Origin of the sequence: Leptolyngbya sp. FACHB-60, assembly GCF_014695775.1 — a bacterium.
In the GTDB taxonomy this organism is placed as follows: domain Bacteria; phylum Cyanobacteriota; class Cyanobacteriia; order Phormidesmidales; family Phormidesmidaceae; genus Nodosilinea.
Genome location: NZ_JACJOX010000028.1, coordinates 173,014 through 230,684 on the forward strand (window position 1 = coordinate 173,014; position 57,671 = coordinate 230,684).

At 51.3% G+C, this 57,671-nt stretch carries 46 protein-coding genes (2 of these 46 only partly in view); 23 read left to right on the forward strand and 23 right to left on the reverse strand.

Features of this window, described 5'->3' with window-relative positions:
• The 5 genes in view from H6F57_RS11940 to H6F57_RS11960 are tightly spaced (at most 16 nt apart) and all read right to left on the reverse strand, a layout consistent with a single transcriptional unit that may run on beyond the window.
• A protein-coding gene (locus H6F57_RS11940; RefSeq protein WP_190629681.1) for an ATP-binding protein crosses the window boundary here: on the reverse strand, positions 1-1,195 show its 5' portion. It extends 935 nt beyond the left edge of the window; only the first 1,195 of its 2,130 coding nucleotides appear in the window; the start codon lies at positions 1,193-1,195; the stop codon falls past the left edge of the window.
• A complete protein-coding gene (locus H6F57_RS11945) occupies positions 1,192-2,199 on the reverse strand; it encodes an ATP-binding SpoIIE family protein phosphatase (RefSeq protein ID WP_190629680.1) in 1,008 nt (335 codons plus the stop codon). The genes H6F57_RS11940 and H6F57_RS11945 overlap by 4 nt, the downstream gene beginning before the upstream one ends.
• 14 nt (positions 2,200-2,213) lie before the next feature.
• Complete coding sequence (locus tag H6F57_RS11950; protein WP_190629678.1) at positions 2,214-2,612, reverse strand: anti-sigma regulatory factor; 399 nt, start codon at positions 2,610-2,612, stop codon at positions 2,214-2,216.
• A complete protein-coding gene (locus H6F57_RS11955) occupies positions 2,599-3,015 on the reverse strand; it encodes an STAS domain-containing protein (RefSeq protein ID WP_190629676.1) in 417 nt (138 codons plus the stop codon). Before H6F57_RS11955 ends, H6F57_RS11950 begins: the two co-directional genes overlap by 14 nt.
• 16 nt (positions 3,016-3,031) lie before the next feature.
• Positions 3,032-3,883: an STAS domain-containing protein gene (locus H6F57_RS11960; RefSeq protein ID WP_190629674.1), complete on the reverse strand. Its 852-nt coding sequence runs from the start codon at positions 3,881-3,883 to the stop codon at positions 3,032-3,034.
• A 650-nt stretch (positions 3,884-4,533) separates the two neighbouring features.
• On the opposite strand from H6F57_RS11960, the gene H6F57_RS11965 reads away from it, so the two are divergent.
• From H6F57_RS11965 to H6F57_RS11975, 3 genes are all read left to right on the forward strand, one after another.
• Complete coding sequence (locus tag H6F57_RS11965; protein WP_190629672.1) at positions 4,534-7,854, forward strand: non-ribosomal peptide synthetase; 3,321 nt, start codon at positions 4,534-4,536, stop codon at positions 7,852-7,854.
• Positions 7,851-13,676, forward strand: a complete 5,826-nt coding sequence (locus H6F57_RS11970; RefSeq protein ID WP_190629670.1) for a non-ribosomal peptide synthetase — start codon at positions 7,851-7,853, stop codon at positions 13,674-13,676. The genes H6F57_RS11965 and H6F57_RS11970 overlap by 4 nt, the downstream gene beginning before the upstream one ends.
• Before the next feature lie 281 nt (positions 13,677-13,957).
• On the forward strand, positions 13,958-14,749 hold the full coding sequence (locus H6F57_RS11975; RefSeq protein WP_190629669.1) for an MOSC domain-containing protein: 792 nt from the start codon (positions 13,958-13,960) through the stop codon (positions 14,747-14,749).
• A 164-nt stretch (positions 14,750-14,913) separates the two neighbouring features.
• On the opposite strand, the gene H6F57_RS11980 is transcribed toward H6F57_RS11975, so the two are convergent.
• Together H6F57_RS11980 and H6F57_RS11985 are read right to left on the reverse strand one after the other, a co-directional pair.
• Positions 14,914-16,560: an ATP-binding protein gene (locus H6F57_RS11980; RefSeq protein WP_199294733.1), complete on the reverse strand. Its 1,647-nt coding sequence runs from the start codon at positions 16,558-16,560 to the stop codon at positions 14,914-14,916.
• The gene (locus H6F57_RS11985; protein ID WP_190629666.1) at positions 16,557-17,105 is read right to left on the reverse strand and encodes a methanogen output domain 1-containing protein; all 549 of its coding nucleotides are present in this window, start codon (positions 17,103-17,105) and stop codon (positions 16,557-16,559) included. Before H6F57_RS11985 ends, H6F57_RS11980 begins: the two co-directional genes overlap by 4 nt.
• A 1,149-nt stretch (positions 17,106-18,254) precedes the next feature.
• On the opposite strand from H6F57_RS11985, the gene H6F57_RS11990 reads away from it, so the two are divergent.
• The gene (locus H6F57_RS11990) at positions 18,255-20,657 is read left to right on the forward strand and encodes a hypothetical protein (protein WP_190795006.1); all 2,403 of its coding nucleotides are present in this window, start codon (positions 18,255-18,257) and stop codon (positions 20,655-20,657) included.
• A 44-nt stretch (positions 20,658-20,701) separates the two neighbouring features.
• Here H6F57_RS11990 and H6F57_RS11995 read toward each other — a convergent pair whose 3' ends face one another.
• Positions 20,702-21,019 carry a hypothetical protein gene (locus H6F57_RS11995; protein WP_190629662.1) on the reverse strand — a complete coding sequence of 106 codons (318 nt, stop codon included), beginning with the start codon at positions 21,017-21,019 and terminating at the stop codon, positions 20,702-20,704.
• A gap of 253 nt (positions 21,020-21,272) precedes the next feature.
• Between H6F57_RS11995 and H6F57_RS12000 the strand changes: the two genes are divergently transcribed.
• Together H6F57_RS12000 and H6F57_RS12005 are read left to right on the forward strand one after the other, a co-directional pair.
• A complete protein-coding gene (locus tag H6F57_RS12000) occupies positions 21,273-21,431 on the forward strand; it encodes a hypothetical protein (protein WP_190629660.1) in 159 nt (52 codons plus the stop codon).
• Positions 21,431-21,622, forward strand: coding sequence for a hypothetical protein (locus tag H6F57_RS12005; RefSeq protein ID WP_190629657.1), 192 nt, complete (start codon positions 21,431-21,433; stop codon positions 21,620-21,622). Before H6F57_RS12000 ends, H6F57_RS12005 begins: the two co-directional genes overlap by 1 nt.
• 138 nt (positions 21,623-21,760) lie before the next feature.
• Here the strand turns inward: H6F57_RS12005 and H6F57_RS12010 are convergent, their stop codons facing one another.
• Positions 21,761-22,186, reverse strand: coding sequence for a hypothetical protein (locus H6F57_RS12010; RefSeq protein ID WP_190629656.1), 426 nt, complete (start codon positions 22,184-22,186; stop codon positions 21,761-21,763).
• A gap of 374 nt (positions 22,187-22,560) precedes the next feature.
• Between H6F57_RS12010 and H6F57_RS12015 the strand changes: the two genes are divergently transcribed.
• Both H6F57_RS12015 and H6F57_RS12020 read left to right on the forward strand, forming a co-directional pair.
• Positions 22,561-23,238, forward strand: a complete 678-nt coding sequence (locus tag H6F57_RS12015) for a hypothetical protein (RefSeq protein ID WP_190629654.1) — start codon at positions 22,561-22,563, stop codon at positions 23,236-23,238.
• 351 nt (positions 23,239-23,589) lie between these two features.
• Positions 23,590-23,805, forward strand: a complete 216-nt coding sequence (locus H6F57_RS12020) for a Nif11-like leader peptide family natural product precursor (protein WP_190629652.1) — start codon at positions 23,590-23,592, stop codon at positions 23,803-23,805.
• Positions 23,806-24,032: 227 nt separating this feature from the next.
• Here H6F57_RS12020 and H6F57_RS12025 read toward each other — a convergent pair whose 3' ends face one another.
• Positions 24,033-24,539: a GNAT family N-acetyltransferase gene (locus H6F57_RS12025; RefSeq protein WP_199294734.1), complete on the reverse strand. Its 507-nt coding sequence runs from the start codon at positions 24,537-24,539 to the stop codon at positions 24,033-24,035.
• A gap of 83 nt (positions 24,540-24,622) precedes the next feature.
• Here H6F57_RS12025 and H6F57_RS27995 point away from each other — a divergent pair, with 83 nt between their 5' ends.
• Entirely contained in the window at positions 24,623-24,751 is a 129-nt protein-coding gene (locus H6F57_RS27995) for a hypothetical protein (RefSeq protein ID WP_277873695.1), read from the forward strand.
• Positions 24,752-24,854: 103 nt separating this feature from the next.
• Here the strand turns inward: H6F57_RS27995 and H6F57_RS12030 are convergent, their stop codons facing one another.
• The 4 genes from H6F57_RS12030 to H6F57_RS12045 form a co-directional block, all read right to left on the reverse strand.
• On the reverse strand, positions 24,855-25,079 hold the full coding sequence (locus H6F57_RS12030) for a 4-oxalocrotonate tautomerase family protein (protein WP_190629933.1): 225 nt from the start codon (positions 25,077-25,079) through the stop codon (positions 24,855-24,857).
• 167 nt (positions 25,080-25,246) lie between these two features.
• Positions 25,247-25,603, reverse strand: coding sequence for a DUF2500 domain-containing protein (locus tag H6F57_RS12035; protein ID WP_190629650.1), 357 nt, complete (start codon positions 25,601-25,603; stop codon positions 25,247-25,249).
• A 224-nt stretch (positions 25,604-25,827) separates the two neighbouring features.
• Positions 25,828-27,399: a hypothetical protein gene (locus H6F57_RS12040; RefSeq protein WP_190629648.1), complete on the reverse strand. Its 1,572-nt coding sequence runs from the start codon at positions 27,397-27,399 to the stop codon at positions 25,828-25,830.
• A gap of 173 nt (positions 27,400-27,572) precedes the next feature.
• Positions 27,573-28,391: a hypothetical protein gene (locus tag H6F57_RS12045; RefSeq protein ID WP_190629646.1), complete on the reverse strand. Its 819-nt coding sequence runs from the start codon at positions 28,389-28,391 to the stop codon at positions 27,573-27,575.
• A gap of 496 nt (positions 28,392-28,887) precedes the next feature.
• On the opposite strand from H6F57_RS12045, the gene H6F57_RS12050 reads away from it, so the two are divergent.
• The 3 genes from H6F57_RS12050 (at position 28,888) to H6F57_RS12060 (ending at position 33,723) form a co-directional block, all read left to right on the forward strand.
• The gene (locus H6F57_RS12050) at positions 28,888-29,166 is read left to right on the forward strand and encodes a hypothetical protein (protein ID WP_190629644.1); all 279 of its coding nucleotides are present in this window, start codon (positions 28,888-28,890) and stop codon (positions 29,164-29,166) included.
• Between the two features lie 123 nt (positions 29,167-29,289).
• A complete protein-coding gene (locus H6F57_RS12055) occupies positions 29,290-29,865 on the forward strand; it encodes a Uma2 family endonuclease (RefSeq protein WP_190629642.1) in 576 nt (191 codons plus the stop codon).
• Positions 29,866-30,057: 192 nt separating this feature from the next.
• Positions 30,058-33,723, forward strand: a complete 3,666-nt coding sequence (locus tag H6F57_RS12060; protein WP_190629640.1) for a CAAX protease — start codon at positions 30,058-30,060, stop codon at positions 33,721-33,723.
• A gap of 210 nt (positions 33,724-33,933) precedes the next feature.
• On the opposite strand, the gene H6F57_RS12065 is transcribed toward H6F57_RS12060, so the two are convergent.
• Positions 33,934-34,695 (reverse strand): hypothetical protein, encoded by a 762-nt coding sequence (locus H6F57_RS12065; protein WP_190629638.1) that lies wholly within the window; start codon positions 34,693-34,695, stop codon positions 33,934-33,936.
• 267 nt (positions 34,696-34,962) lie between these two features.
• Between H6F57_RS12065 and H6F57_RS12070 the strand changes: the two genes are divergently transcribed.
• Positions 34,963-35,778, forward strand: a complete 816-nt coding sequence (locus H6F57_RS12070) for an FkbM family methyltransferase (RefSeq protein ID WP_190629637.1) — start codon at positions 34,963-34,965, stop codon at positions 35,776-35,778.
• 35 nt (positions 35,779-35,813) lie between these two features.
• On the opposite strand, the gene H6F57_RS12075 is transcribed toward H6F57_RS12070, so the two are convergent.
• On the reverse strand, positions 35,814-36,467 hold the full coding sequence (locus H6F57_RS12075; RefSeq protein ID WP_190629635.1) for a hypothetical protein: 654 nt from the start codon (positions 36,465-36,467) through the stop codon (positions 35,814-35,816).
• Positions 36,468-36,723: 256 nt separating this feature from the next.
• Here H6F57_RS12075 and H6F57_RS12080 point away from each other — a divergent pair, with 256 nt between their 5' ends.
• Together H6F57_RS12080 and H6F57_RS12085 are read left to right on the forward strand one after the other, a co-directional pair.
• Positions 36,724-37,134 (forward strand): hypothetical protein, encoded by a 411-nt coding sequence (locus H6F57_RS12080; protein WP_190629633.1) that lies wholly within the window; start codon positions 36,724-36,726, stop codon positions 37,132-37,134.
• 4 nt (positions 37,135-37,138) lie between these two features.
• Positions 37,139-38,395 carry an aldehyde dehydrogenase family protein gene (locus H6F57_RS12085; RefSeq protein WP_190629632.1) on the forward strand — a complete coding sequence of 419 codons (1,257 nt, stop codon included), beginning with the start codon at positions 37,139-37,141 and terminating at the stop codon, positions 38,393-38,395.
• Between the two features lie 106 nt (positions 38,396-38,501).
• Here H6F57_RS12085 and H6F57_RS12090 read toward each other — a convergent pair whose 3' ends face one another.
• The 7 genes from H6F57_RS12090 to H6F57_RS12120 form a co-directional block, all read right to left on the reverse strand.
• A complete protein-coding gene (locus H6F57_RS12090) occupies positions 38,502-38,993 on the reverse strand; it encodes a YbjN domain-containing protein (protein ID WP_190629630.1) in 492 nt (163 codons plus the stop codon).
• A gap of 90 nt (positions 38,994-39,083) precedes the next feature.
• Entirely contained in the window at positions 39,084-39,866 is a 783-nt protein-coding gene (locus tag H6F57_RS12095) for an ATP-binding cassette domain-containing protein (protein ID WP_190629627.1), read from the reverse strand.
• Complete coding sequence (gene devC, locus H6F57_RS12100; RefSeq protein ID WP_190629626.1) at positions 39,863-41,035, reverse strand: ABC transporter permease DevC; 1,173 nt, start codon at positions 41,033-41,035, stop codon at positions 39,863-39,865. Before devC (H6F57_RS12100) ends, H6F57_RS12095 begins: the two co-directional genes overlap by 4 nt.
• A gap of 60 nt (positions 41,036-41,095) precedes the next feature.
• The gene (locus H6F57_RS12105; RefSeq protein ID WP_190629624.1) at positions 41,096-41,284 is read right to left on the reverse strand and encodes a hypothetical protein; all 189 of its coding nucleotides are present in this window, start codon (positions 41,282-41,284) and stop codon (positions 41,096-41,098) included.
• Between the two features lie 140 nt (positions 41,285-41,424).
• Positions 41,425-42,588 (reverse strand): ABC transporter permease DevC, encoded by a 1,164-nt coding sequence (devC, locus tag H6F57_RS12110; RefSeq protein ID WP_190629622.1) that lies wholly within the window; start codon positions 42,586-42,588, stop codon positions 41,425-41,427.
• Between the two features lie 9 nt (positions 42,589-42,597).
• The gene (locus H6F57_RS12115) at positions 42,598-43,770 is read right to left on the reverse strand and encodes an efflux RND transporter periplasmic adaptor subunit (RefSeq protein WP_199289876.1); all 1,173 of its coding nucleotides are present in this window, start codon (positions 43,768-43,770) and stop codon (positions 42,598-42,600) included.
• A gap of 158 nt (positions 43,771-43,928) precedes the next feature.
• Complete coding sequence (locus tag H6F57_RS12120) at positions 43,929-44,999, reverse strand: FecR family protein (protein WP_190629621.1); 1,071 nt, start codon at positions 44,997-44,999, stop codon at positions 43,929-43,931.
• Between the two features lie 385 nt (positions 45,000-45,384).
• Between H6F57_RS12120 and H6F57_RS12125 the strand changes: the two genes are divergently transcribed.
• The 8 genes from H6F57_RS12125 to H6F57_RS12160 form a co-directional block, all read left to right on the forward strand.
• Entirely contained in the window at positions 45,385-46,668 is a 1,284-nt protein-coding gene (locus tag H6F57_RS12125) for a hypothetical protein (protein WP_190629619.1), read from the forward strand.
• Between the two features lie 1,229 nt (positions 46,669-47,897).
• Entirely contained in the window at positions 47,898-50,498 is a 2,601-nt protein-coding gene (locus H6F57_RS12130) for a glycosyltransferase (protein WP_242024977.1), read from the forward strand.
• The gene (locus tag H6F57_RS12135) at positions 50,495-52,303 is read left to right on the forward strand and encodes an ABC transporter ATP-binding protein (RefSeq protein WP_190629617.1); all 1,809 of its coding nucleotides are present in this window, start codon (positions 50,495-50,497) and stop codon (positions 52,301-52,303) included. Before H6F57_RS12130 ends, H6F57_RS12135 begins: the two co-directional genes overlap by 4 nt.
• 65 nt (positions 52,304-52,368) lie before the next feature.
• Positions 52,369-54,129 carry an ABC transporter ATP-binding protein gene (locus tag H6F57_RS12140; protein WP_199289875.1) on the forward strand — a complete coding sequence of 587 codons (1,761 nt, stop codon included), beginning with the start codon at positions 52,369-52,371 and terminating at the stop codon, positions 54,127-54,129.
• Positions 54,130-54,281: 152 nt separating this feature from the next.
• The gene (locus H6F57_RS28000; protein ID WP_190629612.1) at positions 54,282-54,866 is read left to right on the forward strand and encodes an acyltransferase; all 585 of its coding nucleotides are present in this window, start codon (positions 54,282-54,284) and stop codon (positions 54,864-54,866) included.
• Positions 54,863-55,441 (forward strand): acyltransferase, encoded by a 579-nt coding sequence (locus H6F57_RS12150; protein ID WP_199289874.1) that lies wholly within the window; start codon positions 54,863-54,865, stop codon positions 55,439-55,441. The genes H6F57_RS28000 and H6F57_RS12150 overlap by 4 nt, the downstream gene beginning before the upstream one ends.
• Positions 55,434-56,615, forward strand: coding sequence for a hypothetical protein (locus tag H6F57_RS12155; RefSeq protein WP_190629610.1), 1,182 nt, complete (start codon positions 55,434-55,436; stop codon positions 56,613-56,615). The genes H6F57_RS12150 and H6F57_RS12155 overlap by 8 nt, the downstream gene beginning before the upstream one ends.
• A gap of 1 nt (position 56,616) precedes the next feature.
• Positions 56,617-57,671, forward strand: the 5' portion of a protein-coding gene (locus tag H6F57_RS12160; protein WP_190629608.1) for a hypothetical protein. It continues 109 nt past the right edge of the window; only the first 1,055 of its 1,164 coding nucleotides appear in the window; it begins with the start codon at positions 56,617-56,619; the stop codon falls past the right edge of the window.

Consider the following 57,671-nt stretch of genomic DNA (forward strand, 5'->3'; position numbering starts at 1 on the left):
GCTTTTGCAGCTCAGACTCAATTTGCACAAAATCCTCAAAGATACGCTCCTGGTTGGCGGGTGTAATGCCGATGCCTGTGTCAGATACCGAGAGCTGAATCATCTGGCCGACTTGCTCAGCGGTGACGCGCACCTCTCCCTGTTCCGTAAATTTGAGCGCGTTCGAAATAAAGTTTCTGAGGATTTGAGCAATTTTTCCCTCGTCGCTATAGAGCGAGGGCAGGTCATCGGATTCGTCAAACACGAGCGACACCGAGGAACCTTGAACCAGCAGCGGGCGCAGCATTCCTCGCAGGGTGGCAAACAGGTCACTCACTTCAAAGGAACTGGGATTTACCTCAGTTTTGCCCGCTTCTACCTTGGCCAAGTCCAGTAGATCATTGACTAGCTCTGACAACCCATCGGCCGCTTTTTGAATGAACGTCACCTGCTTTTCTTGCTCTAGGGACAGATCCCCATCCATCCGAGTCAGCAGCATGCGAGATAGGGACAAAATCGAGTTGAGCGGCGTGCGAAACTCGTGGCTCATGTTGGACAGAAAGCGAGTTTTTAGCTCGTTTGCCTGTTGCAGAGAGCTAGCCTTCTCGTCTAATTCGGCATAGAGGGCAATCACGCCGCGGTTGGTGTCTTCTAACTCGCGATTGAGGTAAGTTAGCTCTTCTTCTCGCTTGCGGAGGTCGGCCATTGCCCGCAGCAGTTCCTGGTTTTGCCGCTGGATTTCGTCGTAGGGGTTTTGGGGCGATCGCCCCCCGACGGTCTCCCGAATCTGCTGCAGCTGTAGGTCTGTGAAGATGGGCGATCGCTTGGGTAGGGCTTTGCTAAGCCGCACGGTGGTTCCCTGCTCGGTCGATTCGATCTCGAAGGCATCCATCAGCCGGCGCGTGCCAGTGATTCCTAGCCCCATGCCGGTAGAAGACTGGTAGCGTCCGTCTAAAACTTCGCTCAGATGCGGAATCCCCCCGCCCTGATCCTGCACCTGAATCAGAAAGGTTTGGGGGCTTTCCTCCAGATCAAACTGCACCGTCCCACCCTGTGCATACTGAAACGCATTGCGGGCAATTTCTGAAACAGCCGTTGCCAGCCGTGCCTGATCTTGCCCGTCAAACCCCAGTTGTTCTGCCAGTTCGCGGGTGCGCTGCCGTGCCTGCACCACATCCTGTTCATAATGAATTTCTAGGGTGAAGAGGGTGGTCATGCTCCCGTTCCTTTCGCCACCAACATAGTTACATCATCGCGCTCTCGATGAAAATCGCGGTGCAACACACCTGCAATCAAGCTGGGATGTTTTTGACTTAAGCCGGGGTAGCGATCGAGATTCCACTGCGTACTAATGCCATCGGAGTGCATCGTCAGCAGCCCATTGAGGTACCAGGGGTAGGTAAACTCCTTAATCTTACGAACTTCATGCCCGACGGTGCCGTTGTAAGACATCATGTTGTGATGTTCGGTCGCCGAAGAAACGCTGGCCGCAATATTGCCGATGCCCGCAAAGCAAACGGTCTGCTGCTCAAAGTTGATTTCAGCGATCGCTAGGGCTGCCCCTCGGGTACTTCGCAACGCCGCATGGGCCGCTTCGATAATGCGCTGAGGCGACTGGTGATGGTGATCGTGAAACACTCGGATTGCCGCTGAAGCCGCACTGGCCGCCGCAGGCCCATGCCCTAACCCATCTACGACCATAAATAGGCCACGGTGATCATCCCCGTCCCAGGCCCAAGCATCCCCTGAGACCTCCTCGCTCAACTTGGGTAAGGCCACCACACCAATTTCAATGATTTTAGGTGGCGAATGAGCAGAAGTTTTTGCCCAGATATGCGCAAGCAGTGCAGTTCCTTTGTTGGGCTGCGAGTAGATGTCAAAGAGGTCAGAGAGGCGACGAATTGCGCCCAGCCCATTACCTGAGGTTCCGGCGGTAGAGAAGCCATCTTGCAGGCATTCCTCCACATCCACCATGCCAGAACCTTGGTCTAGCCCCAAAACCTCGATGCCAATGACGTCATCTTGGGCGATCGCTCGCAGCACAATCGTTCCGCGACCTGCGTGCCGAATGAGGTTGTTTGCCACCTCTGTTACCAAGAGGCCAACCTTCCCCCGTTCGGTTTCCTCAAAACCAAGCCGAGTGGCCAAGGCTAGAGAGGCTCGTCGGGCCTCTCCAGTTTGGCTCTGCTCGGTGATGGCGATCGCCATAGATTCATTCAATTGACGTCCTCATATTACTTCCAGCGTACGATGATTATTCGCGTTCCCTCTCCTACCACAGACTCAATTTCAAACTCGTTGGCCAGCCGTTTTGCACCTCCCAACCCCATCCCCAGCCCGCCCCCTGAGGTGAAGCCATCCCTAAGCGCCATTTCAATGTCGGGAATGCCCGGCCCCTGGTCTTCAAAGGTGAGCCTGAGACCCCGCCGCCCGCCGTCCTGAAGTGTTTCTAACGTGACGGTTCCCCCGCCTCCATAATCCAGGGTGTTGCGGGCCAGTTCGCTGGCAGCGGTGACAATTTTGGTTTGGTCTACTAAACCAAAGCCAATTTCAATGGCAAACTGGCGGACGGCTTGCCGAATCAAAACCACATCCGCAGAAGATTGAATTTTCATCTCCTCAATCTTCTGCATCGTCCTCTGCGTCCCATTTCGTCGCAATGAACTGAGCATTTGCGGATTTACCGACTGTGGCTTGCAACAGTGCCATTCCCTTTTCCACATTCAGTGCGGTGCGAATGCCGGTGAGGGACAGCCCTAGCTCCACCAGGGTAATGGCGACGGCAGGCTGCATGCCAACGACCACCGTCTCAGCATCCATGACCTGCGACATTTTGGCAATGTTGCCTAAAATTCTACCGATGAAAGAATCGACAATATCTAGCGCAGAAATGTCAATCAAAACTCCGTTTGCATTGGTTTGACTAATGCGATTAGTTAGGTCATCTTGTAACGTCATCGCCAGGCGATCGTGCATATCGACCTGAATGGTGACGAGCAAAAATTCGCCCATTTGAAGGATGGGAATCCGTTCCATCAGTCTTTCCTCTAACCTACTTGCGGGTGATGGTGGTTCCCTTTCGCTTTAATGCCATGAGAAAGGCATCAGCTAAGGTTGCTTTTGTCGTCACATCAGTTAAATCGATGCCCAAATATACGATTGTTTGGGCAATTTGAGGTCGAATGCCGCTGATGATGCAGTCGGCGCCCATGAGGCGAGCGGCTGTAACTGTCTTCAGCAAATGTTGAGCGGTCAGCGTATCGACGGTCGGCACTCCAGTAATGTCAATAATGGCAACTTCTGACCCGGTTTCAACAATCTTCTGCAACAGCGACTCCATCACGACCTGAGTACGGGCACTGTCGAGGGTGCCAATGATCGGCAAGGCCAAAATGCCTTCCCAAAGTTTGACCACTGGCGTAGACAGCTCCATCATTTCTTCCTGCTGCCGCAAAATCACCTCTTCCCGCGATTTCTGATAGGCTTCTACCACCAGCAGCCCCAGGCGATCGAGCAGGTTGGTGGCTTGCCAAATCTCTTCACCTAGCTCAGCGGAGCTGTGCAGCTGCTGCCGTAGACAATCAAAGAGTGGTCGCTTGAATGAAAAGATAAATGTAGCTGTTTCAGTAGGTGTGAAGCCTTTGTGGGAGCGCGATCGCGAAATGCTAGTCAGCATCTCGCGCACCTCTCGCCATTCGGTTGCCTGAATATTGCTCAAGTTGCCGGACTGAGCCGCGATGCGAAGCAACTTGAGAAATTCCCGGCACTCTACCTGGAGTTCTGCTTCCTTGATTAACCCCTTGCGGGTATTTGTAGCGAGCAGTTCCTGATTCCACTCCGACAGCAGTTCTGCCTCATGAGTTTTCAGTATCTCCGGTATCTTACTGGTGTGAGTCATTTCCATGAGGCAGTTTCCTTCATCCAGACCAGTGTAGGTTTCGTTCTAGACCTGCAATTGAGGGCGACTAGGGTGCCTCCCCAATGACAGATGTGAAACATCATCACCAGTGTATGGCTATTCCAGCCTGTTGGTTTTTCCTAAGGAAATAATTGTGCAACGCGACGGCCGAGGTTCACTCAGGCTATGGCTCACGATAGTGAGCACCCCAAACACAACTACCTTTTATACGGGTGGCGGGGAGCGATCGCCCCAGGCTACTCATCCATCAAGCCGTTTGAGTAGCACGGTAACCATGCAGAGCACGCTCGCTAGACACAACGGCTTTTTTAGCTCAACGACAATTACTTTTGTTCTAGCGCCGTGGAATTGTTAGCCGTAAGCATTTTGTCCTCGGCCAAACCATAGACTTTAACGAATGCACCTTACAGATTGAGCTTAATAGTATTCATTAGCCTTACCTAAAATCGCTGCAATTTTGATAAACAGGTTGAAACTGTTTCGTATAAATGGGCGCATTCAGTATGATGAACCCTTTTATTAGTGGGCACGCAACAAAAAGACACAAAGATTTTAGTCGAAATCTACCTTAAAGCATAATTCTTAATCCTTCTTTTTCCTTACAACAGAGTGGGGCTTAACTGATGCAGGTGTGAATGATTGTAGACGAACCGACTCCGGCGCACATCGAGGAAGATGTTTTTGTCTTTCCTGCCTCCTTTGCCCAGCAGCGTTTGTGGTTTATTGACCAGCTACTTCCAGGAGATGCTCTCTACACGAGTCCTCTGGTGTTTCGGCTTAGCGGTCATTTACAGCGATCGCACCTCCAGCGCAGTATGCAGGCGATCACGCAGCGGCACGAAATTTTGCGCACCTCGTTTGATGTGGTTGACGGTCAATTAATGCAGATTGTCGTGAATCAGGTAGATGTGCCACTGCCATTAACCGATTTGCGATCGCACCCTGCCCCCAAGCGCGAAGCCATAGCCTTACAAGACATCTGGCAAACCCTTCAACACCCGTTTCACCTCAATCAACGCCCCCTCTTTCGGGTGCAACTGTGGCAATTGCAGGATGATGAACATTTAATGCTAATTGCGCTGCATCACATTATTTTTGATGAATGGTCAAGCGGCGTTTTGATTCGAGAATTAGGTGAAGAATACGCTGCTCTAGTTGAAAATAAATCTACTGCACTACCCGAATTGCCGATTCAATATGCAGACTTTGCTCATTGGCAACGGCAATGGTTGCAGGGTGAAGTGCTGAACACTCAGTTGAGCTATTGGAAACAGCAGTTAAAGGACATCCCAGTGCTGCAATTGCCGGGTGTATCGTCGCCTACATCAGGACAACCATTATCCCAAGGGTCTCAGGGCGCAAGTCAATTGCTGGAGCTGCCTCAGCGATTATTGGAGGCGTTAGAAAACCTGAGCCAACAGGCAGAGGTGACGCTGTTTATGACCCTACTGGCGGCCTTTCAAGCTCTGCTGCACCGCTACACCGGACAAACCGATTTGGCGATCGGCACTCCCATTGCCAATCGGCATCAGAGTGAATTGGAGGGGCTGATTGGCTTTTTTGTGAATAGTCTGGTGCTAAGGACTAACGTAGAGGGCGATCCGACATTTCTGGAATTGCTAAAGCGAGTACGAGAGGTTACCCTAGCTGCCTACGACCATCAGGATTTGCCGTTTGAAAGGCTGGTCGAGGAACTACAACCCGTTCGTAACCTCGGTCAAAATCCCCTATTTCAGGTAGTATTTGCTCTGCAAAACACACCCATGACGCAACTAGAATTGCCGGGATTAATTCTCAGTCCGGTAGATCTAGAAACCAAGACATCTCGCTTTGACCTGGAATTTTACGTCTGGACCTGCGGAGATAACTTTAGAAATTTGTGGGGTAAGGGTTGGCAGCAGTCAGACGGGTTGCGCGGAATGGTGATTTACAACACCGAATTGTTTGAGGCAAGCGCGATCGCATCGCTGCTCAAGCACTTTCAAACGTTGCTAGAGGGAATTGTTGCCAACCCAAACACGCCTCTTTCTGCCCTGCCATTACTCACAACTGAAGACCAACGAGAATTACTTCACCGTTGGAGCAGCAGCCCATCCAGTTATCCCACCGACGAGTGTATTCATCATCTGTTTGAAGCGCAGGTGAGAGAACGACCCGATGCGATCGCGATCCAATTTGGCAACCAACAATTTACGTATCAGCAGTTGAATCAGGGCAGCAACCAACTGGCACGATATTTGCAACGGTTGGGCATTGGTGCAGAAATGCCTGTCGGCATTTGTCTGGAACGGGGGATAGAAGCGATCGCCGCCATGTTGGCGATCCTCAAAGCGGGAGGGGCATACGTGCCTCTCGATCCCAGCTATCCGGTAGAACGGTTGCGCTTTATGGTGGAGGATGCGGGTATTAGTGTCATTCTCTCCGAAGCAAACTGGGCAGACGAGTTGCAGACAGCGACCACCAACGTAATTTGCTTAGAGCAAGCATGGGACGCGATCGCCCAGGAATCAGATCAGAACTTGTCCATTCCCTCTACCGCCGATCAGCTTGCCTACGTGATTTACACCTCTGGCTCTACGGGAACCCCGAAAGGCGTTATGGTGCCCCATCGAGCGGTTAATCGGTTGGTGTGCAATACCGATTACGTGCAGATCACCGCTGGCGATCGCATGGCGCAGGTGGCGAACCTTGCCTTTGATGCCGCCACCTTTGAAGTGTGGGGTGCGTTGTTAAACGGCGCACACCTGATCGGCATTGAGCGAGAAACCACGCTGTCTCCCTCTGATTTTGCGACCATGTTGCAGGAGCAGAATATTAGTATTCTGTTTCTCACTACTGCTCTATTGAATCAAACCGTTAGTCAAATTCCCGAAGCCTTTCGATCGCTCAAATACCTGCTGTTTGGCGGTGAAATGGTGAATGTTGATCGGGTGCGATCGCTGGTGCAGCAGGGCAAACCCCAACACTTGCTACACGTGTATGGCCCCACAGAAAATACGACATTTTCCACCTGGTATGAAATTCAGGAAATTTCTCAAAACGCTACCACAATCCCAATTGGCATGGCGATCGCTAATACTCAGGTGTATGTGCTGGATGCCCATTTGAATCCGGTCCCTACAGGGGTCATTGGTGAAATCTATTTAGGTGGGAATGGATTGGCAAAAGGATATTTTAATCGCCAAGAGTTAACGGCTGAAAAATTCATAGATTGCTCATCTGCCATTTTGGCGGGGGAAACTATAAATGGGTTTTTATACAAAACAGGCGATCGCGCTCTTTATTATCCCGACGGCAATTTAGAATTTTTAGGACGCGTAGATAATCAGATCAAAATTCGGGGATTTCGAGTCGAGTTGAGCGAAATTGAGCAAGCGATCGCACAACACCCATCAGTGCAAACAGCGGTTGTCATCGTGCGGGAGCTCGACCAAGATCGACAGTTGGTTGCCTATATTGTCCCCAGTGCAGCGGAAGCCCCAACCGAACGAGAACTGCGATCGCTGCTAAAAAAACGGCTCCCTGCTTACATGATTCCTGCGGCGTTTGTTGTGCTAAATGCGCTTCCTTTAACGGCCAACGGCAAAGTAGACCAAAAAGCATTGCCACCCCCAGCGCTGCATAGAGCAGAACCCAGTTTAGCGGTGGCTCCTACAACGTCTGTAGAAGCAGCTTTAGTGGAGATTTGGGCAAAACTACTGGGACAACAAGTGGGCATTGACGACAACTTTTTTGAACTGGGAGGGCACTCCCTCTTAGCAACTCAGCTCGTTTCACGGGTTCGCGATCGCCTTCAGATAGAGTTACCCCTGCGCACCATCTTTGAAACCCCGACCATTGCTGAACTGGCGAAGCAGATTGACACTCTCCAGGCAACGTTTCAACCCAAATTCACCGCATTAATAAGCGATCAAAGCGGAGCCAATTCTCAACGACGTGAGGAAATAGATCTATGACCAACTGGGCGATCGCTGACTTTATTTCTCACCTCAACCACCTGGATGTCAAGCTCTCCCTCGACCCCGATTCTACCGTTGCAAGTAACCAGACCCGGCTCCGCTGCAACGCTCCCGAAGGCACCCTCACCCCCGCTCTCCGCCAAGAATTAACCGACCGCAAAGCCGAACTCATTACCTACCTACAGAAGAACTCAGATGGCAGAGAACCGCAGTTAGAAGGTAGTCTCTCATCCACCCCCCCACCCTCCCACCCATCCACTCCCTCTCCCCTCTCCTTCGCCCAACAGCGGCTCTGGTTTCTTTACCAGCTCGCCCCTCACAACCCCTTCTACAACGTACCTGCCGCCATTCGCCTCACGGGAACACTTGATCGATCGGCATTGGAGCGATCGCTTCAAGAAATTGTGCGTCGTCATGCTGCCCTGCGTACCCGATTTACAACCGTGGACGGGCAACCCGTTCAAGTTGTTGAACCCAACGCCAATGTCGAACTTGCTGTCGTGAATTTACAGTCGGTTGCGATCGGTGAACGCGATCGCATTCGGCAACAGTTAGCGACGGCCGAAGCCCAACGCCCATTTGACCTGACGACCGACTCTCTGTTGCGCGTGACACTGCTGCACTTTGATGCAGCGGAATCCGTGTTGTTGTTGACGATGCACCACATTGTTGCTGATGGATGGTCTTTAGGAATATTGATTAAAGAATTGGGGTATTTCTATACGGCATTTGTGGAGGAGCGATCGCCGGCCCTACCTCCCTTGCCAATCCAATACGCTGACTTTGCTCGTTGGCAGCACAACTGGTTGCAGGGAGAGGTTTTAGAAAAACAACTGAGTTATTGGCGGCAACAATTGCAAGACTTGCCTGTGCTGGAGTTGCCGAGCGATCGCCCCCGTCCTGCTGTTCAAACCTATCAAGGCGCGACCTATCCCGTACACATTTCCCCTACCCTTTCCCAGGCATTAGAGACGTTCAGCCAGCAGTCTGGAGCGTCTCTGTTTATGACGCTGCTGGCAGCATTTCAAACCCTACTTTATCGATACACAGGGCAGGAGGATATCGCGATCGGCTCTCCCATTGCCAACCGCCATCGCAGCGAGGTGGAGGGGCTAATTGGCTTTTTTGTGAACAGTCTAGTGATGCGGTCAAATTTGTCGGGCAATCCCACCTTTCGCGAATTGCTCGAGCAGGTTCGCCAGGTTGCTTTGGGGGCCTATGAGCACCAAGACTTACCCTTTGAGAAACTGGTTGAAGAACTAGACCCCGATCGCGACCTGAGCCGCAATCCCTTGTTTCAGGTTGCCTTTGCCCTGCAAAATGCCCCGATGCAACCCCTAGAGCTACCTGCACTGACGCTAGAACCTGCCCCTCTAGAGTCTGCCAGCACCCGCTTTGATCTGGAGGTGCACCTGTGGGAACCTGCCCACGGACTGAAGAGTTTTTGGCGATCGCAAGACGGTTTGGGCGGCTTTATCTCTTACAGCACTGATTTATTCGATCGCGACAGAATTGCGCGTCTGGTTGGTCATTTTCAAACGCTCTTAGAGGGAATTGTTGCGAATCCAGATGCCCGGTTGTCAGACCTACCGTTGCTCACATCTGAAGAATGTCAGCAGATTTTGCATGACTGGAGCGGATGTTCCTTCGATAGATCCCCCCTAGCCCTCGCTGACAATGGGGAGATCGAAAGTGCGGCTGAAGTCCCTCTTCAAGGGCAAACCGGCATAGAAACCTCCTTAACTAAAGAGCCAATCCACTTCCATCACATTGTTGAAGTCCACGCAAAACAGGCTCCAAAGGCGATCGCCCTTGTCACTGAATCCCAAACCCTCACCTACCAGGAACTCGATCAACAGGCCGAGCATCTAGCAGGCATCTTGAAACACATGGGGGTTCAGCCCAATTCATTGGTGGGGTTATGTGTCGATCGCTCTGCCGACATGGTGATTGGCATTCTCGGCATTCTCAAAGCAGGAGGAGCTTATGTGCCGCTTGACTCGACCTATCCGAGCGATCGCCTCCAATTCATTCTCGATGACACTCAAGTTTCTATTCTGCTAACGCAATCTTGGTTAGCAGCATCTTTGCCTACATCTCATGCGCAGATCGTTTGTTTAGAGTGCCCTCATCCCCCAACCCCTTTCCCCAAGCAGGGAGAAGGGGAGCAAGAGAAAGGGGAAAGTCTGAAGCTAGAAGAAACTTTCTTAGTTCGGTCCCCCCTCTCCCAGTGGCGGGAAAGGGAGCTAGGGGGTGAAGGGTCCCCCGATCTCGCCTACGTCATCTACACCTCTGGCTCCACAGGCACCCCCAAGGGAGTTTTACTCTCTCATCGGGGCTTGTGTAATGTTGTACAGGCTCAACAGCAGGTCTTTCAGCCTACCCGCACCAGCCGAGTTTTGCAATTTAGCTCTCTTAGCTTTGATGCATCCATCTTTGAGATTGCCCTTGCCCTTGGCTCGGGCGGCACATTGTATATTCCTCCGAAGTCTGCCCAACTGCCGGGTATGGCACTGATGCAATTTTTGCAAGAGAATGCCATCACTCACGCCCTACTCACGCCAGCCGTACTCGCCGTTCTGCCCTTAGGGGAACTGCCTAACCTTCAGGTGTTGATCACCGGGGGAGAAGCCTGCTCCAACCAGGTGATCGATCGCTGGGCTGCCAATTGCCGCTTCTTCAACGCTTACGGACCTACCGAAACTACCATCTGGGCAACCGTCGCCGAGCTTCAGCCCGGAGACAATCCCCTCACGATTGGTCGCCCTATTTTCAATACTCAGGTCTACGTTTTGGATGCCAACTTAAATCCCGTTCCGGCAGGCATTCCAGGGGAGTTGTATATCGGGGGGGCAGGAGTGGCCCAGGGGTATCTCAATCGCCCGGAGTTGACAGTAGAAAGGTTTATCAATACTGACTTAAAAAGCACCTTCTCCACACCCAACAAACAGCAAACAACCCTCTACAAGACAGGCGATCGCGTCCTCTATAACCGTGACGGCACCATTCAATTTCTGGGCCGAGTAGATCACCAGATCAAGATCCGGGGCTTTCGGGTTGAGTTAGGTGAAATTGAAACGATTCTACAGCGCCATCCTGCCATCCAAGATGCCGTTGTCATACCCTCCGCTGCATCGTCTCTAATTGCTTACTTCAGCCTTGATACTGAATACCTGCAAGAAACCAGTGTACGATCGCTCCAAGCTCAACACTTGGAACAATGGCAAACTCTCTACAACCAGACCTACCAATCCACAGAACCCACTCAGCCCCTAACCTCCAGCCCCCAGCACTTTGACATTACCGGATGGAACAGCAGTTACACCGGAGATCCCATTCCCCTTGAGCAGATGCAGGAATGGGTGAGCGATCGCGTTCAGCAAATTCTCGCGTTGAAACCTAAACGCGTTTTGGAAATTGGGTGCGGTACAGGATTGTTACTCTTTCAAATTGCACCGCACTGTCAACAATATGTAGGCACAGACTTTTCGGCTGTGTCCCTAGCGTCCGTTCAAACTCAGCTAGACACACTCAATCTCTCCCAGGTTGAGCTTTTGCATCGCACGGCAACCGACTTTGAGGAAATTGATCTGGCATCGTTTGATGTCGTAATTTTGAACTCGGTTGTGCAATATTTTCCGAGTGAAGCCTACTTAATGCAGGTCTTGGAAAAAACGATTGAAGCTGTAGCAGAGGGTGGCGTTTTATTCGTTGGGGATGTGCGAAATCTGTCTTTATTACCTGCATTTCATAGCTGGATGAAATTTGTTCAGGCAGACGCTAGCGTGGAGCGATCGCAACTCTGGCATCAAGTTGAGCGATCGCAATTTGAAGAACCAGAACTGGCAATCGATCCGGCATTCTTTTATGCGCTGCGATCGCAATTTACCCAAATTCAACAGGTTCACATTCGACTGACACGGGGTTGCAGTCAGAATGAAATGACTCAGTTTCGCTACAACGTTTTGCTGCGAATGGGACAATCTTGTGATGTTGATTTTAGGCACGAAACCCAGCCTACACCAGCTATTAAAGGAAACCAAAGGGAGCAACTTAACTGGAAACATCATCCAATGACTGTTCAAGAGATACAACAACAACTTCTTGCCACTAAGCCAGAGATTTTAAGTATCACAAACGTTTCTAATAGCCGAGTGAATGCCGCTGTTGCAACAGCAAACTGGCTCCAGAATAAGAAAGCACCCAAAACCGTTGGTCGAATGCGAGAGCTATTGCAAAACACTGAGAACTTAGCAATCGATCCGCAAGACTGGTGGAATTTAGAAACAACCCTGCCCTACACCGTAGAGATTACCTGGTCAGCATCTAGTGAGACTGGAGATTATGATGTGGTGTTGATTCGTCATGGGGTTAATGCAGCGGAGGATGTATTACCGCGCAACGAGCGATCGCCTCAGCAGTTCACCAACTATCCACTTCAGGCGAATGTCGCTCGGCACCTCATTTCTGAGCTTCGGCAACATCTTAGCCAGGCGTTACCTGACTACATGGTTCCTGCTGCGTTTGTGCCGTTAGCCACCCTACCGTTAAATTCGAGTGGTAAGGTCGATCGGCGTGCCCTCCCCCCGCTTGACCATGCTCAACACAACGATTCACCTTTAGCAGATAGGCCCCAAACCTCGACCGAGACAGCTCTGATTGAGATCTGGCAAGAACTATTACAACTCAAGCATATCAACCGTCACGATAACTTTTTTGAGTTGGGCGGGCATTCCCTATTAGCCACCCAAATGACCTCTCGCATCCGCGACACCTTTAAGCTAGAACTCCCGCTCAAAAACGTCTTTGCAGCGCCCACCATTGCCCAGTTAGCGCCCATTCTGGACGCACTACGCGATACCACCCCAAGCACGCCTCCCCTCGTTCGGCTCGATCGCACCGCTTATCGACGCAAACAATCGACGTTACTCAGTCAGCCGTCTCAGGTTATTCCCGCCCCTCCCCAACAGGAAACTCTAGAACACAACGAACCTGTCACCCCACCCCCTACTTCACCGCTAGTTCCCCTAACCTTGGGCGGTAGCGAGCCTCCCTTTTTCTGTGTACATCCTATGTTTGGGGTCGTATTTCCCTATTTAGAACTGGCGCATTACCTGAAGAGCGATCGCAGTTTCTATGGGTTGCAACCCTTAGGATTAGATGGCAAATCTCCTCCCCTAAATCGAATGGAGGCGATCGCGGCCTATTACATTCAGGCAATTCAAACCCTTCAACCCCACGGACCCTATTACCTGGGGGGTTGGTCTTTTGGGGGGTTAGTAGCCTTTGAGATGGCGCAACAACTAACTCAAGCAGGCGAAAAAGTTGAACTGCTAGCAATTCTCGATACTACGGCTCCCTGCACCAAACCCTCTTTCTGTCAGAGTCTTAAGTTTTTGGTGAAAACTGCCCTCTGGTCTACCCTGCCATTTTTGCTGGATATCGGCGCACTGGCGACCCATCGTCTGCATTCTAAAAACCCCTGGTTCTCTCGCTGGCAATGGTCAGCCATCACCCGACTCATTCCCGAAGAGTCCCGATTGCGCCTGTTGGATGAGTCTGCTGTTAATGCCATGCTGCCTATTGTCTATGCGAATAGTCAGGCAACCTACGATTATGTGCCTCAGCCTTACTCTCAAGCGATCGCGCTATTTAAGGCAGCAGAACAATCAGATGCCAATCGACATGATCAAACATTGGGTTGGAGTGAATTAGTTGAGAACATTCAACTGCACGAAGTTCCCGGCAATCATTTATCGTTGCTAAAACAACCTCATGTGCAAGTTCTAGCGCAACAACTCAGACATTATCTGATCTAGATACAGCGTTGCTCTGACTTCAGACAGTTACGGTGTTTGAAAAGTCCAACGGAGTCAAAAATTATGCCAACCGCCTGACCATGACACGGATATCGTTTGCTGAGCACGTGATTAATGGGTGTAAAAGTAACCCGCAACACGAAATTAAAAAGGGTAATTGTGTTGAATAGAGGACGCAGCGCATTTGTGAGTAGCCACTGCAAAGAAGTGCTGCTGAAATTGGCAAGACACCTGATTTAGGGTGCGGTCTGTTCCCTTGGATAAGCTATCAGCGGAAGGCAATGACTGCAATAGGTGTGATCGAAAGTATTTGGCGCTACCCTGTCAAAAGTATGGGCGGTGAGCAGATCGATGAAGTCTTTGTAGCGTTTGCCGGAATGATGGGCGATCGCCTGTACGGATTGATTAATGCCAAAGGCAACCCAGGATTTCCTTGGCATACTGCCCGAGAACAGGAGAACTTGCTACAGTACAAGCCTCGCTATAAGCGGCATGGCGGCACGCTAAAGCCCGAACACTTAGAGGCAGCGCAAAGCTTGGCCCCTGGCATCAACCCTGTCTATCCTGGCACAGAGCGGTTTACCGTTGAAGTCGAAACTCCCAATGGCCAAATCTATAATCTGAGCAGTGAGGAGTTTATAGCTCATATAAAGACGCTTGCTAACAGTGAGACACTGCACTTAAACTTTACCCAGAGAAGTCAGTATGACTGCCGTCCACTGTCTCTTTTCTCACTGCAAACCTGCGATCTCTTGAGCGCAGAGCTGGAGATGGATATTGATAAGCGGCGGTTTAGAGCCAACCTCTACATAACGTGGAACGACGGGAAACCACCTCTTTATGAGAATGAATTGGTCGGTCAACGATTAAGGATAGGGGAGCGTTTGGAAATTAGCGTTTTGGAGCGTGACCCTAGATGTAAAGTCATCACGCTAGATCCAGAGACATCTGAGGCTAACCCCAACATCATCAAGCATATTGCTCAAGCCCACGAAGGATACGCCGGGGTGTATGGAGCTGTATTAGTCGAAGGTATGGTTACAGCAGGCGATTCAATAGAGCTTGTAACCTAACGGGACGGGTTAGCGGCAGTCAAGCCTAAATCTGTAGGTTGGGTGAAACGCTAGCGAAACCCAACAAAGCCTACTTCTACTGGGTTTTCTCCGCTGGAGACGCTTCGCGAACACTTCGTTTCAACCAACCTACGAGAGCCCTAATTCTTTGACTTGACAAAGTACTAAATACCTTTGATTCGTCCAGCTAGATTCGCAAGCACTGCAATTAATTCAGCAGGTTCAACGGGTTTTGCAACATGGGATTGGAAGCCTGCTAACAGCGCAGCCGTGCGATCTTGAGATCGGGCATAGGCCGTGAGGGCGATCGCGGGAATTTGACCTCCACGCTCTGGTGCCAGTGCTCTGATTCGACGCAACAGAGCATAACCGTCTTCATCCGGCATGCCAATATCACTAATTAAGATATGCATGGGTGGCGAAGATGTGGTCAGCAAGGAGATAGCCTCGTCTGCTGAAGTTGCAACTGTGACGTCTGCCCCACAAATTTCTAGCGTGTAGGTGAGCAAATCCCGCATATCCGCCTCGTCATCCACGATCAGTATCCTCAATCCGTCTAGCCGCGGGGAGCAGACAAACGGAACACTGCCTCCCACCGCTGGATGCACCCGTTCAGGTTCAATTGCTGTTGGCCCAACGGCTATCAGAGGTAGTTTTACAGTAAACGTTGCGCCCTGTCCTTCTCCTAGGCTTTCAGCATGCACCGTTCCGCCATGCACCTCTACCAATTGGCGGACGATCGCTAAACCCAACCCCAGCCCACCAAAGGAACGGGTAGTGGAGCCATCTGCCTGACGAAAGCGCTCAAAGACGTGGGGAAGGAATTCTGCACTAATTCCCTGACCTGTATCTGCCACGACAATTTCAACATGAGAATTAATGCGTTGCAGGTAAACCTGAACCCGGCCGCGTTTCGGTGTGAACTTGATCGCATTGCTGAGCAGATTCCAGACAATCTGCTGTAACCGTTCGGCATCTCCTAAAATGGGACCTGCTGCTGGATCAAGCACCGATCGCAAGCGGATCTCCTTGGCATCAGCGGCAGGTCGCACCGTATCGATCGCTGCCTCAATGACCGGCAATAGCTCAACCGTTTGCACATTGAGGCGAATTTTGCCTGTAATAATGCGTGAAATATCGAGGAGGTCATCGATTAATTGCGCCTGAGATCTGGCATTGCGCTCGATCGTTTCCAGAGCACGATTCATCCTGGCTTTGTCTGCGCTGTTAGCCCGCAGGATCTGGGACCAACCCAGGATGGCATTAAGGGGGGTTCGCAATTCATGGGAAACGGTCGATAGAAATTCATCCTTCAGTCGATTCAGCCTTTCAGCTTCCATTCGTGCGTTTTGTTCTTGCATCAAAAGCTTCGCCCGATCTTCTTCTGCTCGCTGGCGCTGCCGAATCTCTTTTGCCAATTCATCAATTTTCTTGTTCAGTAGAGTAAATCGACTACTGGTAGACTCTCGGTTTTGTAACCGCAAGAAAATAAGTGCAGGCGCTTCGGGTGACCACGGCCGCATAACAGCCCCTTCACAGCGACACAAACAAGGCTCCTCATTGTTAAGAGTTAGGGACAATGAGCCAAGCATGATCTCTCGACTGGTGGAGCAATTCCGCAGATACTGTTTGACCTTATCTGGCGGATCCGTTACCAGATCAAAAATTGTCTTCCCTTGCGATATCTGACGAGGTAACCCCAGCAGTTTGGAAAATGCCGGATTGGCCGCCAAGATCCGACCGCTTCCCTCAATTAGAAGTATAGGTTCTGGCAAAATTCTGGCAACTTCGAGAAACTGTTCGGGAGTCACCCCTCGCTCTCTCCCTTGAAGTATTCCCTGCCGTGACTTTCTTCTGCCTCTGGTGTGGGTTTCAAATAAACGACTACCCGACATCCAGAGGCACCCGTCGCGATTGTCTCTTGCAGTTCTACTTTGGCGTATCCTAAATTGTCCGCTGCAATGGCACCAAACACATTGGAGGTCATCATACACATAGAAGGGCGATCAATGACTTTTTCAGCAAACGGACAAGCCCGATTTCCTAAAACAATCTTTTCATCGGTTTGTTCAATAATATAAAAGTCACCCTGGATTCGCCTCTTTAAATCCACAAAGACATCGGCTACTTGCTCTCGCGTTAGATAGGATACCTCTAGAGCCGCTTTATAGTCCTGGTCGATTTGCCTCCCCATATTTTGACCTACGACACTGATAAATCCTGAGGCTTCCTCTAAGCCCACGACATCCTGTAACGTACCCGCTAACTCGCGAATTAGGGTGCGTAAAAACACATCCCTCTCCAGAGGGATTTTAAGATCTTTTATGGGTATTTCAGGCTTAAACGAACTATCCATCGCCCTACTCTTAAATTTAAATAGAGTTCAACAGAAATTTATTCAACCATATAATGCCACCCCGCAGAGTGACCCGTAATATCACTAAAGATAGACAACCTTGTATAGGTATTGCATTATACCTGCACGAGCTGTAACGCAACCAGCCAACGCGGCTAAGCGGGCTGCATCATAGGGCAGCTCAGTATCATCAGTCACCCGAGTAATGCATTCTGTAAGATTGTTGAGCTGAGGCAGCGATCGCCTCACTGGAAGGAAACCATTGCGAATGTAACATTCACACGTCTCCCAGCAAGAGCCGCAATTTGCATTTTAGCTGCGGGTTGCTAGGGTTTTCGCGTTCTGTTTCTTCCCATTATTAAAGGAAACAGAACCCATGTTTAAACATCTCAAATCCTTAGCGTAATTTCCCCGGCGGGCACCGGCCCAACATCGAGCGGAGCACAAGATGCTGGCAAGGGTCTGGAGCGCAGCACTGGTGGGCATCGATGCCTTCGCGGGCACATCAAAGCCGCCATCGGCCAAAATGACGGTCCACGGCGGAAAGTTTCCTCATAAGGCCCGCTAACGACACCTTTTTACCAGGAGATACATAATGGCATTGAGAACCTCCCACAGGTTTATCTTCCAGAGCCATTCGCCTGGTTTAGCCTCAGGCATTAAGTCACTTAGTAGGTCTTACTGGGCACGGGTTAAGTTACTGGAATAGTCTTTTATCATGACCTCACTCCCGCGTTGCTTACTTCTATCTGTAACCTACACAAAGGGAGATTTTTACTCGCTGACTAACTTTTCAAACGTCCTCCTAGAAAGTGACTAGTTGGTTCTTTCAGAGAACTTCGCATCATAAAACTTTCAACTTATTGCTTGATTGAGGCTGCTTTCAGTTGATCGTTTGCTCTTTAATAGCTTTTACGACAGAGCCTGAACATAGCGGCTTGGGTTATTAAATCTATCATTCCAACTAAACAACTGTCACAAACGCAGATACTGTTGCGCTTGGAAATACGTTAACTGTATTTGAGGTGCTCTGATTGATTTGCATTATTGAAAAGTATGTAGTCTAAAGCCCTTGAGCTCTTGTACTTGTTCTCAATAGAGTTTGAATTTTCCAAATTCCCTTTATATATCCGATCGCAAGGTTTTGTAATGTTTCTGTTTTCTCAAGGGTTGAAAACGCTGAGTGCCGTCCTGTGTTTAGTGGCACTTTGTCCCGCTGCTGTGGCCGTTCAAATTAGTCAAGCTACTGTCCCAGCGGTAGTTCCGACCGAGAGCAGTGCGATCGATTGTGCAACTGAACTTGCTCTATTGGAGCAATCTGCCGTAAATGAACTGGTCGATCAGGCGCAGCAGCATGTCAACGATCGGCAGACCGAGGCAGCAGCGATCGCCCTAACTCAGGCGTTTGAAGCGATCGGGCAGGTGGAGGATGTTTCATCCAAAGTTACGTTGCTTGATCAGATTATCAACAGCTATGAAGGTAGTGCCGATCGCAGCTTGTTAGAGCAACTGGTCAATCAGGCTAATCCACCGCAGCGGCAGCAGGTTGCTGCCGTTTTGCCTCAGGCGGCGCAGGTCACGCAGAGCTTAAGCAGCGGCTACAGTGCCACAAAAACTCGAACTCTCACCTCGATCGCCCGCTACTACGGCATTTTGGAGCAGCCGCAGCAAACTCAAACTGTTTTGGCTCAGGCCTTGCAAGCCAGTCAATCAATTCGCGGCGCAGAATTTCAGACCAAAGCGCTGACCGACATCGCTCAAATTTATGTGGCGATTCATCAACTGCAAGCGGCTGTTCCTATCTTGGCGCAGTCGCTTCAGTTTGCTCAAGTTGCCACCTATCCCGATGCCAACCGCAGGGCATGGTCGCTAGAGCCAATCGCTCGACTCTACGCTCAGCTTGGCGAACCGGATCGCGCCCTGCAAGTCGCGCGGCAAATTGAGGATGCTCCTTACTACCAGTCCATCGCTATGATCGCTGTGATCGATGAATACTTGAAAGCTGGACAACTCAATCAAGGTGGACAACTCAATCAAGTTAGACTACTCGATCGCGCTGTTTCGATCGCCTTAGATATACCGGCGGATGACCAGAGAGCGATCATTCTCGGTGCGATCGCTGGTAGGTATGCTGAAGCCAGACAACCTGATCGCGCCGCCGAACTTTTGGGTCAGGCCCTAGAAATTAGCGCTCGCACTCGCACCACATCCGAACGGGAGCAGGCAGCCGTTGCGGTCATTGTGCGGTATGCCGCAGTGTGGCAAATTGATGATGCCCTGCGTGTCCATGCCCTGCGTCTCCTTGGAGATTTTGATGACCCAACGGCGAAAGCAACCGGGTACGGCGCGATCGCCTTGCTCTATGCCGAGATCGGACAGACCGAGCGTGCTCAAGCTACCTTAACTCAGGCAGTTCAAAACATTGCTGCGATCGCAGACCTCAGTAGTCGCAATCTTGTCAGACGGCAGTTGATTGATCAGGCGGTGCAGAGCGAACGTTACGATCTGGCGTTGCAGGTAGTGCAGACGGTCAGTCTTGCAGAAGAAACAGAAGAAGCATTCACAGGGTACGATCGCGCCCAAGACATAATCCAGCTTGCTAATCAAGCGATCGCCGCTAACCGCTATGATGATGCCCTGAAAATTACGCAGGCAATTCCACCAAACTATGTCGAGTGGCGCGATCGCCTGTTTTTGCAAATTGCTCGCGGTTTTGCAGAGGCTGGAGACTTTGATCGTGCTCAAGCCATGGCCCAGCAAAATGTTGATCCTGGCTTTCAGGCTCAAGTTTTTGCGGTTGTTGCGGCCCAAATCCAGCTTGTTGCTCAGCAGGTTGATTCGGCAACTGAACTGTTTAATCAATCCGTTCAACTAGCCAATACAGTTGATTCTGCCGCTGTAAAAGCCGAAGTACTCAGGGCGATCGCAACTGAACGGTTTAGAGCCAATCAGCCCGAAGCAGCAACGCAACTCTTGAATCAAGCGGTTGAGCTGGTGAAAACGATCGAAGATGAGGAAAGCCGCCTTTCTACGCTACAGGCAATTTCTGCCCAATTTTCCGCTGCAAATCAACATCAGGCCGCGATTCAGGTGACGGACGCTATTCTTGATGCACCCGTGCGTCGTGCTGCCGCAATCGCCGATGCGATCGCAGCAGCAATCGAGGGCGGGGATATATCAACTGCACTCGCCACGCTAAACCGTTTGGACGACCCAGCCACTAAAACAACCCTGCTGCTTAAAATTGCCGATCGCTATACCCAGTTGGGTCAGCGATCGCAAGCGGCAAGTTCTTTGGCTCAGGCCTTCCAGATAGCGCAAACCATTCCCGGTGAGGAATCGCAGACCGTTAACGTTCGAGGTGGTGAGAATCCGTTAACAGTTGAAGACGAGCAAGATCGAGGCAGCTTGTTGGCGGCGATCGCGCTGAAATATGCTCAGATTGGTCAGGAGCAGCAATCGCTGCAAGTCGCTCAAGCTTTGCAAGATCCTGCCGGTCGTGATGCCTTAATGCTGCGACTGCGTTGTTATGGGGCTACGCCAGCACAGTGAGTGCACGAAAATGGTCGGGCCGCATTGTTAGGTGCAACGCCACGTTAGGGCACAGGCGCGTCGGGGTTGGCGGCTTCGGTTGCCACGCGGCGATAGACTTGGAAGTTACGCGTTCGGCGGCCGGTGGTGTCTGTTTGCTCTTGCACAACCGCTAGCAATACGCCGTCTTTGGAAGCACTCGACGCGCTGATGCGATCGCGACACCACCTGCTAGTGCGGTGCTGTCGAGGGTGTGCGCTCGCCGATGCGATCGCAGCAGCAATCGAGGGCGGGGATATATCAACTGCACTCGCCACGCTGAGCCGTTTGGGGCGTTGCTGATTTAAGGTATGAAGCGACGGCTCAAAGCTTTGAAAACTCATTCCGGATTTCGCAAATTCATACTGCCATTCAGCAACGCCGCCTAAGCTACGAGCACGTAGGCCAACACGGCGCGTGCAGCCTTAAAGCAATCTTCTCAATGACCACCGAGTGCACAGAGCCTGAGTTCACTAATCTCAAAGAAGAGTTAGGTTATAGGCTGAACGTAGCAGACGGCTGCACAAAAGAGCATCAGGATGCGAGACAACGCGCTCTCAATGATGCAATGACCACTGCTTAAGTAGGAGAGATCACATGCAGATCGAATTTCCCGACCATTTAGTGCCCACCGTAGATAAGTCAGTGAAGGCTTTGAGTGACCAAGCCTTTTTATCAGGTGAGGACCGAACAGTACTTGTCCTGCTTCGAGAACTGCAGCAAGCCATTAGTTCTGGCAAGAGCAAAGAGGAGTAATGGCTAAAATTATGACCCGCTGGGAGACTTTCTCGTACGATGTTTTGGGCAACAAGCACGATGGATACGAGGTCAACAACACCTACAGAGGTGAAGAAGTTGACCTAGCCCTTGAGTTAAAAGGCTACAACCAGGGCGCCCCAGAGAAGTTCTACGTGGCAGCCAGCTTGGGCAGCGATCGCAAGCGGTAGGTTCTTTGGCTCAGGCCTTCCAGATGGCGCAAACCATTCCTGGTGAGGAATCGCAGACTATTAACGTTCGAGGTGGTGAAAATCCGTTGTCAGTTGAAGATGAGCAAGACCGGGGTAGCTTGTTGGCAGCGATCGCGCTCAAATATGCTCAGATTGGTGAGGAGCAGCAGTCACTATGCGGCGATAGACCTGGAAGTTGCGCGTCCGGCGGCTGGTGGTGTCTGTCTGCTCTTGCACAACGGCTAGCAACGCTCCGTCTTTGGAGGCGACCCGGCGCGCTGACGCGATCACTACACCACCTGCTAGTGCGGTGCTGTCGAGGGTGTGCGTATCGACTCGCGTCAGCGTGTGTGCGTCGGGGCCGTGGGCGGGAGCGTCCGGCAAGGCGGGAAGCGGGTGCGGTATTCCATCCGCCTGGCCGCCAAAGGTGACTTCGTGCACTGGACCATCGGGTTCGGTCTGCCAGCGCACGTGCAGGGTGAGCACGCCGGGGGCTAACTCGGCGATCGTATAGCGACCACTCGCTGGCGGCGCGGCGGCCTCGTATAACGACAGTTCGGGCACGAGTTCCCATGTACCGAGATATTGGTCGATGGGCATCACTGTCTCCAAGGTGGTAAATGTGGTGCGCTCTAACTATAGATAAGTATTAGATCTGCTAGCTAAGCTTTTTCGTTAGGTGGTCCCTAGGAGTGGGGCGCGGCGATCGCGCATGGATGGGTGAAGGAGTTTGTGCGCTCAGGGTAGGTTGTTGGGTGAGAAGACTATCTAAGGAGTTGGGTTACACTGGCGCTTCACCTAACCTACCGTAGCTGTTGGTCGGGCATAGCCTAAAAGACTTAATTAGATCGCCCTAAAAGTCTTTATCTACCCTTGGGTGGTGGGTTCGCTAATCTTAAACTTTGACAATCAGCGTAATGCAGTGAAATTCAGACATCATGGTACGATCGCTGACGCTCTGGTTTATTTGGCTTAGTTTTATCATTTGTGTACTGTTTTTTGCACCACCCTTGCAGCGCGATACGTTGCAACCGTTGCAATCAATACTAGCTGGGCAAATCCCTTCTATCAATCCAGTGATTTTGTCACTATTTAGCTTGGTAGGTATTTGGCTATTAATTTATAGCTGCCTTATTTTTGCAGATGGGAGAATGCAGAACTTGCCTGCTTGGGTGTTTATGCTAGCCTCGATCGCGTCTGGGGTGATTGCTCTCATTCCATACTTGGCATTGCGACAGCCCAATCGATCGTTCTCGGGTGAAAAAGATCCCTGGATTGCGGTATTAGATTCACAGATGACTGGGGTGGTTTTGACTATTAGCACGATCGTTTTAGTTCTTTATGCAATCTTGTGGGGCGATTGGGCTGCTTTTGCCCAAGAGTTTATGACGAATCGGTTTATTTATGGAATGAGTATTGCGTTTGGTCTGTTCTGTGTGTTGTTTCCTTATCCAACGCTGTTGAAGGATGACATGGCGCGGCGGGGGCTGGAGCCTGATTCTCAGCTATTTAACATAGCAGCGTGGATTCCCCTATTTGGACCGCTTGCCTATTTATGTTTGCGTCCTTCACTGCTGGCATTTCGGTTTCGCAATCAATCTCTGAGCAACCGTTAATTTAATCGGTGTGAAATCGTTGCTGGTTGACCTGATAGACAGGATGCGATCGCCCCAAGCTTTCGATACACTTTCAACCGTTGATTAACTCAGGCTGGGGTTTGAGTGCAGCGATCGCGCACGGATGTTGTGAAGGAATTTTTGCGCTTAGGGCAGGTGGTTGGACAAGAAAACTATCCAAGGAGTTGGATTACGCTAGCGCTTTACCCAACTTACAAACTCAACAGAAAATTTTACAATGGGAGTCCCGCTCGTTGTCGATATCTTGAAAGGGTAGTAGAATCTGCTTGAAGCCTGTAATGGTTTCCCTTTTTGACATATAAGCAGCTAATAAGAATAGGAATTTTCAATATGGCTTTAGATCAACTTGAGGCATTTTTAAAGAAAATGAAGTCTGAACCTGCACTCAAAAAGGAGGTGATCGGAGCATCAACTGCAGATGATGTTGCGCGAGTAGCATTAAAACTTGGTTTTGAATTTTCAGGTGATGAATTACTGAGAATGTCAGGAAAGAACTTTGGCGGAGTTACTGTTATAAAAAGCGTTCTTCCTGGGGAGTATAATTAAGCGCTTTTTGAATATCTGATCATGCAAGGATAGAAAGAGCAAACACCGTATTTGCTTCAAGTCAGGAGTATCTTTACCCGCATTAAACGCTCTCTTGAGCAGCTCTCATAACTCTGCTGGAATGGTTGGGTTTCCTTCGTTAACCCAACCTACAAGAGCTCTGCGATCGCACTGATAGTCCTCGCTACAAAACTTGCCAACATTATCAGCCCTCTCCAATCAGATTGTTAGTTTGGTTTCAGTATTTTACAGTCCCGCTTCATCAATAGGGACTCATCGCTTCTGCTGATAATGTTAAAGCCGAAACGCTCATACAATCTCACTGCTGGATTGTCGATCGACACACTGAGAGAGATAGGTGACTGTCCACAAGGTGACTCCACTAAATGTGTGAGTAGCTGGGTGCCAACACCTTGACCTCGATATTCAGGAAAAACTGCAATTCCTAATTCTGGCGTGTAATCATCTATATAGCCATAACCTTTGTTGTTTCCCGTTAATAACCGCAACCAAACTGCGCCAATAGGCTTCCCTGTTAGAGAATCAATAACCATGAAGCCACAATCGCCATCGCTGCCCCAGTCTTGAACGTAACGAGCGAGTTCAGGCAAGTGAATGACTTTGCGTGGCAAAGGAGCTTGACCTTCAGGGAGATACAAAGCCTGATACAACATCTCCCATAGAAACGCCTCGTCCTCGTCCTCGTCTTTGAGTGCTCGAATAATCCACGCCATAGTTTTCGCCATGATCTCATTGAGAGGAAGGCTAACGTTGCCCACTACCCGCTACTGAGTAGACGGAGGTGGGGTGCAACGTAGTGAACCCCAATACACTCAAACCAAGCTTTCAGCTCCTACTCATTGTGATGGAGTGGGGGTTGCCGATCGCAGGTGACGACGGTGAAAAAGTAGGTGTCTGGGTGTGTGGGCGCGGCGATCGCGCATAGATGGGTGAAGGAATTTGTGCGCTTAGGATGGGATATTTGGTAGGAAAATTATTAGGGTTGTTGGGTTACACTGACGCTTCACTCAACCTACAGTGCTCGGCAATTAGTAGGTTTCAGTTGATAACTCAGGTACCTGCTGTTTCTTCCAGTCATCGGTTAGTAGACCTGAGAAACCCCAGTTTTCATCTGCAATTTCTTGAATAACGATATGCGTATGCTCTGGCTTTTTTCCCAAGATACGCACAAGTGAGGTGGTCACCTCTTTAACGAGTTGAGCTTTTTGGTCTCTAGTAGCACCTTGTGTAATTTGAATGTTCACGTACGGCATAGGAATTCCTTTAGGGTTTGGGTTAATGCTATCGCGCATGGATGGGCGTAGAAATTTATGCGCTTAGGGTAGGTTGTTGGGTAAGAAAACTATTAGGAAGTTGGGTTACGCTAGCGATTCATCCAACCTACAGTGCTAAAACTAGCTCAACCTAACTTACTAACTACTTACCTCATTTGCCGCTGAAATCCACGATATCGGGTTCCTTGATAAGTCAGTGTACCTAAGTCTCCCTCAACAAGCTGACCGTACTCTTTACCAGAAATACGAAACTCGTGTCGCTGACCACGTTCATCCTCGAAGGTACAGTAGTAATACGTTGATGTTTTACCACCGCGATTGGGTGAAACACGTCCACTCACTCGTGTTCGCTTCGCAACAACTTGAGATGCAACGGACAAAATGGGTTGCGTATTATTGTGTTGCCATTTCACTATCGCTTTAATTATTGTAAACACGATGGCGCCGACTACGATGATGGCGATTATGCCGATGAAAATTGGAACAATTGTGGATAAATCCATAGGTAGGAGTTGCTGATCGCGGGTGACGACGGTGAGGAAGTAGGTGGACTCTGGGTGTGTGGGCGCGGCGATCGCGCTTAGATAGGTGAAGAAATTTATGCGCTTGGGGTTAGTGTTGGTTAAGGAAACTATCAGGGGAGTTGGGCCTGCTAGCGCTTCACCCAACATACAGCTGCTAATAGCTTCCCCAGCTTACTCCAACAGAATTATCATACGCTGGTTGTTCAAGGAGTTTTAGTAGCTCGATTCAAGAGAGTATCACCGATGGCAGTTATCAAACTAGTCATCTCGGAAAGAATATTATTAAAAGCTCCCTTTAAATCACCATCTAAAATACCTAGCTTCTTTATAGTTTTCTCGTATTTTGATCCTCGCCTGTGTGCGACTCCAGTAGACCGCAAACCTTGTAAGCCCCCAAGAAATCTATTAACATCTAGATCAACACCCTCGCCTTTAAGATACTTTTCAAGTAGCTTTATTGAACCATTCTCATCAATGCCAGTTTTCTGTTTAAGCACCTTTACATTAATGGAATCTATTGTTGTTTTTACTAAAGAAAGAATTTGTGAGTCAAATTCAGACTGCTCATTGCTAGTTAGTGAGTGCAACGTTTGAAAACAGTGTTTGTCCCCTTCTGACAAAGGCAAAAATAGATGCCAGTCATTCACTTGATGCCATTTTTCCTGAAATTGTTCGAATATAAATTTAAATCTAAAATCAGGGCTTTCTGCACTAGAAAACTGCCCTAGCATACTTCTCCTGAAGCATGTCTCACTCATCTTTCTGCCCTCAGGAGCTAGGCTAAAACTTTTCCAATAAACTTGTTCAAGATGAGGAATGTCTCTACCTAAATCACCAAGAAAAACACAAACATGATCTGGAGAATTATTGTCAATTCTTAATCGCCAAAATCCTTTCTTATAGATTGAGCTATCTCCAACCTCATACTCTGTTGACAAGCTATAGTACTTCTGCAAAACCTCTCTCTTAAAATAAACTGGTGTCAAATAGTGTGGATTACCTGAGTTGCCCCCAAAGTAATTTGCTAGTAGAGAAGGATTGCAGGAGTACAATGTGTGATCATGAGCATCACCATTAATGATAAATTCTTCGTATTTCTTCTCTAAGCTAAAAGGAGATGTGTTTTCTTCATTTCGTTCAGTGCAGTAGAACAACTTCTTGCCACAGATTCGAGTGAAGGTGCTAAATCCCTTCACATATGAATTATCCCAATAACGAGTGTAAGAAACCAGACTGCCGAATGATACTTCATCTCGTTGTCTAAAAACATTGTTTTCATGTCTTGTCTTCTCGAAGAATAGAAGGAGATTATATTGTCTTGCAGACATGAATGCACTTAAGAATGATTTGCGGATTGAAAATTCTGAATCAGAATATCTGATTACTTCGATTTCAGTTCCATTCTCGTCATAAATTGCATATTTTTTGTTTTCAAAATCATGGAATAAATTTAGATATAGTACTAACTCCTGAAGGATTTCAAAATAGAATTTTCTTGTGCCATGAAACTCTCGGTATATTACAAGAGGTAAAAACTTTGAGCAGTTTGACTCGTACCATATGTCTGAGCCACATGTAACAATTGATGGCCCCCCTCCACCAAGTGCAAGATCCCATCCATAGTTCTGCATGAGTGTTTCTGTCTCTGAAGGACTAACTAAACACGAATAAAACGCGCCGTCCTCAGATCCATCATCCTTATCAAGATCCTTATATAAGGGAATCCATATACCTTCGCCTAAGTCCTGCTCAACAAACTTCAGAAAATCATCCATATCTTTTTAAGCTTAATGATTTTTTGTGAGACATAACAATTATTGGACCCTCCTATCTACTATTCTCTCAACAATGGATCATGCTGGCACTTCATTGCAAGCTATAGTAGCTGGCTGTTAAATTATCGATAAAATCATGGTTTGTTATGCGGCTCCCTCACTCTACTGCCAACTTAAGACAACATTCTTTCAACTACAGCTTCAGAAACAACTAAGAATTTAAGAACTGAGCTTGTTGCACCTGAAATAATAGAATCATCACGATCTGGCATAATAGAGCTGGCTTCATGGCATAATCTGTGCCTTAACTCAAACACGTCTTTAATGGTAGATAACATATCGCGATGAATTTTTTGGGATGTCGGCAAAACTAAATTATCAGATATTATTAAATATCCTCTCCTGATATAGTCTTCCTTGTCACCCATAAGAATTTCAGGTTGCTGCAATTCATTGCTATTTTCAACTTCTTTCTGTAGCGCCTCTGAAAAGCTGCCGCCCGTCAGTTTAGTCATAGTGCTTTCAATATTTTCGAAGCTACTAATTGGTAAAAGATGCGAGATAAAATCCCCTATTGAAAGCTCTGCCTTTTCAAGTGATATGGCTGTTCTGATACTGAATTTTATATCAGAAAAATCGGCGGCATTGCTTTTATAGGGGTCGCCGAAATCTATTAAATCTGCATATACTTGCCTAAAATAGGCCTCAATGCAAGCAATAAGACCTATAGGAATATAACGAGAGATCTCGTTTAAGACTCCTGAATACTGTATAACGTGAATCTTGTTTTTCATCTCATCATATCCTTCCATCTCTTCAATGGCTGATTCATGACAGACAAATTCTAGAAGATCAATAGCTTGGTGAATAGTACCTATTCGAGAAATTCGATTAGAAACTAAATCCCACCTTGGTCTTGACGGTTCTAGCCATTCTCTAATTGGTATATTTCTGGCTTTTTTTTCGAGAATTTCATCGATAATATTTCGCATATGCATCCATATAAGTTAGTAGTATTTCTTATGTGGTTTAACTAACGCAACCATTCACAATTTCTAGCCATTACTTTCGGTAAATCGAGTGCACTAAATAGTGAACACAAGAAAATTTTATGCCTAATTACTCTGCAAAACTAACTGGGTTGAGGAAGTAGTGTCACTATTCCATTACTCAATTCTATTTCACCTGCAATTACTTTGACATCTTGAAATATCAGTCAGGTTTCGCTATACGGTTGACGGGGAGCGATCGCACCATTATCCTCTTACATTAAGCCGTTCAGCCAGAGCGGTGACCACGCAGAACTCGAAAATCTTAGCGCTGCCTGAAGGTGTTAACGGCACCAACAGACAGCTAACCCCGCAAATCTAACGCGCAGATTGCGAGGCTAGGCCCATCGTACCCTAGCCCCCTCAGTTTGCACTTCAACTGCGGGTGGCTGGGGTTTTCGCGTTCTGTTTCTTTCCATCACCAAAGGAAACAGAACCCATGTTTGAATATCTCGACCCAGATGCCAGCGGCGCATTTAATCTTCCGCCGTCTTCACCCAGCACCCCCCAAATTCGCCCAGAGCGGGTGCGTCACATGCTCTACGGCAGCCTCGCAGGCATTGACCGCACCATCAAAATCCTCCACACCTACGGCTATGCCGACCCCAACGACTGGAGCGACCCCATCCCCGTACCCCCCAGCAGAGCCGAGACCGGCTTGTCTAGCGGAGTCGGAACTTGGATGGTGATCCTTACCAAAACCCTGCTGCTGGAGTAGTTTGCCCTCTACCGACTCGGTGGCTAGTAGTTAGCCGGGTGGAGACACCCGGCCAGCCATACCAAGTCCCTGCCAAAAAGCACACCCGGTAAAATAGTGGCATCGAGCAGCAGGTGATCGCCCGTGGCACAAGCCCAACCCCAGCTCAAAACCTTTAGCGACTTTCTCGCCTACGCCCAGGAGGTCGAAGGCTACTACGAACTCACTAACGGAGAACTGGTTGAAATGCCGCCGGAGTCTGACGAAAACCTATATCGGGCAATGCGGCTCTACGAAGCCCTCAAGTCCGTTGTAGATATGCGACAAATCCGCCTTCAGGGTTTGGCCATAGCCATGCCGGGGCAGCCCAAAAATCGCTATCCAGACCTGACGGTGCTGCGGCCCGAGCATCCCGAGCAGATGCGTGAGCTGGGGCAAGCGGCCATTACCCTAGAGATGGCTCCCCCTTTGCTGGTAGTCGAGGTGGTCAGCCCAGGAGCCGAAAATCGCCGCCGCGACTATCTAGAAAAGCGCAACCAGTACGAGTGGCGCGGCATTGGCGAATATTGGATTCTCGACCCAGCGGTGGGCCGGGTGACCGTTCTGAGTTTGACCCCCCAGGGCTATAGCGAAGCCACATTTGAGGGAGAATCTGTGGTTGAATCGTTTACTTTTCCCGATTGGGCAATGACCGCCGAGGCTATGCTGGCGGTGACCTAACGGTAGGGAAAACCTATGTGGGCTAAGCTGCACCCGGCAACTTGCGTTAACGATCTAGCTATCACGCTTGTGCTTAGTTCGAGCTGGCGCTGCGGTGGGCGGAGCTGCCCCAAAATCCTTCATTTAACCTAACAGAGCGGTTTCGTCCCTGCCCTTGGAGTAAAATCTCGGCACAAGGTTGAGGCTGAGCCAATGCTAGATCGCTTCTGGGAAGTGCTGGGCTACGTGTTTGCTCTCAACGACCAGGCCTTTCGCATTGCCACTACCGTACCAGCGGGCAGAAGCCTGGCGCTGTTAGTGGTTTTGCTGGCAGGGCTATCTCAGGGCCTTGGGCAGAGCATCGTTCTCTTCGTCAACCAGGTGCGGCCCGCTCGATTCGTGCTTAGCCTGGGCATCAACGCGGTGCTGTTTACCTTTGGCTTTTTGGCCCTGGTGTTGAGCACCTGGCTGGTGACCCTGGCTCCCTGGGCGCAGAATATGCCCTTTGGGCAGCTGGTGACGGTGCTGGGGTTGGCCTACGCCCCGCTGCTGTTTAGCTTTCTAGGAGCACTGCCCTACCTAGGGGTGCCCATTCTCAACCTGCTGTCGGTGTGGCATTTGCTGGCCATGGTGGTGGGGTTTGGGGCGATCGCAAACCTGGGCATCAGCCACGCCTTTAGCTACGTTGCCCTGGGCTGGATTTTGCTGCAAGTTTTGCAAAACACCGTGGGTCAGCCCATAGCCAACTTGGGCAAGCGCATTGCCAACCAGGCGGCGGGGGTCGATCTCGTCACCAATCGTCGAGATTTGACCGAGTCATCTCAAGCGGGGTTGGCCGAAACCTCTACCCGCTGGCACGAAGAGTTTACCCAGCGATTTGGCGCCCTCACCCAGGGGGACACGATGCCGGAACGGGTTGCTTCGCAAATCGCCACCGTCACCGGAGAACCCTCGGCCAGGGCCCTGGCCCTGGCCGGGGACTCGACCGTCTCTGTCAATGCCGGCCCAAACGGCGATCGCCTTGACGGCTTTAAGAAACTGCTAGGCCTAGGTGCCATAGCGATGCTAGCAGTGGTGGTGCTGGCGCTGCTGCGGCCCATTCGAGCCTGGTGGTTTGGCTGGTTGAGCGGCCTGCCCAGCCTGGCCCTGCTAGTGCTGAACTTTGTCTGGATTGGCATTGTCGCTCTGGTGGTGGCCGGGCTGCTGGCCCCCCTCGAAACCCTGGGCTGGTGGGCCGGCTGGTATGACGACGAGGTCAACACCACCGTCAACGCAGGAGAACTGGCCGAACCCGTGGCCGACTCTAGCCAGGTCAGCCGCTACGTGGTCTACCTCGACGGCATCGGCATCTCCAGCTTTGAGTACCTGCCCGATATTGAAGAATTTCTCGACACCCTCGCCCCCACCCTGCCCCAGGGCGTGGCGCTGATTCGCGGCATCATGCCCTACTCGGTGATGAATGCGCCCCTGGATGAAGATCGGCCCCTGTCGTTTCTGTGGCGCTACGCCGACAAGCTGCGCTTTGCCAACCCCATGAGCGTGCTGGGCCTGCTGGTCAACATTCGCAATGTGCTGATTGTGGGGGTGTCGGCCGACAAGCGCTATGGCCCACTTTACAACCAGGGCATTGCCCAGGTGGTGTTTAACGGCCTGATCAAAAATGGCTACCGGGTGGGCAGCGGCACCCCCGTCACGCTGATGGGTTATAGCGGCGGCGGGCAGATGTGCTGCGCCAGCGCCCCCTACCTCAAGCGGGCTCTGGGTGCTCCCATCGACGTGATTTCCCTGGGTGGGGTGATGAGCGCCAACATCAACCTGCTCCAACTGGAGCATCTCTATCACCTGTCGGGCGAGAAGGATGTGGTGGAAAAGCTAGGGCCAAAGATTTTTCCGGGGCGCTGGCGGTTGTTTCCGCTGTCGTTCTGGAACCGGGCTAAGCGGCGGGGCAAAATTTCGTTTATTTCCCTGGGGCCGGTGGGGCATCAGGTGCCGAGGGGCATTCTCGACCCCAAGCTGGTGCTGCCCGATGGCCGCAGTGCCCTCAGGCAGACCATCGACACTATCAACGCCATTCTGCGGGGCGAAATATTGGAGACCGAGCTAGAGCGGGGCGGCAAGGCCAATAACTACGACATCTTTCGCGCCACCCCTCTGGCGCAGTACCAGAGCTATCCGCTCGATCAGCGCCCTAACCCAGCGCTCTACGTGCCGATTGCCGACTGGGTTGGACGGTTAATTTTGCCCGCCAAAGCCGAGCGCTTTGGTGGCGTCTTCTACGAAATTCACCACGCGCCCGACGACCACCACAGGCTAGTGGGCCAGGTGGTGAAGCTGCGCTGGTCTGACCACCCCCTCACCCAACAAATGGTGCAGGCCGTCACCCACGATGTGCACTTTAGCGCTGATGCCGAGTACGCCAGCCGTTGTGGCGGCGTGATTAACCCGGTGCGGCTCAACCACTGGCTGCGGGTCGACCCGCTAGAATCTCTGGCCGGGTCGCTGCCGGAGGATGACCTGGTGGTGGTGGTGGAAAATCCTCAGGTAGTGCGCGATCGCGCTGGGGTAACGCTCTTGATCGCCGCTCAGCCGATGGAGGTGACGGGGCGCTACTACGGCCTGGTGCAATTTGTGGGCTCAACAGGCGACCAGTGGCGAGTACGGCACTTTAGCAAAGCGAGCCGCGCCTTTGACGGCCCTGAGGAAGTGGTGAGCCTGCCCCCAGTGGCCCCAATGGCGGTCTACGGCAGCCATCCCTCTACTACGCAAGGTCTGGAGCGATCGCCCTACAACGAGACCGGGTGGTATATCTACGGCGCGCCAAATGCCAGCGGTACCTTTGTGGTGCAGGCACTGGGGCCACGCGCCCTGTTCCGGTTACAGCCCCAGCGGGTGGTGTTTGGCGGCGCTGAGGCGGCCTACCGCTACATTCGTAAAGAGTCGTGGGCCGACGTGGTGGCCCAAAAGGGCAAGGTCGGCTCGGTGCTCTGTACGGGGCGAGACAACGGTCGGCCAGAGGCGATCGCAGCGGCGATCGATGAGTGGCAGGTGGGCGATCGCGCCCTCATCCTCCACACCTACGGCGGCATCGGCGGCAACCAGAAAGAACCCGCTGCCGCCACTCCTATTTTCTTTGGCCACTTTGCCTATGGTCGGGCCGAGGTGGTGCACGACCCGCTAGCAGATGAACGGCGGTTTGAGATTCGCTACTACCAGGTTTACGCCCACAACATTGACGGGTTGATTGCAGGCACCATTCACTGGTCGCGGTATCAGGGCGATCGTCAGCGGGGTTGGCTGGGTACCCGCCCCACCTGCGACATTTTGGTCAAGCTCAACTCCTTTAACCGCAACTACTACTTTGACGACGAGCGGCGATCGCCCCTCACCCGCATGGAGGCCCATCTGCAAGCCATGACCGCCCGCTACCGCATCGGCGACGGCACCGGCGGCACCTTTGTCGGCCCGTCAAACAACTGCTCCCAAGATTCGAATCAGGCGCTGTTTGCGAGCTTGCAGGGCACCGGCCTCAGCCTTTACCGTCACGCCGATGCCCTGATTGATCAGCACCCCGACCAGGCCGAACCCCTGCACCAGCTTGCCCTCTTTGGCAAAGACCTCAAAGATACCCTGCAACCCTTGGGGGGCCTGCGCCCCACTTGGGAAAAGAACGAATTTAACCTGGGTAGCTCGATCGAAGACGAACCCCTGCGCAACCTACTGATGGGGCTGGGCAGCTGGCGCACGGTGTTTCCTCGCAAGGCCAGCGATGTGGTGGTGCACAAGTTTCTCAAGTACGGCGCGTCGGCCTGGGTATTGCGCACCAGTCAGGTAGGCGGCCACGACCCCAATCTTGAACCGATCGCGCCGATGACGTTTTAAGGGCCCTGTCGACGACAGTGAGAATATTGTTGCCCTGAAAGCTTAGAGATGGCATACCCATGTCCGCCGCTAGAGCACGGGAAGCTAGAAACCTAAGGTCGTTATAACCAACAGCTAAGCCAAAAAAACAAGCAATAGAGGGAATGCAAATGCCGCCAGCAAACCAATCAGTAGGGCAGTTAGCAATGCAGTTGCCACAGTTCGTTTATCCTACTTCTTGCCTTTCTTCTGTTTCTTGGCCTTTTTCTTCTTTCCTCCCTTCTTTCCTCGTTTGTCATCCCCTCGCAAAGCGGTTGGGCCAGCGGCAAGAATTGTCTTCACCTGATCGACAGCCTCATCAATAACCTGAGCTACCGCTTTCTGGGTGGCACTAGCAGTATCTTGGGTGGCGTCAATACGATCGCCTAAAGCGTGTCGTGTTTTACCAGCTTTGCCTTTTGCTCCGGCGATCGCATTCTCGATCTGAGTAACCACAAAGTCTCGCGTCTGATCTGCTTTCTGTCGAGTGCCGTCAACTAAATCGCCAGCCCGCTCTTGAGCAATACCAGCCATCACGGCTGCTGTTTTTTGAGCGTTTTCTACGCCCTGATCAACCTCATCAGCGGCGGTAGATCGACCATTAGCCAAGGTGCTTTTTATCGTGTTCGATGCTTCTGAGGCTGGCGAAACGGCATCGGCGATCGCCTCTTTCACCCCTCCTACAGCAGTCTTCACCGAGTGATTGAGCGGGTCGAGCTGATCTTGAAGCGTCTCTTTGGCGTCTGATTGAGCTGCCGATTGAGAGATTTTATTGATAGCAACTTGGGAAACTTCGGCAATCACAGCCGCTGCCACAGCGGAGCCAAGCTTTCGCGGACTGAGCCCTAAAACTGTGGTATCGCCCTTGGTCTTCTTGCCTTCAGATTGGTTAACAGGTTGATCAATCTGAGTACTCTTTTTGTTTTTTTTCTTCTTAGCAAACTTAGCAGACATGGTGTAATTCTCCGTTCCCAATCAGTAAAGTATGTCGCTAACTAGCAGCAGGCTTAAGCCACTAAGATTGCCGTAGTAGGTTGTCGCCCCACTGTCGCTGCTTTAGCGCATGTGTTAGAGCCTTTCACCTTAACGACGGCTTAATCTCAGTGCGTCTGCTTTGCGATGGATATGCGGCACCGATGACAATCTTGATGAAGCTTATAAACTCTTTGGGAACCGCGATGCTCTACGCTTAGAACATTATTTTCCTCTAGTGCCGATCTAATGCGCGTAGAAGCTTGCTGCCAGGCCCTGCTTGAACACCTGTTGCCCGACCTTGACCCCCACCGCCAGGGAGTCTGCTTTGATGTGGGTGTCGGTACCTTTGCCTTTTACTGCGAGCTGTTTGCCCAGTTAGGGTTTGCCACCGTCGCTGTAGAACCTTCCCCCACCGACAAACTGCGATCGCTCTGCCAGCAGTATCCCATCCGGCTGCTCGAGCAGTGCCTGTCCGATCGCGTCGGTACCCAAACCTTGCACATGGGCCAATTTGCCAACCTGGCCAACAGCAACTTTAGCTCCCTGGCGGCCGATTGGTTTGGAGCTTCAACCATCACTCGCCTGGTGCCGACCCTCGATCTGGCAACTCTGCTAAAACAAGTGGCTGCTGCTCGCATCACCGCCTTTAAGCTTGATATCGAAGGCTGGGAGCCAGTCGTGATTCAGCAGTTTGCCGCGCTGCTTGCCGAACAACTACCCCAGATGGTGATGTTTGAGTACGGCGGTGGCAGCAGCCGCAACCAAGGTGAAAAAGGCTGGTCACCCAAATTTTTGACGGGTACCATGGACTGCTTGCAGACCTTGCAACAGCTGGGCTACGACTTTAGCATCATGGTGGACTATGCTGCGGGTACTCAGCCTAAGGTGTTTGACCTCCAGACCCTAGACCTAGCCCAAGAGGCCCCTTTTTACCCCAATGGGGTCTACGGCAACATACTTTGTTTTTACCAACAGCAGTTTTCTGCCGCACGCATTCAATCGATCTGCGCGCCCTACGGCGGGGGCTTAGCTAACTGGGTAGTCAGCAAGCTGGTGTCTTAGGGATCAGCTTGAGCCGCCTGGCTCAAGCTGCCAGCCTAGGCCCCAAACCCCTGGGGCACTTGCTCAGTGGAGTAGTAGTGCGATAGAGAGGCAATCGGCTCTTCTACCTCGATCGCACTGCCGATCGGGGCATCAGCGGCAGCGACCAGGAACGCATTGGGGTCAGATCGGTAGGCGGCCAGCAGGGCCTTCTCTTCAGTCGAGAGATCGGGTGAGCTGTCTCGCTCAATTTCCTCAAAGGTGGTTTCGATTAGCTCCATCTGCGCTTCGGCAGCGCTGAGCTCGTGGTGGGTCTCGGCATTGAGCAGTTGCTCAAGGGGTTGAAGCTCGGCCACGTGGCTGGCGAGGGCTTGCAGTCGCTCTTCGTAAGTATTGGTCAACTGCTGAAGCTCTTGCCGGTGCTGGGCCTCTTGCTGATCGAGAGCCGCTTGCAGCCGCGCTTCCTGATGCTCTAGGGCCGTTTGCATCGCCGTCTTTTCGAGTTCAGCGGTGCGCAGTTTGGCCTGGTGAGCTTTTAGCGCTTTTAGTAGCGGCACCATTTGCCCCTTTAGGGTCATGTGCTCTACATCGAGCTGATTAAAGCGCTCGGATAGCGTGATGTAGGCGCGACAGAGTTGGGTGTAGCGCTCTACCATCTGATTGACGTGCTGAAAGTTTCTCACTGCCGTCTCCAGGCGATCGGTAACCATAGCAACATCCTGCCTATAAAGGCGAGCGAGGGGGGAGTAGAAACTAGGGTTTGATTAGCCCTGTTTACCACGTTTGTCCTTAAAAATTCAAGCCGCTGGGGACACAGTTAAGGTTAAAAACAGGATCTGCCGACAGCCTTACCGCCGCCAGCCGGTTCTCAGTCGGCGACAGGTTGTATTTCAGGGGAGGTTTTGGTTAATGTGTCAGAATGATGGGTAATTGTCAGCCCGTCTTTGCTCCCACCCCGGCAGCGCTGTGCGTACTTATAAAAGCCAAAAGATCGACCAGAACGCCGACTACCCCTGCCCTTGTCGTCGCAATGGGTGCATTAAGCCCATCACCCTGACCGAGGCCTTTGGCTGCGATCGATGTCAGCAGATTTTTGTTGTGCAAGACGATGGCTACGTGATCGAGCAGCTTTCTACCCACTACCCCTACAAACGACTCTGGCGCTGGACGGGGCAGCAGTGGCGACTCGATCGCTCCTCCCTCAACGTGAGCTACTTGCCCCTGGTGGTGCTAGCCGCCTTTGGCATGATGGTGTTCTTTTTGCTGCTGGCCACCCTGCAAACTCCCAACGGTGCCCAATCGGTGGCGCGATTGCTGACTACCTTGGCGGTGGCGCTGGCGGTGGTGGGCATGTTTTGGCTGGCCTCTCGGCGTTAGGCTCATGGTAAACCTCACTACCCAGGCAGACTTTAGCGCGGCGGTTGAGCAGGTGCGCCGGGCCAGTCGTGACCTGGTCGCCGCCGGGTTTGACACCCAAAGCCGCCTGCTAGAGGCGGTTGCAACCGCTATTGAAGCGAGCTTTGACGACATTCTCGAAGCCAACACCCTCGACCTGGAGGCCAGCTTAGAGATGGCTGTGCCCGAACGGGTGCTCGACTGGCTGAAGCTCACCCCCGAACGGTTGCAAACCACCGCTAAAATTTTGCGGCGGCTGGCTTATCTGGGCGACCCCAGAGGACTGCTACACCCCGCTCCCAGTCGGCTAGGCAAGGCCGTGGCGGGCTATGGCCAGGTGGTGCCATTGGGAGTCGTGGCCCTGGTCTACGAGGCGTTTCCAGAACTGGCGGCGATCGCGGCGGGGCTGAGCCTGCGCACGGGCAACGGCCTCATTCTCAAGGGCAGCAACGAAGCGAGCCAAACCAATCAGGTGATTTTGCAGGCCCTCCACCAGGCCTTAGACTCCCTAGGGCTATCGCCCTACTGCATTCTGTCGCTGACCGAGGAGCAGGGCGACGTCGCCCGCAGCTGGCTCTTGCAGGACCCCGGCGTCGACTTGATCATTCCCTACGGGCGGCCAGGGTTGGTGCAGCAGGTGGTGCGTCAGGCCGGAGTGCCCGTGCTGCCCACGGCTATGGGTAACTGCTATCTCTACTGGTCGCCTACAGGGCAGCTCGACACCGTCACCCACATGGTGCTTGACAGCCATCGCGGCGAACCTGATGCGGTCAATGCTGTTGAAAAGGTGTTGGTACACCGAGGCTGCAATCCTTCGGCCCTGGTGCAGCTGTGCCACACCCTGTGGGATCAAGACTTTGAAATACTGGCTGAGGAGGAACTGCTGCCCGACCTGCCCGATGCCAAACCGGCGGTGGCCACCGACTGGAAGCGCCCATTTTTGGGTAAAACGGTGGCGCTACGCTTGGTTGACAGTGTGCAGACCGCAGCTATGCTGATCAACCGCTACAGCAGCGGCCATGCCAATGCGATCGCTACGGAGACCTACGCTGAAAGCAGCCGCTTTACTCAGCTCGCCACCAGCTCCGTCATCTATATCAATACTTCTCCCCGATTTGTGCGCAACCCAGCCCAAGCCTCCTCCATTGCCCTGGGGATGACGGCCCAGCGCGGTCGCTGCAATGGCTTTGTGGGCCTGGGTGCCTTCGTCACCACGCAGCATATTTTGCAGGGTCTTGAGTAGTGCTCCTCAGGTATGGGGGGTCGCGAGCGCACAGCGTCAACACCGTTGCCTAGCTGGCTAATGAGGTTCGGTTAGGAGGTTTAGCTTCCCCAATCAACCAGTAGAGTTAGGAGGCGATCGCCCCCGTCAGTCGGTCAATAGCGCGACGCCCCCCAAAACGCTGGGCAATAATGTCGTCGTAGGTGTCGGCAATGGTCACTACCGAGAGAATGCAGGTCTGTAGCTCCATCAGGTCCATGTTTTCACCGCCGAGAACGCTTTCTGAGAAGAGCACCTGGTTAGCCTCGTCTAGCTGAAAGGCACCAAAGCGCATGCGGCGGTTTTCGGTAAGCAGAAAGTGCATCAGTTCACGGTCAATATTGCTGCCGATGGTGACACAGCTGGTGGCGCACACCGTAGCTAGATCCGCCTTTTCCCAGGGATGTACTTCCCAAGGCAGCACCTCGATCTCAACCAGGGTAGAACCGTAGAGAACATCAAACTGGGGCTGATCTGGATAGGCCCGCAGGCTGTCTTTGAACAGGGCCGCAGTCTGGAGATAGTCGGCGACTTTGGTATAGGTAAGCGCCTGGACGTTGCTGACAAAGGAGATGGCCATAAAAGTTTTGAGTTTTAAGTTTTGAGTTTCGTCGGGTGGGTACTGCCCACCATCTCCTCTAGGTAAAGCAGACCGCTTTCTGCCAGCCCTCTACATAATGAACATTTTTTGATCGAGGGACTTGGGGGTGTGGGCATCGGTGAACTGCTGGGGGCTTTCGTCCGACTCCAGACGACCATCGACGAGATTGATGATGCGATCGGCCACATCGAGAATTCGGTTATCGTGGGTGACCATCAGAATGGTGCAGCCCTTTTCGCTAGCTAGATGCTGCATCAAGGTCACTACGTCGCGGCCCGACTTTTTGTCGAGAGCGGCAGTGGGCTCGTCGGCCAAAATCAGCTTGGGCTGGTTGACCAGGGCGCGGGCGATCGCCACCCGCTGCTTTTGCCCGCCGCTCAGAGCCGCCGGTTTGTAGTCGGCCCGATCTGCAAGTCCTACCTGGCTGAGCATATCCACCGCCAGCCGCCGCTTGCCGCGAAAGTTGCCGGTGAGCTCTACCGCCATCTCCACATTTTGGGCCGCCGTCAGCGACTCAAACAGGTTGTGTGCCTGAAAGATAAAGCCAATGTTGCGGCGAATTCCGACCAGCTGGCGGTTGCCCATGCCTACCAGTTCTTGGTTGAGCACCTTAAGGCTGCCTTCGCTGGCCGATCGTAGCGCCCCAATCAGCGTCAGCAGGGTGGTTTTGCCCGAACCCGAAGGCCCAGTCATAATCACAATCTGGCCAGGGTGCAGATCGAGGCTAATGTCAAAGAGCACCTGCTTGCGCAGGTCTCCTCGGCCAAAGAAATAGTCGAGGTGACGCACCTGCACCGAGCTGGTGGTGGCCTCAGACGCTGAGGAGGTCGTAGACAAGGGCGTAGCACTCATAGGCCAAATACCTCTGCGGGGTCAGTACGCTGCACCTTACGCACGGCCACAGCGCCAGAAATTAAACACATAATGAAGGTCGCTAAATATAGATTAACCACCCGCTCTAGGGTCATCTTAAACAACAGTCCGGTGACGGTGGCCCCCAGGTTGTAGAACAGGGCGCTGATCAAAAAGCCTGGAATAAACCCCAGCACCGAGAGAATAATTGCTTCTTGAATCACCACCCCAAATAGGTAGGCATTGTCGTAGCCGATTGCCTTGAGGGTGGCGTACTCCGACCAGTGGTCAGCCACATCGGTGTAGAGAATTTGGTAGACGAGAATGATGCCTACCACAAACCCCATAGCCGTCAGCAGCGAGAATATAAAACCAATGCTGGTGTTGACTTCCCAGTAGGTGCGCTCGCGGGCGATGAACCCTCCAGGCCCCTGCATGGGCAGGACCAGCACGTCCTTGGGCAGCCCCTCGCTGAGGGCCTGCACTAGAGGCTCGATGTCGGTGCCAGGGGTCACCCGCAGCAGGCCAATGTCGGCAGTGGCAAAGCTGCGCTCCTCTTCCTCAGGGCCGCGATTGGCAAAAAACCGCAGAAAGTTTTGGTCGCTCATGATCAAGTTGCCATTGCCCGAGGCAAAGTCGGTGCCCAGGCTAAAGGTGCCCACAACGCGAATCTCGCGGTCAGCCAGTTCGCTGATCACCCCGGTTTCGCGGGGGCCAACTTCGTCGCGCGATCGCTCATCGATCATGGCGGTGTTGGGCAATCGCAACTCTTGCTGGCGGGCCAGTACCTCGGGCATGGGCAGCACCGGGTCGGAGGGGTTGTAGGCAATCACTCGCACCGGGCGGGTTTTGCGAGTCTCGGGGTTTTTCCAGCGGGCGTCGCTGAGGTAGATGGCGTAGGCCCCCTCCACCCCGTCAAAAGCCTGAGCCTGGTAGAGGCGGCGGCGGGCAAAGGAGCGGGGCACAAACATGTTCTCTTTCAGGCGGTTGATGATCACAATTTCGCCGTTGAGTCGCTCGAGCAGCTGGGTCTGGCTGTCGTAGAGGGCGTTTTTAAAGCCGCTAAACAAAAACATCAGCAGCACCGCAAAGGCCACCCCGGCCATTGAGGTGAGAAACTTCTTGCGATCGTGAATCAGGTTGAGGAGGGCGAGGGGGGTACGCTGCATGGCGCGGCTAGGAATTGTGGAGGAGCAGGCGGTAGGGTGGGCACTGCCCACCCTTGACCTTTAAGACTGAACGGATTGTTTGCTAGGTTGTGCTGGCTGGTTAAGCAGAGGTGGGTGGTGGGCAATGCCCACCCTACTAAGAGGCTGAGACCCCGCCAGTCGAGGGCAATCAAGCAGCAGGTGGCTAGCAACCTTAGAGACTGGCTGATCCACAGCGGGAAACAGCAGCGGCAAAAAACGTCGAGTCATACGGGCGATCCTGAACGGCTGGGCGAATAGTGTGTCTTTTCGAGCAGGGCGATACATCAGGCAGTAGTTGCAGGCCGGACAACTGCCAGCAAAATCGGTTGCAGCCCAGCTCCAAGCTCTACGTTTTCTGGCGCAAGCGGTCATGCAAACACCTCCGCTGGGTCGGCGGTGACGGCCTTGCGCACCGAAATCAGTCCAGACAGGGCACACATCAGCACCGTCAGACTGAACACAAAGATCACTCGAAACACCGTCATCTGCATGGGCAGGGTTCCTGCCGTAGCGTTGTAGGCTAGCTGGTAAAGCCCTAGTGCCAAAATCAACCCTGGTACATAGCCCATCAGGGCCAGCAGTAGCGCTTCCTGAAGGACAGTTTTAAACAGGTAGCCACCGCTGTAGCCAATCGCCTTGAGGGTGGCATACTCCCGCAGGTGGTCACGAATATCGGTGTAGAGAATTTGATAGACGATCACGGTGCCCACGACAAAAGAAACCACCACCCCCAGGCCAAAAATAAAGCCAATCGATGTGGTTTGAATCCAAAACCGGCTCTCTTTGGCAATGATTTCCGGTTTGGTGTAGACCTCCACATCGGCGGGCAGCTGCGCTTGCAGGGCGGCTTTGACCCGCTCGGTGTCGGCATCGGGCTCCAGCAGCACCAGCCCCAGGTTGATTTGATCCAGCGGGCGCGGGCTGAAGTAGCGGCGAAAGTTTTGGTCGCTCATAATCAGGGTGCCATCGGCGGCAAAGCCACCCCCCAGGTCGTACTGGCCGGCGATAGTAATGCGGCGGCGATCGGCCTCGGTTTCGAGACCCACGGTTTGGGGGCCAAACTCGGGGCGCGATCGCCGGTCGATAAAGGCAGCATTGGGCTGCTGAAGGGCCTGCCGTTCCTCCAAAGTATCCAGCTCGGGCATCAGAAACACCGGGTCGCTGGGGTTGAAGGCGTAGACAAACATGGCCCGGCTGAGGCTGGTTTCGGGGTTTTTCCAGAGGGCGTATTCGGCGTAGAGGGGCATCACCTGTTGCACCCCCTCAATGCCCGCCGCTTGATACAGCCGCTCGCGGGGAAACGCCTTGGTGGAGCTGATTTCCAGCGACTGGGGCGAAATTAAAAAAATATCGCCGTTGAACTGGTCATAGAAGTTTGTGGTGGTGCTGACCAGCGCCCCCAAAAAGCCCAGATTCATAAACATCAGCAGCACCGCAAAGGTGACCCCAGCCACAGCCACCAGCAGTCGGGGGCGATCGTGACGCAGGTTATACCAGGCTAGGGGAATGCGGGGCAGAGAGGGGAATTTCATCGCCACCTCCTAGGACTCAATGTCGATGGCGACGTCAACCTGGAGGTTGGTGAGCGCCGCCACCGCATCGCTCTGGTCAACCTGCACCCGCACTTCGACTACGCGAGCGTCAGCGTTAGCGGCGGGGTCATCGTCAAGCACGTCATTTTTGGCAATTTGCAGACCAATCTCGCTGACGGTGCCGGTTAGGGTGTCGCTAAAAGCGCCGTTGCGGCTGGTAATGGTAGCAGGCTGACCCAGTTCGACCAAGCCAATGTCGGTTTCGTAGACCTCGGCCACCACCACCATCTGGCGGGTGTCGCCCAGGGCCAAGATAGGGCCATCGGCGGGAGATACAGCCTCCCCAGGGTAGGCAAAGACATCGAGCACCTGACCGGCCTGGGGCGATCGCACAATGGTGCGAGCCAGCTGGGCTTCGGCTAGGGCCAGGTTTTGGGCGGCTGAGTCGACCTGGCTGGCCACCTGGGCGCGGGTAGTGGTGGCTCGGGCCGAGGCTACCTGAGCTTGAGCGTTTCTAATGTCGCTGAGGCGGGCCTGCTCCAGCCGTTGTTTGGTCGCCTGGGCGTTGCCCAGATCGGCGCGCAAGCTATTGACGGTGGCCTGCTGGCGGTCTAGCTCTTGGCGAGAGATCGCCCCCGACTCGTTGAGTGCTTGAAATCGGGCCAGATCAATTTCAGCGACGCTCAGCTCGGCCTGGAGGCTCTCAACGGCGGATTGCTGAGCGGCGATCGCGGCCTGCTGCGGCTCGTCGATCTGACCGACTCGAGTGCTGGCCTCCTGCACCTGGGAATTGCCTAACGTCGTCTCGGCAGCGAGCTGGGCCCGGGCCTCGGCCAGCTGACTAGCGGCCACATCGCGCTCGGCCTTACGCACGTCGTAGGTGTCGAGGTAGGCCAATACTTGGCCCGCCTGCACCTGGTCGCCCTTCTCAACCTCGAGGCGATCGATGCGCCCAGCTTCGGCCGTGGCCACGTCAATGACGCGGCTGGCAGGCTCAATGCGCCCTAGCGCGACCACCTTGACCTGCTGCGGGGGCGGCAGCTCGGCCTGCTCGCGGGCGGCCTGGCGGCTTTGCATGACGTTGCGCACCGCTACGGTAGACCCTGCCCCCACAAGCAGCAGGGCACCAATCAACAGCCAAAAACTCGGCTTTCTCCAGGGCTGAATCGGGTGAGTAGACATAGGCGCATAGGACAACTGCACTGAATTTAACTGAACGGTGTAGTTTAGTCAATGGGCACAGACAACGCGATCGAGGCGAAACCCTAGGGCGATCGCTAGGTATTGCCCATCAAATCTTTGAGCAGGCAAAGTTCGGAATTAGTTGTCGTCAACGGCCCCTAGGGAGGCGGGCTAAATGCTGGAGTTCCAGCGGTTTCAGGTGTTGCCGTTGAAGGTTCAGCAGGTGTCGTCGCTGAAGGTTCAACAGGTGCCGCCGCTGAAGGTTCAACAGATGTTGCCGCTGAAGGTTCAACTGCTGGAGCGCCAACCGTTAGAGGCCCTTCAGCTGGTGAGGTAGCCGTAGCCGGGATGTCTGGCAACGGATTGACCACCCCAGGCGGCGCATCGTTGAGGCGCATCAGCTCTTCCACTGGGGTAGAAGGAGTTGCAAGCAGCGGATCTTCTACGCTTGGGAGGCTGGCGTTAGGGGCAAAGTCGTTAATTAAGACAGGGTCTAAAATGGCGTTTTCGGCATTAAAGGGAGTCTGCTGACGTAGAGTGCGCAGTAGGTCGGGGCGTACAGCGGCCAGGGGGTCATGGGGGGCAGGACGGTAGGTGGGGTCGTCTAGGTGCAGGTCCGCCATCAAGGCACTAGTTTGATAAAACGCCAGCAGGTCAAACTCCACAACCTCCCAGCCACCGCCGCCAATAAAGGCCATTTGCCCCCCATAGAGCGCCAGCTCCTGGCCTGTTTCGGCTGCCGTCACCAGCACCGGGGCTGTGGGCGAGTCGGCCAGGGCCATCACCAGGGTCAGCTGCCGAGAGGGTACGTAACGCACAACCACAGCCGTGCTGTTGAGCCCTACCGTGGCGTTCGGTGTTTGAACCGTTGTCCGCCCTTGATTGGGGGGCACGAACAGGGCGACTGTGCCTTGACTCAGCAGCAGTCGACGGGTGTCAGGCCAAAACCGCAGGCTGGCCTGCTCGCCTACCCGCGTCAGCGACCCATCGTTGAAGAGCACCTCGGCCCTAGCCGCCGCGCTGGTGTTCAGGGTTTCCCCTGGGCAAAAGCAGTCGGCCACGGCGGCTGATCGGGTGTTGCCGCCGGCGGAAACCAGGCTAACTTGATAGGTGCGAGTCCTTAAATTGGCCCAGGCCCAAGGCACCTCTGCCAGAGCTGGAGATGCGATCGCAGTACTGCCCATAACTGCCAGCAGCACTGCCGAAAAACCATTGGTACAAAAAACCATAGCTTGGTGAAGAGTGACCACGAATTACAGCAGGCCTCTGGCCCTAAGGTAGATGCGGCCAAATGCCCTAGCCCCTAAGCTGCCAGGGTAATTGTGCGTAGAATACCCAAATAGTGGCAGTTGAGCGCTAAGGGTAATACCATCAACTCAAAATTTGTGCAGCACCGTCGCTGTTTTGGCAGAGTTCTGGCAAACTGGGCGCTATCGAAGCGGAGGCTTAGCTCCATGGTAGGGGTTGCGCAGCCCAATTCAGGGCGATTCATAAATGTTGTGTTCTCTTTAGATTAAAACTTTAATAAATTTGAGCCTTTTTTTCGGGAATCACCAGCAAGATCAGTGATTCTGCTGGTGACAGGAAAACAACGTTATATCCGGGCAGACTTCATTGGTTAAGCGGCACCACTCCCTCCCCCTGGCGTTAATTGGCTTTGGCCTGCTCTGCAGCGGCGTCCTGCCGGACCGCGCTAGGGCAGATCAGCTGAGCCCTCCGGCGGCCCCTGCCGCTAATGTTGAGGTGATGACCTCGCCCCCGATCGAGGCGGCTGCGGCCCCTATTCAGGCCCCATTGTCAGTCCCTCTCTCTGCATCCGGGGATCTGGCTGTGACCCTAGCCCCAGCCACCGAGGGAGAGCCAACTGAGGAGGCAGCGGCCGAGCCACTGAGCGTTGACTCAGTTGGTTTCAGTCCGGCGATTGCCCCCGACCAGGCCCTTGGCACCCAGACTTATCTAACCGCTGCGGCCGCGTTGGCTCCGCTAGCCCAGACCCAGACCCCGGCATCCCTGGCCCAGACTAACCCCGCTGTCGACCCCACAGTTCAAGACCCCGAGCTGGGAGTCATTCAGGTGCGTAGCCTGCTAGAGGATAACGACCTGGGGATTTTGCGCATTCGCGAGCAGCCTGAGATCCCGGTGGCGTCTCCGCGGCCCCCAGCAAAAATTGGGTTTTTCTCGGCCCGCTTGGCGATCGCTAACAGTGACAATATTTTGCTGGCCGTCGACGATGTGGGCGGGCTGACTGGCGACACCTTTCTGCGTCCCTCAATCGGTTTTGGCGTCTACCCTGCCCTCGGGCCGCAAACCGCCTTAATTGCCACCGCTGACTACGGGCTACAGCGCTACAGTGCCCAGTCATCACTCAACTACGACGATCTGCGGCTGCGGGTGGGGCTGCGTCAGGGGTTGACCCCACGCAGCTACGGGCAGCTAATTTTTACCTACCAAGAGCTGTACCGCCCTGGGGCCAATCGGGGAAGATTCTTCAAAAATACGGCTCTGGGCCTCACCTTAGGTCGCCGCGACTCCATTACGCCAAAGCTGGCCCTCGACACCTACTACCTGCTTCAGTTCAATGGGGCTCAGTCGACCAGCAGCGGCACTGCCACCGACTTTAGCCGCTTCTTTCAGTCAGCCGGAGGTTACCTGGGCTACGACATCACTCCCGACCTGCAAGCGGGCATCAGCTACCAGCTCAACTTCATTGACTACACCGCCCAAGATCGCTACGACACCTTTCAGCAGGTGCTGGGGCAGGTGGTTTACCGCATTAGCCCCAACCTGCGGTTCAACGTCTACGGCGGCGTTAGCTTTGGCCGCTCCTCTGAGCCCCGGGTGCAGTTTAACGACACCTTTTTTGGCGCTGCGATCGACGCCACGATACCCTTGTTCTAGCCAGACGTTGTTTCGATGTCACCGTTGACAGCGCCGTTTGTTCTTAGTCGCATTGACGGGGGGCTGCTGGTGGTCTGTAGTGCCCTTCGGCCCCTGTTCACAATTCAGGCACGCAGTTGCTAGGCAACCCCGGCACCCTAGTGGTATGGCTGTAGCCGTGTAAATTAGAGCATAAATCATAGAGGCGGAGACATTTCCACCTGAGTGCCATGCCAAAACCCTACAGCCTCGATCTATGACAAAAGGTCATCGACGCTATCAAACTGGATGGGATGAAGATCAAAGCCAGTGTGGTCTTTGGAATCAGTCGTAACGCTATCGACTTGTGGTTCAAGTGAAAAGCCGCAACCGGTAGCTTAGCCCTCAAGTCAACTCAAATGCATTCCGTTCGCGACGGATTACCGATTGAGACGAGTTTTGTGCCTTTGCCGACCAGCATCGTCATAGCACCCAAGCAGAGATGGCGGAGTGTTGGCCGGGTCAGATGAGCCAACTCTTACAGATATGGGTGCCACCGCGTTTAAGACACTGCATCACAACTGCTCCTTAATTCATACCCCAATTATGCAACGCCGAAAAAGCTGAAGCAGAGGTGAGCACACATTCATCGGCTATATCTTATCTCTGCCTAAGGTTGGATTGACAAGGATTCAGCAAGGTAATTTATGAAGTGTCTCAACCCAGAGGAAAAGTAGACCGATGAATAATTTGCTTTCAAAAAATCTTTTAAATCATGCTCCATCCAAATAACAAATAAATTTTCTTAATGCAAGAATGGCTTACTACAATGAAAGGTTTTAGACACCTAAGGCCCAGAAATTCGTATGAAAATCGGATTTTAGCTGTGGAAAACGACTAACTACCGGGATCTTTGCTGATAATCATTCTCGTTACGAGGCTTTCAGTAAATCAGTAACTGAGCTTGCTAAATCAGTATAAAAGGCGTATCATCCAACCATAAAAATAAAGCCATGGCTTTCGGAAAAAGTCGGTAAGCATGCGGGTTTTAAGCACGTGGGTTGACTGAGATTTTTCCTCTGAGCCTAGTAGTTTCCGGCTAGATAACCTACGGCACGATTGCTGCTGCACAGAGGTTAAAGGCGATTGATATATCTTGCTTTGGCAACAATCTTTATCCGTAAGAATTTTTTCTTAAGGGGCTAAGATTTTTGTTGGGCTTGGTGTATTGCTCCTTTTCGACTAGTGCTTGGGGAGACCGTAGAATTACTATGGGATTTTTCATGGAAAGTATTGGGGTGCGCCATTCTTTGAGCGATCAGGAGTTGAATGACGAACGTTTAGAAGCAGGCTCGGACAGGCTCATTCTTGAGCCTAAAAGCCCAATTCCTCGACTCGCTGTCAAAGGCAAATTTCTATTCTGCGATGGGCAAAAGCTCTATATAAAAGGAATTACCTACGGTACATTTTGTCCTAACTCCCAGCAGGAGCAGTTTCCGGAACCTGAAATAGTTGCCCATGACTTTGCTCAGATGGCGTCACAGGGTATTAATTCTGTACGGGTATATACAGTTCCCCCTAAATGGTTGTTAGACCTAGCCCACCGGCATGACCTTTGGATAATGGTAGGACTTCCTTGGGAGCAACACATCGCTTTTTTGGATGCTCCCCAGCGAATTGCAGATATTGAACAACGGGTCAGGTTAGGAGTTCGTGCCTGTTCTAAGCATCCAGCGCTATTGTGTTTTGCCATTGGCAACGAGATTCCCGCTTCGATGGTGCGCTGGTATGGTCGGCACCGTGTAGAAGCTTTTCTCAAACGCCTGTATTGGGCTGTTAAAGCAGAAGACCCTGATAGCCTAGTAACCTATGTTAACTACCCCAGCACGGAATATTTGCATACACCCTTTGTAGATTTCTACTGCTTTAATGTCTATCTAGAATTGCAAGACCGCTTAGATGCCTACCTAGCACGATTGCAAAATCTAGCTCAAGATAAGCCTTTAGTTATGGCGGAAATTGGGCTTGACAGTCAGAAAAATGGTGAAGTCAAGCAGGCCGAAACACTGGCTTGGCAAATTCGGTCCATTTTTGGCAGTGGATGTGCCGGATGTTTTGTCTTTGCCTGGACAGACAAATGGTACAGAGGCGGATTTGAAATTGAGGATTGGGATTTTGGGTTGACAGACCGTAGTCGCCAGCCCAAGCTCGCCCTTCAGACAGTTCGTCGAGCTTTTGAGGAAACGCCTTTTTCTGCCAGTATAGAGTGGCCTAAAATTTCTGTCGCCGTTTGTTCCTACAACGGTTCCAGTACTATCCGAGATACGCTGTCGGCCCTGCAAAATCTTGATTATCCGAACTTTGAAACTGTAGTAGTAGACGACGGGTCAACTAATGGGGTAGCCCAAATTGCTCAGCAGTATAAGGGCGTTCATCTTATTGTTCACCGTCAAAATGAGGGACTGAGTGTTGCCCGCAACACGGCTCTAAACGCAGCTAGTGGAGACATCATCGCCTATATAGATGATGATGCTTACCCCGATCCCCATTGGCTAACCTATCTAGCAGCAGCCTTTCTGCAAGCTGACTGGGCCGGGGTTGGAGGGCCAAATTTGCCGCCACCAGGCGATGGGCTGATTGCAGACTGTGTCGCCAACGCTCCCGGAGGCCCTGTTCATGTACTGGTGTCTGATCAAGAGGCAGAACATATTCCCGGTTGCAATATGGCCTTCCGGGTTAACCGGCTAAAGGAAGTTGGTGGTTTTGATCCGCGGTTTCGGTCGGCTGGGGACGATGTTGACATTTGTTGGCGTTTGCAGAACCGTGGTTGGAAAATAGGGTTTAGTGCGGCAGCTGTGGTATGGCATCACCGTCGTAACTGTGTGAAGACTTACTGGAAGCAACAAAAAGGCTACGGGAAAGCCGAAGCGTTACTAGAGGAAAAATGGCCAAAGAAATATAACGCTGTCGGGCACCTTAGCTGGGCCGGTCGATTATATGGCAAAGGACTAGTGCGAGTGTTGTCTTTTCAAAAGCAACGAGTTTATTTTGGAAGTCGGGGAAGTGCCCCTTTTCAATCAATTTATCAGGCTGCACCAGATCTCTTTAGTTCTCTTTCGACCATGCCCGAGTGGTATTTGCTAACACTGTTACTGGCTGGGCTATCCACCCTCGGCTACTTTTGGCCGTATGCGCTGTGGGCTATTCCCTTGCTCATGGCCGCGAGCGCTGTGCCGGTTTTGCAAGCCATCTGGAGTGCCTCCCATGCTGAATTTACGACGCTCAACCGTAGCCGTTTGAATCGCCTTAAGCTGTATAGCTTGACAACATTGCTATATTGCATTCAGCCTCTAGCGCGCCTGTGGGGACGCTTAGATAACGGCCTCACACCTTGGCGTAGACGAGGTAAGACATCGCTTAAGTGGCCAAGATGCCAATCCAGAGCTTTGTGGAGTGAGGAATGGTATTCGTCGGAAGATTGGTTGTCAGACTTTTATCAAGGGTTTAGTCGGCATGGTGCGATCGCAAGTCATGGTGGTGACTTCGACCCTTGGGATTTGGAAATCAGGAGCGGGCTTACTGGATCGATTCGGATACTAATGGTAATTGAAGAGCATGGGAATGGTAAGCAACTCGTTCGACTACGCTCTTGGCCCAAAATTGCCCCTACTGCCGTCGGTATTCTAATAATCATGATTTTGCTAACGGCGGCGGCCGCTAGAGATGAATCAATTTTTGCAGCGTTTGTCTTAGGTTGTGCGACCTTTGCCGGAGGTGCAACTATCGCTTGGGATTGCTCGACTGCGGCCTCAACCTACCTCCAATCAGTCAATCAGTTAGCCAGTTCCAGAAACTGTGAATTAGTCCAATGAGCCTAATTCGCTATAAGCGCCTGTTACCCTACCTGTTGCGTCATTGGCCGTTGCTGGTGCTCATCGTTGTTTTGACCCTGTTGGCGTCTCTTCTGGCAGCCCTGCAACCTTGGCCTTTGAAGATTTTGGTAGATTATGCCCTCGGTGATACAGCTTTACCTCATGTCTTAAGCACACTCCTGTCTGCTTTACATCAAGAGAAGTCAGCAGTTGCCCTAGTTGTCTTAGCAGCCCTGAGCAGCTTTGGTCTTTACTGCATCAATTCAGTCTTCGACGCAGTCTTGAGCCTGGCATGGGCAACCATGGGTCAAAAAACTGTATACGAGCTATCAGCGGCACTATTTTCACAACTGCAAAGACTTTCACTTCAATTTCATCGTCACAACGCCGTTGGAGACTTTCTCGATCGCCTGTCGGTAGACACCTATAGTGCCTACACCTTAACCAACATTCTCCTGGTTTCGCCAATCCGGCAAAGTGTCTTGCTGTGCACCCTCGGCTTGGTCGCTTGGCAACTCGACCCTGGCTTGACAGTCATCACGTTTGCGGTAGTACCGCTCATGGTAATAGTTGCTCTTGCTTGTGGAGCCCAGCTCAAACGGTTAATGCAGCATCAACGCCAAGCCCAAGCGCAGGTGATGAGTTTTGTCCATCAGACGTTGACCTCTATACCTATTGTTCAAGCTTTTAGCACTGAAGATGCTAACCAAAACTATTTTGGCTTGCTAGCGGCACGTTCAGTTGCTTCATCACAAAGAAATCGACTTTTTGGTAGCTTGCTTAACACAACCAATGGTTCTATTGCTGTGATATCTACAGCCATCGTTATATTTTTTGGAGGTACTAAAGCAGTAGCCGGTGTAGTGACTGTCGGTAGCCTATTAGTGATATTGGACTATTTACGCTCTATTCAAGCCGCGTTTAGAGAGCTGTTCACTAACTATAGCAAGCTAAAATCTCTTGAAGTCAATATAGATCGTATTTTTGAGATTATTGATTCTGATGATAAAATCCCAGAGCCATTAACACCAATTAGTTTCCCTACTGGCCGATCCCGAGGAGATATTTGCTTTAAATCAGTTACATTTGGTTACGAACTCAATAAGCCAATCTTAAAAAAGATATCTTTCACAGCCAAGGCAGGAGAAACTATTGCCGTTGTAGGCCCTAGTGGGGCCGGAAAAAGTACGCTACTATCCGCTATCCCTCGTTTTTTTGATCCTTGGCAAGGCCAAGTTCTAATGGATGGCCTCAATGTGAGAGATCTGCCTGTAAGTGTGGTGCGATCGCAAGTTGGCCTAGTGTTACAAGATCCCTTTTTATTGCCTTTAAGTGTTGCTGACAATATTGCCTATGGCAGACCCAACGCCACCCGTCAACGTGTTATACAGGCAGCAAAAATAGCTAATGTAGATAGCTTTGTTGACCAACTGGCTCATGGCTATGACACTGTAATAGGGGAGCGAGGAGCCACTTTATCAGGAGGCCAAAAGCAGAGGATTTCGATTGCTCGAGCACTTTTAAAAGATGCGCCAATTCTAATTCTAGATGAGCCCACTTCAGCCTTAGATGTTCAAACCGAAAGATCCATAATGGATGCACTAGATCGACTGATGGCTGGGCGTACCACCTTTATCATTGCTCATCGCCTATCCACAGTTAAGCGAGCCAATCGTATTTTAGTGCTAGACCAGGGCCATTTAGTAGAGACAGGTACCCATCAGGAGTTAATAGATGCACAGGGGCTTTATGCACGCTTGCATTACCTGCAAGCTAAAAAAACGTTCGGAGCGGTCATGCGATGAAGCCATGGTGGTTAAGGCTTAGTCAATACGCACAGCCTCACTGGGGTGGCCTTGGGGCTATTTTAGTGCTGACCTCAACAACGATCGGTATCAACGTTCTCAAACCCTGGCCTCTAAAGCTAATCATTGACAATGTTATTGACAACAAGCCTTGGCCCTCTTCACTAGCCTGGTTCCAACGCCTGCCAAGCGCAGAATCTACGACGAGTCAGTTAACTTGGTTGGCGGGTAGCACCGTCCTGATCTTTCTAGCTGCCGAAGGTCTCAACCTACTGCAAGCTTACCTACAAGCAGGTATAGGGCAGCGTATGCAGTATGACTTGGGTGGCACTCTATTTGATCATCTTCAGCGATTATCTCTAAAGTTTCACACCACGCAGCGAACTGGAGATTTAGCCAAGCGGGTGCTTGCTGACAGTAGCTGTGTTAGCAACCTTATCTTCGGTGTTTTTCTAACAATTTTGACGGCTTTAGGAAATTTAGCTGTCATGTTTATTGTGATGTGGCAACTTAGCTCCCTTTTAGCCTTGATGGCTTTGATCGCAATGCCATTTTTCTTGTTATTAATACAGTTATTCAATCGACCAATGGCCCAATGGAGCTATCGTCACCAGCAATTGGAAGGTGACATGATGGCTCTCAGTGAGCAGACTCTATCCGCTATTCCAGTAGTTCAAGCCTTTAATCGTCAGGATTTAGAAGATCAGCGCTTTAACCAACTGGTCCGTCATACTTTGAAAGCTTTTCAGAAAATGACCTTAACTCAGGTTCAGTTTAAGATTGGGGTCGGCAGTATTACTGCTTTAAGCACAACAGCCTTAATGTCACTAGGTGGATTGCAAGTATTGCAAGGAACTCTGACGGTGGGTAGCTTGCTAGTATTTATTAGCTATCTAACAGCTCTTTATTCACCCATGGAAACCTTGGCCTATAGCTCTTCTGGCTATGCTGCGGCTGCCGCTGGTGCACGACGCGTATTTGAAGTATTAGCTGTAGACGAACAAGTTCAAGAAAGTACCCATGCGGGTGCCTTTCCAGCGGCAAAGGCAAGAGGGGAAGTTTGTTTTAATCAAGTCAGTTTTGGTTATCACATCGATTCACCTACGCTAAAAAACATTTGCCTAGACGTAGAGTCTGGCGAAGTTGTTGCCTTTGTAGGCTCAACTGGAGGAGGAAAAAGTACTCTAATTTCTTTGATTCCTCGGTTTTTTGATCCCGATAAAGGACGAGTTTTAATCGATGGAATTGATTTGCGCGAACTTACAATTAAGGCGGTGAGATCTCAGGTAGCCCTAGTGCCTCAAGAGCCCTTCCTCTTACCCCTAACCATTGCCGATAATATTGCCTATGGAACTGTTAATGTTACTCGCGATCGAGTTATTCAAGCAGGTATGGTTGCTAATGCTCATGATTTTATTCAGCAATTGCCCCAGGGATATGACACAAAAATTGGAGAACAGGGATCAACTCTATCTGGGGGAGAAAAACAGCGTATTTCTATTGCCAGAGCTGTGCTTAAAGACGCTCCAATTTTGATTCTAGATGAGCCTACCTCTGCACTAGACTCTCAAACCGAGAGATCTATTATAGAAGCGCTAGATCGATTGATTACTGGGCGGACCACCTTTATTATTGCCCATCGCTTATCCACTGTTAGACAAGCCCATCGTATTGTGGTTTTGGAGCAGGGCGAAATTCTTGAGGTTGGCAGCCATGAAACATTACTGTCTGCTGGAGGTCTTTATGCTCGACTGCACACAATGCAGCACCACCATAATCACAATTCTCTTACTGGTTTTATAGAAAAAAACGGTTTCATATCCTGAGAGTCGATGGCAAAGGCTTATAGACGTAGAGTCTTCTAAACACTACTCTTCTCAGGCTCATCACCCTGCCAAAACAATTAGCCGAATTCGCTAGGAAGAAAGCTTATCTTGACAGATCAAGTATTGAAATACAGTGGGGCAAATGTACTCTAATGGATTTAAGTGAATTAGCTTCAATTACTGGTGATTGGGACTACAGTGAACTGCCGTCTAATGTGTACTTAGGTCAGGATTGTTGGTTGGAAAGAAAAGAGAGCTTTAACCGTTACCGCAGTCAAAAAAAAACAGGCATGGTTTTAGGGAACTTCGTAAAGGTATATACCTGGACAACGTTTAATATAGAGCCCTCTGGAAGTATTTTTGTAGGAGATGAGTCTATTCTCGTGGGGCCTACATTCATGTGCCAGAATCAGATTACTATTGGCAACCGCGTTGTCTTGTCTTATCACGTTACTGTTGCTGATTCCGATTTTCATCCCATTGATTCAGTCTTGCGTAAGCAAGATGCCGTAGCTAACAGTCCTTTTGGAGACCGCTCGCAGCGACCAACAATTATCTCGCGCCCAGTCATTATTGAAGACGACGCTTGGATTGGAATTGGAGCCACGATTCTTAAAGGAGTTCGTATTGGTCGAGGGGCGCGTGTTAGTGCTGGGGCCGTTGTTACTTCAGACGTTCCTCGTGGGATTACTGTCGTCGGCAATCCTGCTGTCTTTCTTGATGGAGACTCGACATGATGCAGAGTTATAGGCTGGATCACGACTGGTTTTCTGCACCACTGCCAGACAATGTTGTCTTAGGTGACCGGAATTGGATCTATAGCAGCTTTGCTTTTCGCCACTATTATAGTCAGCAGTCTGTCGGGCTACAAACAGGACATGACACCGGCATTTATAACGGCACGTTCTTTAATTTAGGGCCAAATGGAAGAGTCGAAATAGGCAATTACTGTACCTTGGTTGGGGTTATTATTTGCACCGATTGTAGTGTTGTTATTCGAGATTATACTTTTATCGCCCATGATGTCGTTCTAGCTGACTCAACTGTAGCTTTTCCTTTTGTAGATTCTTCTGAAAATTGGGAGAGCAATAGTTCTTCTAAAGAGATGGGTAGCCCTATCGGCATTCTAATTGAGGAAAATGCTTGGATTGGAGCTAAAGCAATCCTATTAAAAGGTACGCATATCGGTGCGGGTTCGATTGTAGGTGCCTGTTCTGTTGTCAGTTCGGTAGTTCCACCTTACACAATTGTAGTCGGCAATCCAGCTCGAGTTGTCCGTCACTTAGATAAGCACACTAATTATTATGGCTAAAGAGAAGTTCAAAAAAGGAAAAATTGTTGTTTTTGGGATTCTTTTTTGGTATCCCTTAGCAGGAGTTACCTATCAGTTTCTTAATTACTTAATAGGGTTACGCAACTTAGGTTATGACGTTTACTACGTCGAGGATTCTAGCCGCTGGCTCTACGACCCCAAAACCGATATCTTGACACCAAAGGTGACAGAGAATCTCCAGGAAATTGTACCTATTTTAGATGCCTACGGATTTCATGAGCGCTGGGTATTCCGAGATTATTTAAGTGGAGAGTGTTATGGGATGACATCTTCTCAACTTTTACAGCTTTATCAGGATGCAGATGCTTGTTTAAATGTGACAGGAGATCAGGACATTAAGGATGAACAGCTAACATGTCGTCGTCACGTTTATATTGAATCTGACCCAGTGATTTCTCAGTTTAAGTTGGCTGACGGTGATGTCAAGATGATAAAACATTTGGCTCATCATGATACATTTTTTAGCTTCGGAGAAAATTTAGGAAATGCTGACTGCGGGGTTCCAGTTGGTCAGTACGAATGGAAGCCAACTCGTCAACCAGTTGTGTTATCACTTTGGCAACATAGCTATGGTGCTGGGGAAACTTATAATACTATCGCGACGTGGAATAACAAGGGTAAAGACATTACCTATCGGGGTGAAACATATTATTGGCGGAAGGCTCGTGAGTTAGAGAAATTTTTAGATTTGCCCCATAAAAGTCCTCTAAAGTTTGAGATTGCCGCGAATGTCAGTAAAGATGAAAAAATAACTGTCAAGGAACTGCTCAATCAACACGGCTGGCAGCAATCAGATGCTGTTAAGCTCTCCCAAGACATACAGAGATACCAAACCTACATTCAGACATCCCGCGGTGAATTTACGGTCGCTAAAGATCAATACACGCGATTGCGAACAGGATGGTTTAGCGATCGCTCAGCCTGCTACTTAGCAGCAGGTCGGCCTGTTATCACTCAAGAAACGGGGTTTAGCAAGTTTCTTCCTACTGGCAAAGGATTATTCTCATTTCAAACTATGGAGGATATTTTAGTAGCATTGGATGAGATTGAAAGTGACTACGAGGGCAATTGTCGTGCTGCACGGGAAATTGCCGCTGAGTATTTTGCGGCAGAAAAAGTGCTTGGTAGTTTAATGGAGCGAGCAGAGTTGTAATATGGCGCGCATCATCGTTTGCGGCTACATGATTCGCTATCCTCTAATAGGAATGCTTTTTGCTTTTTTTCACTATGTGTTGGGGCTTTCTCGACTAGGGCACGAAGTTCTGTATCTGGAGGAAAGCGGTTGGCCTCAATCTTGCTACAACCCAAACCACCAAAATTATGGTGATGATCCGCAATCAGGACTTCAAATAGTTCAAGCCATGATGTCAAGCTTCGGGCTACAGATTTCAGTATGCTATATCAATCGTGATTCTGGTCAAATCTGGGGAATCACTTGGGATGATTTAAAGCAGACTCTGAAAACAGCAGATTTACTCTTAAACATTGGCGGTGTGTGTTGGCTACCCGAATTTCAAACGTGTCAACGTCGGGCTCTGATTGATCTAGATCCCTTCTTTACACAAATCGGACGCTTTGCGACTGAAGACTTACACGAATATCAAGCCTACTTTAGCTACGGAATGAATATTGGACAGCTTGGCTGTACCATTCCAACCAATGGCATTGATTGGCACCCAACATTGCCTCCCGTTGTTACAGAAATTTGGCAGGGAGTTGCGTTTACTAAGCCGTCAGTGACAGAGGATAAGTTGCATACTTCCTTAACCACAATTGCTAACTGGAGCGCCTATGGCGGAGTGATTTATGAGGATGAATATTATGGCCAAAAAAACGAAGAATTTTCAAAGTTACTGGGGTTGCCGAGTCATACCTCACAAAAATTAGAATTGGCGCTTTCCGGAGTTGATATTGAAACGAGAGAGCAACTATTGGCCGCAGGGTGGTCTATTCGAGATGCAGGTGAAGTTAGCAAAGATCTATCAACTTATCAAGCCTACATCACTAGTTCCCAAGGAGAATTTAGCGTAGCCAAACAGGCCTACGTGAAAACCCATAGTGGATGGTTTAGCGATCGCTCAGTTTGCTACCTAGGTGCCGGACTACCCGTAGTTCTTCAAGACACGGGCTTTAGTGAGTGGTTGACCGTTGGACAAGGTGTATTGCCATTCTCCTCTTTAGAAGAAGCTGTAGATCGCATTGAACAAGT

Bases quoted from the DNA above. Each gene is read 5' to 3' on its own strand.
- H6F57_RS11955 (WP_190629676.1), bottom strand. From the start codon at position 3,015: ATGGAACGGATTCCCATCCTTCAAATGGGCGAATTTTTGCTCGTCACC.
- H6F57_RS11950 (WP_190629678.1), bottom strand. From the start codon at position 2,612: ATGCAGAAGATTGAGGAGATGAAAATTCAATCTTCTGCGGATGTGGTT.
- H6F57_RS12005 (WP_190629657.1), top strand. From the start codon at position 21,431: ATGGCTAAAATTATGACCCGCTGGGAGACTTTCTCGTACGATGTTTTG.
- H6F57_RS12115 (WP_199289876.1), bottom strand. From the start codon at position 43,770: ATGTCTACTCACCCGATTCAGCCCTGGAGAAAGCCGAGTTTTTGGCTG.
- H6F57_RS11960 (WP_190629674.1), bottom strand. From the start codon at position 3,883: ATGGAAATGACTCACACCAGTAAGATACCGGAGATACTGAAAACTCAT.
- H6F57_RS12135 (WP_190629617.1), top strand. From the start codon at position 50,495: ATGAGCCTAATTCGCTATAAGCGCCTGTTACCCTACCTGTTGCGTCAT.
- H6F57_RS11970 (WP_190629670.1), top strand. From the start codon at position 7,851: ATGACCAACTGGGCGATCGCTGACTTTATTTCTCACCTCAACCACCTG.
- H6F57_RS12075 (WP_190629635.1), bottom strand. From the start codon at position 36,467: ATGGTTACCGATCGCCTGGAGACGGCAGTGAGAAACTTTCAGCACGTC.
- H6F57_RS12020 (WP_190629652.1), top strand. From the start codon at position 23,590: ATGGCTTTAGATCAACTTGAGGCATTTTTAAAGAAAATGAAGTCTGAA.
- H6F57_RS12025 (WP_199294734.1), bottom strand. From the start codon at position 24,539: ATGGCGTGGATTATTCGAGCACTCAAAGACGAGGACGAGGACGAGGCG.
- H6F57_RS12030 (WP_190629933.1), bottom strand. From the start codon at position 25,079: ATGCCGTACGTGAACATTCAAATTACACAAGGTGCTACTAGAGACCAA.
- H6F57_RS11995 (WP_190629662.1), bottom strand. From the start codon at position 21,019: ATGAGTTTTCAAAGCTTTGAGCCGTCGCTTCATACCTTAAATCAGCAA.
- H6F57_RS12060 (WP_190629640.1), top strand. From the start codon at position 30,058: ATGCTAGATCGCTTCTGGGAAGTGCTGGGCTACGTGTTTGCTCTCAAC.
- H6F57_RS11975 (WP_190629669.1), top strand. From the start codon at position 13,958: ATGACTGCAATAGGTGTGATCGAAAGTATTTGGCGCTACCCTGTCAAA.
- H6F57_RS12090 (WP_190629630.1), bottom strand. From the start codon at position 38,993: ATGGCCATCTCCTTTGTCAGCAACGTCCAGGCGCTTACCTATACCAAA.
- H6F57_RS28000 (WP_190629612.1), top strand. From the start codon at position 54,282: ATGGATTTAAGTGAATTAGCTTCAATTACTGGTGATTGGGACTACAGT.
- H6F57_RS12000 (WP_190629660.1), top strand. From the start codon at position 21,273: ATGCAGATCGAATTTCCCGACCATTTAGTGCCCACCGTAGATAAGTCA.
- H6F57_RS12015 (WP_190629654.1), top strand. From the start codon at position 22,561: ATGGTACGATCGCTGACGCTCTGGTTTATTTGGCTTAGTTTTATCATT.
- H6F57_RS12150 (WP_199289874.1), top strand. From the start codon at position 54,863: ATGATGCAGAGTTATAGGCTGGATCACGACTGGTTTTCTGCACCACTG.
- H6F57_RS11965 (WP_190629672.1), top strand. From the start codon at position 4,534: ATGATTGTAGACGAACCGACTCCGGCGCACATCGAGGAAGATGTTTTT.
- devC (WP_190629626.1), bottom strand. From the start codon at position 41,035: ATGCAGCGTACCCCCCTCGCCCTCCTCAACCTGATTCACGATCGCAAG.
- H6F57_RS12085 (WP_190629632.1), top strand. From the start codon at position 37,139: ATGGTAAACCTCACTACCCAGGCAGACTTTAGCGCGGCGGTTGAGCAG.
- H6F57_RS12065 (WP_190629638.1), bottom strand. From the start codon at position 34,695: ATGTCTGCTAAGTTTGCTAAGAAGAAAAAAAACAAAAAGAGTACTCAG.
- H6F57_RS12130 (WP_242024977.1), top strand. From the start codon at position 47,898: ATGGGATTTTTCATGGAAAGTATTGGGGTGCGCCATTCTTTGAGCGAT.
- H6F57_RS12155 (WP_190629610.1), top strand. From the start codon at position 55,434: ATGGCTAAAGAGAAGTTCAAAAAAGGAAAAATTGTTGTTTTTGGGATT.
- devC (WP_190629622.1), bottom strand. From the start codon at position 42,588: ATGAAATTCCCCTCTCTGCCCCGCATTCCCCTAGCCTGGTATAACCTG.
- H6F57_RS12050 (WP_190629644.1), top strand. From the start codon at position 28,888: ATGTTTGAATATCTCGACCCAGATGCCAGCGGCGCATTTAATCTTCCG.
- H6F57_RS12045 (WP_190629646.1), bottom strand. From the start codon at position 28,391: ATGCGAAATATTATCGATGAAATTCTCGAAAAAAAAGCCAGAAATATA.
- H6F57_RS12040 (WP_190629648.1), bottom strand. From the start codon at position 27,399: ATGGATGATTTTCTGAAGTTTGTTGAGCAGGACTTAGGCGAAGGTATA.
- H6F57_RS12120 (WP_190629621.1), bottom strand. From the start codon at position 44,999: ATGGTTTTTTGTACCAATGGTTTTTCGGCAGTGCTGCTGGCAGTTATG.
- H6F57_RS12035 (WP_190629650.1), bottom strand. From the start codon at position 25,603: ATGGATTTATCCACAATTGTTCCAATTTTCATCGGCATAATCGCCATC.
- H6F57_RS12070 (WP_190629637.1), top strand. From the start codon at position 34,963: ATGCGCGTAGAAGCTTGCTGCCAGGCCCTGCTTGAACACCTGTTGCCC.
- H6F57_RS11990 (WP_190795006.1), top strand. From the start codon at position 18,255: ATGTTTCTGTTTTCTCAAGGGTTGAAAACGCTGAGTGCCGTCCTGTGT.
- H6F57_RS11985 (WP_190629666.1), bottom strand. From the start codon at position 17,105: ATGGATAGTTCGTTTAAGCCTGAAATACCCATAAAAGATCTTAAAATC.
- H6F57_RS12095 (WP_190629627.1), bottom strand. From the start codon at position 39,866: ATGAGTGCTACGCCCTTGTCTACGACCTCCTCAGCGTCTGAGGCCACC.
- H6F57_RS12105 (WP_190629624.1), bottom strand. From the start codon at position 41,284: ATGACTCGACGTTTTTTGCCGCTGCTGTTTCCCGCTGTGGATCAGCCA.